Genomic DNA, 57,671 nt, shown 5'->3' with positions numbered 1-57,671 from the left:
AGAGCGGCCGGATCGTCTCGGTCAGCGACACCCTGAGCGGCCGCCCGCGCATGGCCGCGTTCCGGTCGGAGCTGACGACCCCGGAGACGAGCAAGGTGCTGTGCGCGTCCCCGGCGTTCCCGGACCGGTGCATGGTCGTCGTCGCGTTCCGCTTCCACAACGCCGGCGGGCTGTGGACGATCTACGCGGCCGACGACACCGTGCCGTGGTACGTCAGCGGTCCGCTGCTGGCCGCGCTGCTCGGCGGCTCGCTCCTGCTGACCGCGCTCAGCGCGCTCGGCACCTACCAGACCGTGCGCAAGGCGCTCGGCCCGGTGGAGGCGATCACGAGCAAGCTGGCCAGGATCACCGCGACCGACCTGAGCCAGCGCGTGCCGGTGCCGAAGTATCACGACGAGATACGGCGGCTCGCCGAGACCGCCAACCAGACCCTGGACCGGGCGGAGACGGCCGTCGAGCAGCAGCGGCGCTTCGCCTCCGACGCCTCCCACGACCTGCGCAGCCCGCTGACCGCCATGCGCACGGAGATCGAGGAGGCGTTGCTGCACAGTGAGGACACCGACTGGCCGGCCACCGGGCGCGCCCTGCTGAGCAGTTGCGACCGCCTGCAGGCGCTCGTGACCGACCTGCTCCAGATCGCCCGGCTCGACGCGGGCGCGTCGCCCCGCCGTGAGTCCGCCGACCTCGGCGGCCTCGTCGCCCGCGAGCTCGACCGCAGGTCGCGCAAGGTGGAGGTGGTGCGGCACCTGACGCCCGGCGTGGTCGTCGTCGGCGACCGGCTGGCCCTGGCGCGCCTGCTCAACAACCTCCTCGACAACGGCGAGCGCCACGCGGTGTCCAAGCTCACCGTGACCGTGCGGCGGGAGGGCTGCAAGGGCGTGCTTGAGGTGCTCGACGACGGCGCGGGAATCCCGCCCGACATGCGAGAGCTGGTCTTCCAGCGCTTCACCCGCCTCGACGCCGCCCGGTCGAAGGACGCCGGCGGCACCGGGCTCGGACTGTCCATCGCCCGCCAGATCGCCCAGGCGCACGGGGGGACGCTCAGGATCGAGGACAGCGACCGGGGCGCCCGCTTCGTGCTGCGGCTTCCGCTCGCTCCCCCCCGCTGACCGGCGCCCTCGCTGCCGGGGCCGTCCGCGCCTCCGCTTCGCCTCAGGCCGGAGAGGCCGTCACTCCTCCTCGGGTACGACGATCACGGTGGGAACCGGGACGCGCAGGGCCTCGGCGACCGCCTCCTCCAGCTCCCCCGGTGTCTTGACGGCACGGCCCCGAGCGCCGTACGCGGCGGCGAGTGCGGGGAAGTCCGGCGCGTGCAGGTCCACCGCGACCGGCCGCATGCCCCGCTCGCGCATCTCCTCGCGGATCTCGCCGAAGCCGCCGTTCGCGAAGACGACGACCGGCAGGCTCAGCTCCAGCTCCACCGCCGTGGCCAGCTCCTGCAGGCTGAACTGGAACGCCCCGTCGCCCGCCAGCGCCGCCACGGGGAGGTCGGGCCGGCCGAGCTTTGCGCCGATGGCGGCCGGCAGCGCGAAGCCCAGCGTGCCGAACCCGGTCGGGAACAGGAACCGCCCGGGCGGATCCATCGGCATGCCGACGAGCGCGCCGTGGTAGACGCACATCGAGTTGTCCCCCACCACGACGCTGTCCGGCGGCAGGGCCCGGCGCAGCGCCGCGAGCTGGCCCGACCACCTGCGGGTGAGCTCCTCGAGCTCCGCCTCGTGGCCCACGCCGGGATCCCGCTCCCGGCGCGGGGGCGGCACGACGCCCTGCCGGTCGAGCCGTTCGGCCAGCCCGCGCATGGCGAGCTCCGCGTCCGCGACGATCGCCACGTCTGCCACGTGGTCGCCGTGCATCTGCCCCGGGTCGATGTCGACGCGCACGAGGCGGCCGGAGAGGGTGAAGGCGTCGTCCCACAGGTCGGCGGGGCCCAGCTCGGTGCCGACGGCCAGCACGACGTCGCACTCGGCGAGCCACCGGCGGACGGCCGCCAGGTGCAGCGTGGTGCCGAGCGCCAGAGGGTGGCTCTCCGGCACCGCGCCCTTGCCGTTGACCGTGGTCACGACCCGCGCGCCGAGTCGTTCCGCCAGGCGCATCGCCAGGCGCCCCACGGGGGGCTCGTCCTCACCCGGGCGCCGCTCACCCGGAGACTGGGCGCCGCCGCCGAGCACGAGACCCGGGCGGCGCGCCGTGCGCAGCAGCCCGGCCGCCGCGTCGAGGGCCTGCGGATCGGGCTCGCGGCGAGTGATCCGGTACGGCGGGACGATCTTGACCGGGCCCCTCAGGTCGAGCAGGTCGAAGGGGATCTCGATGTGGACCGGCCGGGGGCGTCCCTCGGCGAAGCGGCCGAAGGCGCGGGCGACGGCGGCGGGGATCTCCCGCACGGTCGTCACGCGGTGGCTCCAGGCGCACAGCGCGTCGATCGCCCGCGACTGGTCCCTGCTCTCGTGCAGGTAGCCGCGGCCGTCGCGGGGATGGCCGGTGGGGACGCCCGGGGAGACCAGCAGGATCGGGGAGGAGTCGGAGTACGCCTGCCCGAGGGCCGTGGCCGCGTTGACCACTCCGGGTCCTGTGGTGGTGACGACGACGCCGGGCCTGCCGGTCACCCTGGCGTACCCGTCGGCGGCGTATCCCGCGCCCTGCTCGTGCCGGGGCGTCACGCAGTGCACGCCCGCCCGGTCGAGCTCCTCGTAGATCGCGAGGTTGTGGGTGCCCGGAATGCCGAAGATCGTGTCGACGCCGTGCAGCGTCAGCGCCTCGACCAGGGCGCGCGCCCCCGTGGGCGTCGTGATCGTCCCCGCAGAGGGGATCGGGTCATGGGCGTCCACGTATCACTTCCCGGGAGAGCGGAGGGGTTTCCCTTGGGGTTTCCCAAATGGTTTCCCCCTTCCTGGCACCGCCCTACCGTTCCACGTGCCGGATTTTTCAGAAAGGGGGACGGGGACGCGTTCCCACCTCGTGTTCGTCCGATCCGTACGTCAGCACATTTTCAATGGACTTCACGGCCTGGCGCACCATCCGGTGCATCGCCTCGGCGGTGTGGGAGGCGATGTGCCCGGTGACCAGGAGGCGGTCGGGGAAATCCCGCCGCAATTCTCCGGCCTCCTCGCATTCCTGTCCGTAGAAGCCGTCGAAGACCGCCATGCTGACGCGGCCCTTCTCCAGGCCGGTGTAAAGGGCGCCGGGACTGACGATGGCCGGGCGGGCGGTGTTGACGAGGATCGCGCCCTCCGGCATCCGGCCGATCACCGACGAGTCGACCATCGACCTTGTCTCGCCGGTCTCCGGCACCATGACCACGAGGATGTCGCTGCCCGCGGCCAGGTCGAGCAGGGGCAGGTAGGAGATGCCGAGGTCCCGCTCGGCGTCCGGCTTGCGGGTGCGGCTGTAGTAGGACACGCGGACGCCGAAGCCCCGGCGCAGGATCTCCGCGATCCGCCGGCCGTTCGCGCCCATGCCGATGATGCCCACCCTGCGGGCGGCGAGTTCGTGGGGCAGTTCGTCGGAGCCCTGCCAGCCGGGGACCCGCTCGCCCAGATGCCGGGGGATGCCCAGGTTGGCGTTGACGATCTGCGCGACCGTGAAGGTGGCGACCGCGTCGGTGGCCGCCCCCGGCGTGTTCGTGACGGCGATGCCCAGCCGGTCGGCCGCCGCCACGTCGACGAAGTTCTCGTAGCCCACGCCGAGGAAGGCCACGATCTTCAGCGTCTTCGCCTTGCGCAGGGCCCGCGCGGTCGCCCGCTCCTCGCCGCCGTGCAGGTAGGCGACCGTCCCCCGCAGCTCGCGCGCCAGCAGGTCCTCGTTCAGCGGCGACGTGGGCCGCCGCACCGTGAGCCCCTGCCTGACGAGTGGCTCCAGCAGCGCCGTGTCGATGCCCGCGCCGGTCACCAGGACCGTCCCACCCCTGCACGCCGCTCCGGCCGCCGCCCGCGGCTGCGCGGGACGATAGTCCGTTATATCCCTTGGAGCCGCAGTTTGGGACATTTCAAATATCTCTCAGACTTAGGACATATATGTCTGTTTTTCTCTGTGGTATCTCTCCAATCACGACAACCAGGCGGTGCACGAAATACCACGGATGGTCCAGGCGACGGAGCAGGAATCCAATGGTATAAGGGTTGTGGTGGTTCCGTCTCCACCTGAATCGGAAAAGGAAACCCCTAGGGAGGGTCTGGGGACCCCGGCCTCGGTCCCGCCCGGCCAGACGAGCATGCCTTTCTCCTCGGCGACACCGCGGAGGGGGCGCGCGAGGCGGCGCAGTCGCAGAGAGGGCCACGAATGAAACTCCAGCCGCGACAGCAGCTTCTGGAGCTGTGGGAGGCGGCCGCGCGCGCCTCCTACCGGGACGGTGTCTGGACGTGGGGCGGCCGGGACGGGTCGAACTCCATCTCCGACGCGGAGCAGCTTCTGTGCTTCATGTACCCGGCCTCCGAACTGCCGGGCTTCCGCCTGGACACGCCGGACGAGACGGCCGACGACGTGCTGGCCGCACTCGCCGCCCTGGGCGACTCGGTGGAGATCCCCAAGCTGCTGCTGCGGGTGATCGGCCAGTATCTGCGCACCTACACCGCCGAGGACGGGCGGCCCCTGTTCTCCGGCGGCAGCTACTTCCGGCCCCTCGACGACGAGGCGAAGGTCACCCCCGAGCAGCTCCAGCTCGACGTGGTCGACTCCTTCTCGATGTCGGTCACGCTCGCGCTCGGCACACTCGGCTTCCTGAAGGTCTTCCGCCAGAGCGTGCGGCGCGAGTCGATCCGCCGCGAGATCCGCGAGCTGGAGGACCTGGCCAGCAAACGGCTGTCGGCCGCGATGGCGGGACTGCTGCGCAGCTTCACGGTCAACGCGTTCGACCCCGGCTCCACGGCGGGCCGCGCGCTGCTGCGCACCGTGAACCAGACCGGCGCGCCCACCCGCCGCGTGCTCGACGACCTGCGGCGCGAGCTGCGTCCCGTGCGCGCCGGCCTGCGCGATCTGACGATCGGCTCGGGCAGCCAGGTGGACCTGGACAACGAGAACCTGCTGTTCGAGTGCGGCTGGACGTGGGGCATCGTGAAGGACGCCCCCGACATCGTCACGCCCCTCGACATCGGCCCCCAGCCCAAGGGTGTGGCCGCCGACACCCCGTTCCTGTACTTCACCGTCAACGCCCTCGTCGGCATCGCCGACCTGTTCTCCGCCCGCACCCGCGTCCTGAGCCTGCTCAACGACGACCAGATCACCCTCGCCCAGGCCATCCAGCGCCGCTGGGACCTCACCCAGTCCTACTGGCGCACCATCGCGACGTACGGACGGGGCACCTGGCCGCTGGAGGACATCCCCTGGCGGACGGTCGACGAGAAGGAGTCGGACTACTACAGCCTCGGCGTCACCGCCATGGTCGTGCAGAGCCTGGTCAACAACCGGGCGGCCGACGTCGACCTCGGCCGGGTCGCCGCCGTTCTGGAGGAGCTGGCGGTCCGCGCCAGGATCATCCGCAGGGCGGTGCCGGGCGACCCGCCCGTGCTCATGCACTCCCCCGGCGTCCCGATCAACCTGCACGGCAGCGACGCGCTCGGCCCCCACCTGCTCTGGGTCGTCTCCGACTTCGCCATCACGCTGCTGAAACGGACCATCTGGGCCGCCTCCATCGCGCAGAACACGCGGATGCGCGAGCGGCTGCTCGCCCTCGCCGACCAGATCTGGCGGCACATCATGCTGCGCCGTCACTCCGACGGCCCGGCCGCCGGCCTGTGGGACCAGCCGGGCAACGTCTTCACCGACATCCAGGTGCGCGAAGAGGAGCCGTCCTGGTACTTCAGCGAGCGGGTCGTCGAGTTCCTCGTCTCCGCCGCCACCTCCAGCGGAGAGCCGCCGCTGCGCAGCCCCCAGCTCGTCGAGCTCGCCCTCCAGATGCTCGGGGAGGCCGAGCACCTGCTGGACCAGGAGCTGGTCACCCGGCCCCTGGTGGGCGGGCAGACGATCCAGCCCAAGCTGCGCTCGATCCAGGCGTCGCTGCTGCGGGCCAGGGCGATCGTCAGCGACCGGCCGGCCACCGCCCAAGCGCTGATCAACGACGCTCTGCTCGGCCTCGAACGGCTGTCCGCCGCCCGCGACAGCGCGTCGGAGGCGATCTAGATGCTCGTCTTCGCGATCTCCGACAAGGGCGGGACCGGGCGCTCGGTCACCGGAACCAACATCGTGTACCGGCACGCCCTGCAGGGCAACGACGTCTGCTACCTGGACTTCGACTTCGGCTCGCCGACCGCGGGGGCCATCTTCAGCGTCAGCGCGGTGGCCCGCGGCACCCGGGAGAACGGCCTGCATCACTATCTGCGGGGCGAGTGCCCGCAGCCGCGGCGGGTGGACGTGTGGGCCGAGTCCGACCGCGAGGGGCTGCGCGCCCGCCCGCCCGGCGCGGGACGGCTCGTGCTGCTGCCGGGCAGCGAGGGCGGCGGAGAGCTGTCGGCCCTCACCGACGAGGTCGTCGGCCGCTGCGTCCAGCTGCTCGGGCGGCTCGACGAGGAGTTCGACCTCTGCGTGGTCGACGTCAGCGCCGGCCGGTCGTTCACGGCGGAGCTGGTCCTGGCGGCGACCGTGCGGATGCCCGCGATCCCGTTCCGCTGGCTGGTCTTCCACCGCTGGACGCGCCAGCACATCATCGCGGCCGACGGGCTCGTCACCGGCGCCGACGGGCTGCTCGACGTCGGCACGAGGTTCGGCCACGACCCCGAGGACCTGCGCGACCGCATCCGCTTCGTGCGCACGGCCGTGCTCGAACCGGACGCGGCGGAGCTCGTCGGGCTGCGCGACGAGCAGCGGGCCTGGCTGAGCGCGTGCGACAGCGAGCTGCGCGAGCTGGCCGGCCGCCACGGCGTCGGCCGCACGGCCATGCTCGGCAAGATCCCGCTGGACCCGGTCCTCCAGTGGCGCGAGCAGCTCATCACCGACGAGGACGTGCTGGCCAGCAAGATCGCCAACGCGGAGACCGCCGCCGCGTTCGACGACCTCGCCAAGAAGATCGTCGACGACAGCGCGTGGGAGGGCTTGTGACGCCGGTGCACGCGACGTTCGGCGAGGTGGCGGCCGAGCGCAGGATCGCCTCCGTCCCCCTCTCCCATGTGTCCGTCGAGCTCGGGCACCTGTACATGGAGGACTACGAGGCGGGCCCCGAGCGGCTGCGCGAGCAGTTCCGCAGGGTCGCGCCGTGGCTCGCCACGGTCCGCTCCCTGTGGCGGGAGCGGGTGCCCGGGGGCCGGGCCAGGGTGAGCACCTGTTTCCTCGTGGACGACTACTTCAGCCGCTTCAGCACCCCCGCCGAGCTGGTGCCGATGGTGCTCGAGGCGGCGGCCGAGCACGACCTGACCATCGACTACCTGGCCCGCGAGTCGGCATGCGCCGAATCGGACGGCGTCGAGCTGGCCCGGCTGGTGGAGGACCGGCTCGTGGACGACCCGCCGCCGGAGACCGACGGGTCCCGCCCTCCGGTGAAGGAGACGGGCTGGCTGTGCAACGGCTCCCGCTCGCCCCGCACCGCGCCGCTGCAGGCGATGGGGAAGACCCGGCCGTGGGAGCCGCCCGCGCAGAACGCCAAGCGCGGCCACTCGATCTTCGTGGACGTCGAGCTGTGGGACGAGAAGGGGCCGCGGCGCACCTGGTCGTGCCCCTTCCTCGCGGCCGTCTGGCAGCTCCTGCGGCTGGGGCTGCTGCGCAGCGACGGCCACGTGCCGCTCCCACCGGTCGCCCTCGACGGCGACTGGCCCCGCGACTGGGACGGGCTGCCCGCGGTCGTCCGGCTCAACCCCCAGGCCGCGCCGTTCAGCGCGTACACCACGCTGTCCGTCCTCTCCCCCCGGTTCCTGCCCGTCGAGCTGGCCGTACGGACGATCCTGAGCCAGGTCGCGGTGGACGACGAGGTCCTGCGGCAGGTCGCCACCCGGAGCGAGAGCGAGGGAGTCCGGCTCGAAGAGGAGCTCGTCGACCGCATCTCCTACGTCTTCGTCTGAGGGGCCCGATGCTGGTGATGGGGGAAGTCCACACCGGGCTGCTGCAGAACTCCGGGGAGATCTCCGAGTCGACCTGCCGTCAGGTGCTCGGGCTCACGGCCGGGGAGACCGTGCGCGTCTCCCGCCGTCCCATCCTCCACGCGCTGTCGCCGGAGCGGCTGACCGGGGTGGACTGCGCGCTGCCCACCGCGTCCCGTTCCCGGGTCAGGGGCGTCGGCACGGTGGTGTCCCGCTGCGCGGTGACCGGGGGCCGGGTGGCCCAGGGATCGTCGTACGTCCGGGTGGTGCGCTCGGAGGCCGACCGCAGGCTGCCCTGGTCGCACTACCTGTCCCGGCCGGGGATCGTGGAGGTCCTGGGGAAGGCGAAGGCGGCCGACCTCGCCGAAGGGTTCACCGGCGACCTCGCGCCCGGCGGCCCCGGCGGCGCCTGCCTCAACCTGGGGGCCGTCAGCGGGCGCTTCCTCGACCTCGTCCAGGCGTCCCCGCTGCTGGACCGGCGGGCCCCCTTCAAGATCCCGCGTACGAGCCTGCGGTGGGTGGCCGAGACCGGCGAGCCGTCGATCCGGTTCACCCTGCGCACCGAGCAGGAGCGGACGCTGCGCCTGACGCATCCCGGCCCGTTCACCCCCGCCCTGGTCGACCTGTGCGAGGACCTGGCGACGCACGACTGGCTGCTGACGTCGCTGCTGGTCATCGTCGAGCGGGCGCGGATCGGCGGGACGCCGGGAGCGCAGGCGGTGGCCCGCCTGGCACCCGCCATCGACCACCTCATGCACCTGTGGATGCCCGCCGCCCGGGTCGAGGAGTGGCTGACGCCGTTCTGGGAGAGCCTGGAGCGGCGGCCGGGATTCACCCGGCAGTGGCATTCCCTTGTCGACCGGGTCCGCGACCAGGTCGCGATGAACACCCTGGCGCTGCTCAGCGCGACCGCAGAAGCCGGACGGAGGTGACCGTGACCGGAGCGACACCCGAGCCCTCCCCGTCGCTCGTCCCGAGGATCGTGCGCAAGGTCCTCGTGACGGTGCTCGTGGGCGGCGTGAGCTACCTCGTGAGCAACGCGCTCATCCACGGACCGAACGAGGACCTGTGGAGCCTGCTGCTCGCGACGTTCATCAGCGGCGTCGCCTTCGTCGTGCAGTTCCTCGCGGACGTGGACGACCAGCTCGAGACCGTGCTGCAGGAGCAGCGCAGGCAGCACACGAAGACCCACAATCTGGTGGCCGACAGCTTCTCCAAGATCAACGAGGCGAGCAAGCTGTTCGGCGTCGTGGAGATGTCCGCGCTGGAGACCAGAGGCGTCGCCGAGCTGGTGCAGAACGCCGCCAAGATCCGCGACGACATGCCCGACCTCGTCAAGAGCCTGGTGCACCACGAGGTCACCCGGATGGCGAAGTTCCTCGGCGAACTCGCCGACGGCAGGTACGCGCTGTACGAGGGCGAGGACCGCGACTGGCTGCTCGCGCTCGCGCGCAACACCCGGGTCAGTCTCGACGCGATCAGCCTGACCAGCGTGGACGCCCGCGACACCGAGTTCGGGGCCGGCTTCTGGCACACCGACCTCGGGCAGCGCTACGTCAAGCTCCAGCGCGACCTCGTCCAGCGCGGGGCGCGGGTGCGCCGCGTGTTCGTGGTGGATCGTTCCGAGCGGCTCGACTCCGAGGCGTTCCGCCGGGTGTGGAAGTGGCAGACCACGGTCGGGATCGAGGTGCGCACGCTCCTGCTCACCGACGCGCCGCCCCTGCTGCGCGGCTCACTGTCCGACTTCATCCTGTTCGACGGGGTCGTCTACTACGAGTCCAACCCCGCCCCGCAGGTCGGCGACGGCATCGCCCCGGTCATCCACAGCACGATCCTCGTACAGGATCAGGAGAGGGTGCGGGAGCGGACCGAACGGTTCACGGAGCTGTGGGAGGCGGCGACACCGGCGGCGTAGCCGGAACCGTCGGTGCGGGCGGGAGCGGTGCGGGCGGGAAGGGGCGGTCGGGCCGGCAGACGGCGAGCAGTTCCCTCTCCCGGGCGCCGGCGCTCCCGTCGAGCAGGGCCGCCACCAGCTCCGCCGTGACGGGGGCGAGCGTGACGCCGAGGCCGCTGTGGCCGGTGGCCGCCACGACCCGCTCGTGGTCGTCCACGTGGCCGAGGATGGGCATGTGGTCGGCGCTGCCCGGCCGCAGCCCGGCCCAGCGCCGGCCGATGGGCCACGTGGCCGCCTTGGGCATGAGGGCGGCGACGCCCCGCCGGATCTCCTCGATCGCCGCTGCCGTCACCGTCACGTCTCCCACGTTCTCCTCGTAGGTGACGCCGACGGCCACCCTGCCGTCGTAGCGGGGGACGAGATAGGGGAAGTACTCCCGGCCGTCCTGTTTGATCTCCGCGAAGATGTGGTGACGCAGCGGGTAGGTGACCGCCCCGGGCGGACGGACGTCGAAGGCCACGCCCTTGATGGGGAACAGGTGGTCGCGGTGACGGGGCAGGAAGGCCCCGCTCAGGTGGCCGGCCGCGACGACGGCCTGCGCCGCCGACACCCGGCGGCCGTCGTGGAGGTCCACCTCGACACCACGGGGCCCGGTCCGCAGGCCGGTGGCGCGCACCGCGCTGAGCACCCGGATCGGCGTGCGCCCCGACAGCACGGCCGTCGTCAGGGCGGCCATGAGCACCCTCGGGTCGAGCGCGAGCTCCTCGGGCAGCAGGAAGCCGCCGACGACGCGCTCGCTCAGCAGCGGTTCGAGGCTCCTGGCGTCGGCCGCCGTCAGCCGCTCGACGGCGAACGGCGAGTTCTTCCACTGCGGCAGCACCTTGGACTCAAGGCGCTCCATCTCTGCCTCGTCCAGCGCGACCTGGATGTCGCCGCCGTCGAGCACCGGGACCTCGACGCCGGAGGCGGCGCGGATCTCCTCAAGCCATTGAGGGTAGACGTCGCGGCTGCGCTTGATGACGCTGCTGAGCGGGCCGAGGCAGGAGGGCTCCGTCTGGGTCAGGATCCCGCCCATCGCGCCGTCGGAGGCGCCGAGCCCGAGACGCTGCCCCGCGTCCACGAGCACCACGCTCGTGCCGCGCGCGGCGAGCCTGTGCGCGATCGCGCAGCCGATCACGCCACCACCGATGATCACGACGTCGCAGGTCTCAGGCACGCGGGCTCCAATTCGCCGTCCCCTCGCTTCGACAGTAGGCGAGGGAGGGCCGTTCAAGAAGGTCACACACGGGTGACCTCGCCGAACTGTACCGCGCGGAAATCTTGCCGGCCGGGAATTCCGCCGAGTCGCGCCGCGGCGGCCCCTTCACGAGTTATTGGATGGGTCGTACAATTGCGGCGCCGGAAGGGAGGGCCGCATGTCCGCCGCACCGAAGACCACCGCGACCAGGGAGAAGGACGAGCACGTCGCCGACCGGGGCGCGTACGAGGCCGTCATCGAACGCCTGTCGAAGGCCTCGGTCGACAAGCACTGGGAGCCGTACGTCGACATCCCCTGGGACGACCCGGAGTTCCACGTGGACCAGGCCGACCCGCGCTGGGAGCTGCCGCCGGCCGACCGGCTGGGCGGCCATCCCTGGTATCGGAACCGGCCGCCGGAGGTCAGGGCGCGCATCGGGCTCTGGCGGGTCGCGACGGCCATGAAGATCGGGCTGCAGTTCGAGAACCTGCTCAAGCGCGGGCTGCTCAACTACGCCTACCGGCTGCCGAACGGCTCCCCGGAGTTCCGGTACGTCTATCACGAGATGATCGAAGAAGGTCATCACGGGATGATGTTCCAGGAGTTCGTGAACCGCACGAAGCTCCCGATTCGCGGCATGCCGGGGCCGCTCAGCCTGCTCGCCCAGGTGGTGCCGTGGATCCCGCTGATCTCCACCGAGCTGTTCTTCGTCTTCGTGCTGGGCGGCGAGGACCCGATCGACCACGTGCAGCGCACGACGCTGAAGAGCGGACGGATCCGGCATCCGCTCGAGGAGACCATCATGCGCATCCACGTGGCGGAGGAGGCGCGGCACATCTCCTTCGCCCGCCACTACCTGCGCCGGCGGGTGCCGCGCATGCCGCGCCACCGCCGCTTCGCGCTGAGCCTGCTCGCGCCGCTGGTCATCGGCCTGATGGCGCGGATCATGCTGTCCCCGCCCGGCTCCATGATCAGGGCCTTCCGGATCCCGCACGACGTCGTGCGCGAGGTCTACATCGACAACCCCGAGACCGCCGCGCAGACCCGTGACTCGGTGTCCAGGACGAGAGAGCTTTGCTCCGATCTGGGCATGATGAACCCGATCAGCCGCCGTTTGTGGCGGGCGATGGGCATCTGGGATGAGCCGAAGGCTCAGGCGAGGGGAAACGCGTGAGGAAGACCGCCGTCGTCACGGGCGGGGCGTCGGGGATCGGGCGGGCCGTCGCCGCCGAGCTCGTACGGCGCGGCGCCCACGTCACGATCGCCGACGTCCGGGGAGCCGAGGACGCCGCCAAGGATCTCGGCTGCGCGGGCGTCGTCTGCGACGTCTCCGACGCGCAGGCCGTGCGGGAACTGGTCACCGGCGTGGCGGCCGAGCACGGGCGGCTCGACTTCCTGTTCAACAACGCCGGCATCGCGGTGGGCGGGCGCGCCGAGGAGTTCACGCTCGACCACTGGAACCGGACGATCGACGTGAACCTGCGCGGGGTGGTCCACGGCGTGCACGCGGCGTACCCGCTCATGATCGAGCAGGGCTACGGGCACATCGTGAACACCGCGTCGCTGGCCGGGCTGACCCCCGCGCCCATGATGCTGCCCTACACGGCGACCAAGCACGCCGTCGTCGGGCTGTCGCTCGCGCTGCGGGCCGAGGCGGCGGTCCACGGCGTGAAGGTCAGCGTGGTCTGCCCCGGGTTCACCGACACCCCGCTGCTCGACAACGCCAACCCCGGGCTGCCGCAGACCGAGATCGGCCTGCGCGCCCGCACGACGGCCGTGCGGGCCCAGGGCCGCCTGTATCCCGTGGAGTCGCTCGCCCGCGACGTGCTGCGCGGTGTGGCCAGGAACCAGGCGCTCATCGTCGCGCCCGCGTCCGCCCGCGCCACCTGGCGGGCCGTACGGCTCTCGCCCGCCCTGGCGGTGCGGGCGGCCGGCTCGGCCTTCCGCAGGATCACAGGCTGAGCGGCAGGTACTCGAACCAGTCGAACGCGGCGACGTTGGAGCTCGGGCGGCCGTTGGAGCTGGCGTACATGCCGACATAGGCGCCGGTGAAGCCGCCGGCCACGGCACTGCTGAGGATCCTGCCGTCCACCGGGTCGCCGAGGTCGGTCCACTCCCCCGCCGCCACGGCGTACCTGGCCTGGTAGGCCTGCCCGCGCGCCTCCACTCCGAGATACAGCCGCCGCTGGCCGGGCACCCGTACGGAGGCGAGCAGGTCCTCCCAGCCCGCCCTCCTGCGGACGAGTTCGAGGCCGCGCGCGGTCCGCACGAGCAGCACGTGGTGGTCGTCGTTCTGCACCAGCGCGAGACCGGCGCACTCCCCGGCCGCGGGCACGAAGTCGAGCGCGGCGTGGACCGCGAAGTCCGTGTGCTGCTGTCTGCGGGCGACCAGGCTCGGGTTGACCCGCTGGGCCAGCGTCTCCGGCCGCAGCCGCAGCCGCAGGCGGCTGTCGCCCAGGCTCCAGTAGGGCGTGCGCGGAGTGCGCAGGTGGTTCCAGACGGGCGAGAGCCGGTCGGCGTCGAAGTGGTCGCAGGCGGGGACGGCGGGCCAGCGGTGCTCGGGCAGCGCCGGTCCCGCGGCCACGGGCGCGACCTGCTCGGCGACCGGCCAGCCGTCCTCCCAGGAGACCCGGGTGAGGAACGTCTCCCTGCCCAGGTTGTCGCCCCTCAGGTTGCCGGCGCCCAGGTCGCCCGGGGTGCCGTACGGGCGGGTGGCCAGCAGCACCATCCACCACTCGCCGTCCTGGGTCTCCACCAGGTCGGCGTGGCCCGTGCAGGCGATGGGATGGCCGAGGCCGAGATGCCGGTGGGTGAGGATCGGGTTGCGCGGGTTCGGCTCGTACGGCCCGGTGACGTGGTCGGCCCTGGCCACCACGACCGCGTGGTCGTACGACGTGCCGCCCTCCGAGGTCAGCAGGTAGTACCTGCCGCCGATCTTGTACAGGTGCGGGCCCTCGGACCACACGGCGCCCCGCTGGGCGGCCTCCCAGACGACCCGCTCCTCGCCGCGCGGCTCCAGCGTGGCCGGGTCGAGCTCCACGAGGTAGATCTCGGTCTCGCCCGGGTAGCGGCCCGCGTCCTTCTCCCTCGTGCCGGTGAGCCAGACCCGGCCGTCGTCGTCGAACAGGAGCGAGGGGTCGATGCCGCGGGTTCCCGGCAGCCATCGGGGTTCGCTCCAGGGGCCCGCGGGGTCGTCGGCGGTGACGACGAAGTTGCCCCGCCCGTCCACCAGGGTGGTGACGACGTGGAAGACGCCGTCGTGGTGGCGGATGGTGGCGGCGTAGACGCCGCCCGAGGGCCGCATGCCGTCCAGGTCGAGCTGGGACGGACGGTCGAGCACGTGCCCGAGCTGCCGCCAGTTGACCAGGTCGCGGCTGTGGAAGATCGGCACGCCTGGGAACCACTCGAAGCTGGAGGTCACCAGGTAGTAGTCCTCGCCCACCCGGCACACCGATGGGTCGGGGTGGAACCCGGGGATGACCGGGTTCCGGTACTCCCACCCGTCGACTTCGTCGATCATTCGTCCCTTCCTCGAACGTGACGGGCCCGGTTCCCCGTGCGGGGAACCGGGCCGTCCGGCACGGACACGGTGCGCCAGAGCCTTTCAGCGTGGGGCTTCCCTGCGCCAGGCCCCGTCTTTCGGGCTCCGCTGTTCCGGTCGGTGCCGGAGCTTGGTGTGCGAGCCCCGTGTGGAGCTCAGCGCCGCAGTTGGAGCACCCCCCAGTGGCTCGTGTCCCGGTACCCCTGCCCGGTGGCGTCGCTCCAGGTCGCCGCGCCGGTCCTGGCGGCGCCGGTGGCGTCGTTGACCTGGACGTCGAAGCCGAGCAGCGTGCCGTCCCGCAGCGTGATCGTGGGCAGCTTCACGGCGGCCTCGATCACGTACCCTCCGGGGACGACCTTGGCGGCGGCCGTGAGGTTGCCCTCGATGGCGGCGGGGTCGAGCGGACCTCCGACCGACGTCCTCCCGGAGAAGCCGATCCGATACTGGCCGTCGTCGTCGCCGTAGCCCCGGGTCTTGCCGTTGCCGGGGTCGACGAAGAACTCGACGGAGTCCTGCTCCCACGGGTTGGCCGGCTGATCGCTGAGCGTGGGATCGGCGACCTGCGCCAGCAGGTACAGCGTGTCGCCGCTCCACAGGGCCCGGGCCCGCGCGGTCGCCCCCGACGTGCCCTGGATCCAGGTGGCGGTGCGGATCTCCGGCGCGGCGGCCCACACGCGGTCCACCGTGCCGTCGACCACCGGCCGGCGGTTGGGCGCGGTGGTCAGCTTCACCGCCGGGGTGGCCGTGATCTTCCCGGTCCAGGTGGTCTGGGAGCCGCCGGAGGCGTCCGCGACCGCCACGGCGACGTCGGTGCCGTCTTCCGGGGAGGGCCCGAGCGGGAGCCGCGCCTCCACCCGGTAGCCCCCGGCCGTCTTCCGCACGGCCGCGTCGACGCCGCGCGGGTGACCGCCGTCGCGCCGGACGGCGTACGGCGTGCCGCCGACGGTGAACGTGACCCGGTCGCCCCGGTCGTCGCTCGGGTCGCGCACCTCGGCGAGCAGGTACAGCCACGTGGCCGACGAGCGGGCCTGGAACCCGGCCGACACGTCACCGACGCGGGCGATCGGCGCGTCCGGCAGCAGGTCCCATTCGAGGTCGCGACCGCCGTCCACCTTCGGCGTCGCGGCCGGGGCCTCCAGTTTGCGGACGAAGGGCGGCAGCTTGGAGGGGTCCACGACTCCCCAGTACGCCGGCTTGGCCTGCAGCTCGTCGTCGAAGAGCAGCGGGGCGTTCAGCCGGGTGATCGGGAAGGTCGACAGCCAGGTGCCGTCGTCGGCCAGGCCCCACACGGTGACCGAGCTGAGCTGTGCCCGGTGCCTGCGGAAGACGTCGAACAGCTCCTTGTAGCGGTAGCCCTGCTCGGCGAGCACCTCCGCGGGGACGGTGTCCCACGTGGAGACGAAGTCGGGGTAGACGCTCACGTCCAGCTCGGTGATCTGCTGGTCCACGCCGAGCGTGGCGAACCGCTCGATCGTGGCCTCGACCTCCGAAGCCGCCGGCTGCTCGATGTTGAGGTGGAGCTGGTGGCCGACGCCGTCGATCGGCACGCCCTCGGCCTTCAGCTTCTTCACCAGGTCGTACAGCGCCTGCCGCTTGCGCGGGAACTCGGTGTTGTAGTCGTTGATGAACAGCTTGGCGGCCGGGTCGGTCTCGTGCGCGACGCGGAAGGCCGTGCGGATGAAGTCGAGGCCGGTGATCTGGAACCACTTCGACCGGCGCAGGCCGTCGGGCTGGTTCTCGTCCACCACCTCGTTGACCACGTCCCAGACCGCGATCTTGCCCTTGTAGCGGCCGACCAGCGTCTTCACGTGGTTCTCCAGCCGCTTCAGCAGCAGCGCCCTGTCGTCGGCGGAGGAGGTGAGGTCGCGGTCGCCGTCCTTGAACACCCAGTCGGGTGTCTGGCTGTGCCAGGCGAGCGTGTGCCCGCGGAAGGTCAGCCCGTGCTGGACGGCGTAGTCCACCAGGTAGTCGCCCTCGGCGAAGGTGAACTCGCCCTCGCGCGGCTCGGTCGCGTCCCACTTCAGGTCGTTGCCCGGGGTGATCCCGCTGAAGTGCTTGAGCAGCAGGTCGCCGTGCTCGCCGAGCGTCTGGGCGCGGGCGACCGCCGCCCCCAGGGTGAACGGCACCTCGTCCTTCAGCGAGGGGATGTCGGTCTGGATCGGCTTGGGCTCGACGTAGGTGAGCGTGAAGTCGTCCAGGTAGAAGGGGAACGTGCCGGCGCCGGACTCCACGTAGACACTGAGGAAGTCCACGTCGTAGGCGAGCGTGTAGGTTCCGGTGAGCTGCACCCACTGTCCCTCGGGGACGGCCTTCGGCGCGGCCACCCGCTCGTAGCTGGGGGTGCCGTTCGTCCGTCGCTCGATCGACAGGCCGAGGTCGCCCGAGGTCGTGTCCGGGCCGAGGCGCACCCAGGCCGACAGGGTGTACTTCGACCCCTTGGCCATCTTGCCGAGCACGCTGATCGCCGGACCGTCCCAGGAGGCCGAACGGCCGGTCACCGCGAGGCTGCGGGCGCCGCCGTGCGCGGCGTCGGTCGTGGCCGCCAGGGACGCCGAGGCGCGCGGCGACCAGCCCTGGGCCGTGCCGGTCTCGAAGTCGGTGCTCAGGCCCGAGCGTGCGGGGTCGGTGTCCGAGGTGATGACGATGTCGTCGATGTAGTACTTCCCGGTCGCCTCGGAGCTCTCGGCGTAGAGCTGCAGGCCGGTGGAGTCCGCGCCGAAGGAGTAGGTGCCCGACAGCTCGGCCCAGCCGCCGTCGGTCACGGTGGCGGCGGCCACCCGTTCGTAGGTGGTGTCGCCGCCGTCGGGGGTGCGCTGCACGGTCAGCGCGATCGTGCTCGACGGCTCCCCGCTCACCATCCGCGCGTACGCCGTGACCTGGTACGTGACGCCCTTCTGGAAGGGCGGGCTGATGGACGCCCCGTGCCAGGTGGCGGTGCGGCCGGTGGTGAGCAGGGAGCGCGACCCCGAGTGCGCGGCGTCGGAGGTCGCGCCGACCTCGACCCCGTCGCCTCTGGGCCCCCATCCCTCGCTGGTGCCGTCTTCGAAGTCGTACTTCGCGACCTGCACGGCCGCGGCGTCGGCGGGAACCGCACTCGCCGCGACCGCCGGCAGTCCCACGAGCAGGCACAGGACGGCCGCGGCAGCGGGCCGTACTGCAAGCAGGCGCAGGACGGCCGCGGCAGCGGGCCGTACTGCAAGCAGACGCAGGACGGCCGCGGCAGCGGGCCGTCCTGACAGTAAACGCAGGACGGCCGCGGCCGCCCGGTGAAGGAGGCTGCGCATCGGGGGGTCTCCTCGTGCCGCGCTAGCGCGCGGCCAGGTTGTCGGAGAGAAGCCGGATCAGGGGCTCGCGCCGGGTGCAGTTGGACAGGGCGAAGGAGTCGGCGAGCGCGAGCAGCTCGTCGTCGTCCAGCCCGCGGAACAGCTCGGCGTACTCGGGCAGCAGCGCCTGGGCGATCAGGATGTGCCGGATGAGGTCGTCGGTCTGGTAGCGGGCGCCCCACGGGTACGGGTTCCAGGAAGGGAACTCGGTGTCGATCAGCCGGTGCAGCGGCGCGAGCTCGCTCGCCGTCTCCTCCATCGTCGAGCCCCACCGGTCGGCGCCGAGGCGCTTCTTCTTCGCCATGAACGGCCCGAACCGCTCCATGTAGGGCCCGCCCGCGCAGACCAGGCCCTGCAGGCCGACGTCCTTGTAGGTCCAGATGGACCAGCCGGCCTCGTGCGCGTCGAAGATCTCGAGCTGGTCGCGCAGGATCTGGTAGCGCTGCTCGTCCACGGAGGGGTCGCCGGTGTAGACGGGCCCGAACTCGCCGACCCAGATCGGCGTGCCCGTCTCCCGCTGGAAGGCGGTGCGGCGGGCGAAGGCGCGCTCGAGTTCGTCGCGGTCACACCACTCGCCGCGGGTGTACCCGGGGTACGGCCCGCCGTGGGCGAATCCGGCCAGCGCGTAGTCGTGGCAGACGAACACGGTGTTCTCGTAGACCTCGCGGAACACCGAGAAGTCGGTCGAGTAGGTGTTCCCGTCGAGGAACAGCACGTGAGCGGGGTCGACGGCGCGCAGCGCCTTGACCAGACGGTCGTAGAAGGGCCCGACCACCTGGCCACTCGAGTCGGCCGGCTCGTTGATCGGGTTGTAGCCCGCCACCCACGGGTTGTCCCTGTAGTGGTCGGCCATCGCCTCCCACAGGTGAACCGCCCGGTCCTGGAAGTGCCGGTGCTGCCAGAAGGAGGCGACGTGGGTGGGGTTGTCGGAGTGCCAGTGCTGGTTCTGGGCCCCAGGAAGCGCGTGCAGGTCGATGACGCTGTAGACGCCGCGCTCTCCCAGCATTGCGATGACCCGGTCGAGGTGGCGGAAGCCGCGCTCGACGATCTCCATCGGCCGGTCGTCCGACTCGAGGTGGCGGTAGTTGACCGGGATCCGTACGCAGTTGACGCCCATGTCCCGCAGGAGGTCGGCGTCGGCCTCGGTGAAGAACGAGGTCAGGAAGCGGTCGAAGAACACCTCCTGGCGTTCCTCGCCGAGCACCTCCCGCACCGCCGCGCGCATCGAGGACTCGTCGGCCGGGTAGCCGGTGATGAAGTTCTCCATGTTGAGCCAGCCGCCCAGGCCGACCCCCCGCAGCCTGACCGGGTCGCCCGCCTCGTTCACCAGCCGGGATCCGGACACGCGCAGCAGCGTCATCGACTCTCCTCAAAGCTCGAAACCGGCGGCGTGGCCGGAGGGCGACGCCCCCGCCTTCTCCTCCGCTACCCGCTGTCGACAGTCGTTCTGAAAGTTTCGGCTAAGACCCGAATGTTTCGTGGTCCGGAGAATAAGTAAAGTTAAGGTTAAGCGTCAAGGGCGCTCTCGGCTTGTTCACGGCGGTCAAGTGTCTCATCAGGGGGAACCGATTCAGGTCTCCCGAAACTTTCGGCTACGATCGGCTTCATGCCAGTGAAGAGGCGGGTGACCATCGCCCAGATAGCGGAGGAGGCCGGAGTCTCCGTTCCGACCGTGTCGAAGGTGATCAACGGCCGTCCCGAGGTCGCGCCGGAGACCCGTCAGCGGGTGGAGCGCCTCCTGCAGAAGCACGGGTACCAGCGAAGGACGGGGCAGGGTGACGGCCCGGTCGGTTTACTGGACCTGGTCTTCGCCGAGATCGAGAGCCCCTGGGCCATGGAGCTCGTGCGCGGGGCCGAGCAGGCGGCGCACGAGGCCGCCGCGAGCGTGGTGATCTCCGTGCTGCACACGCACGCGGGCCCCGGCCGTGACTGGCTGGAGCGCATCGCGGCGCGGCGCACGGACGGTGTGATCATCGTCAGCTCCCGGCTCTCGGTGCGGCAGCAGGGCCAGCTCAGCGCCCGCTCGATCCCGTTCGTCGTCGTCGACCCCGAGGGCGAGCCGCCGCCCGGCGTGGCGTCGGTCGGCGCGACCAACTGGCACGGCGGCCTCGCGGCCACGCGCCACCTCCTCGACCTCGGCCACACCCGGATCGGCATGATCGGCGGCCCGCCCGACATGCTGTGCAGCCGGGCCAGGATCGACGGCTACCGCGCCGCCCTGGAGACCGCCGGTGTGTCCATCGACCCCGAACTCATCCGCTACGGCGACTTCCTGGTCAACTCGGGCCACGACGCCGGTCACGCGCTGCTCTCGCTGGACAATCCCCCGACCGCCATCTTCGCCGGCAGCGACATGCAGGCGTTCGGCGTGTTCGAGGCGGCCCGGCAGCGGGGCCTGCGGGTGCCCGAGGACCTCAGCGTGGTCGGCTTCGACGACCTGCCGCTGTCCCGGTCCGCGTGGCCGCCGCTGACCACCGTGCGCCAGCCCCTGGAGGAGATGGCCGCGCTGGCCGCGCGGATGGTGCTGGCCATGGGCCGGGGCGAGAACACCGAGGCGCGCCGCGTCGAGCTGTCCACCGACCTGGTGGTCAGGGAGAGCACCGCACGGCCCCGCTGAAACCGGGACCCGTCCCATGATCGTCCAAAATGGGAGCGCTTGGACGAATGGGGGCGGGATGACCAACGGACACGCTAAGGTTTCTGCGGATATCGCCGGGTTCGCGGGACGGGGCTGACGGTTGCGGAGTTCGCGTGGAGCGGCCGTCACGGCATTCGCCGCGGCGCTCGTGCTTCTGGGAGGTTCCGGATCGGCGGCCCTCGCGGCGCCGGTCCGCGAGGGGGCCGCGACGGTGCGGACCGAGTCGGCGTGGTCCGGATCCGCATGGCCGGGGACGGCGTGGTCTGGGTCCGCGTGGTCCGGATCCGCGTGGTCCGGGACGGCGCGGGGCGCGGAGCACGCGGTGGCCGCCCCGGCGTCGGCGGTTCCCGGCAGGCGGGCGGCGGGGGCGGCGCAAGGGCCGCCCGTCGAGGAGCACCCCTGCCCGGTCGCCGTGCCGTCCGGCACGACCTGCGGCTACCTCCTCGCCCCCGAGCGGCGTGACGTCCCCAACAGCAGGACCATCAAGGTCGGCTACGCGGTGCACCGGGCGTCACAGGCCTCGGGGCAGGCGGCCGACCCGGTCGTCTACATGAGCGGCGGGCCGGGATCGGCCTCGCTCCAGCTCACCGGGTTCCTCTCCCAGATGTTCCCCGGCCGCGACGTGGTCGTCCTCGAACAGCGCGGCGGGCGCTACTCCGAGCCCAGGCTGAGCTGCCCAGAGATCGTCCGCGGGGTCGTGGACACCCTGCGCACGCCCGGGCCCGCGTCGGCCGAGACCGCCCCGCTCGCCCGGCAGGCGCTGGCCTGCCAGTCGCGCCTGGAGGGCGAGCACGTCGACCTGCGCGGCTACCGGACCGCCGAGATCGCGGCCGACGTGGTGGACCTGCGGGCCGCGCTCGGCTACCCGCGGTGGTACCTGTTCGGCGTCAGCTACTCCACCCGCCCGATGCTGCTGGCGGCGGCGCGCGACCCGCAGGGCACCCGAGGGGTCGTGCTGGACTCGCTGCTTCCCGCGGGCTCCCGCTGGTACGACGAGGCGTCCGCCGCGCTCTCGGGGGCGATGACCAAGCTGGGGATCGCCGCCCGGTTCGACGCCATGGTGAAAGCGCTCAACGCGCACCCCGCGACGTACGAGACCCGGGATCCGCTCACCCGCAAGCGGCTGACGGTGCAGCTCAACGGGGACGACGTGGCGACGATCCTCGGCGAGGCGCTGCACGAGACCGACGTGATCCCGATCGTGCCGGCCCTCGTGGACGGGCTGGCCTCCGGGCGCACCGAACTGCTGCAACCCCTGGTCGACGCCGCCGGCGACGGGCTGACCTCGCACGAGTGGGGCCTGTACTACGCCGTCCAGTGCCAGGACGAGACGCCGTACAACTCCTTCCCCGGGTCCCGGGGCCCCCGGCTGTTCACCGGGGTCGTCGACGCGGCGGTCTGCGACGCCTGGGATCTGCCCGCCGCGCGGGCCGACGCCGATCTCCTGACCCCGGGCGGGTCGGTCACCCCTGCTTCGGCGGAAGGGGCCTCCTCGGAGGGGGCGACGCCGCCGGTCCTGGTCGTGGGCGGCCAGTACGACCCCACCACCCCGCCGGAGGCCGCGCGCCAGGCGGTGTCGGCCGTGCCGGGCGCGCGGTTCGCCGAGTTCGCCGGGGTCGGGCACGCCGTCTTCCTGTCGAGCGCCTGCAGCCGTCAGATGATCGCCGCGTTCCTCGACGACCCGGCCGCGACGGCCCGCGCGTGCGACCCCGGCGCCGCGCCGTACCCCGTCGTGCGGCCGGGTGGCCTGCTCCTCACCTCGTCGGTCTACCGGCTGTCCCGGTCGCCGATCCCGCTGGCCGTCCCCGCGGTCTTCCTGCTCGTGTCGGCCGTCCAGCTCGTCGCGGGGCTGATCTCCTTGGTGCGCAGGCGCGGCGGCGGGCTGAGCGCGCTCGCGGGCCTGGCGGGCGTCGCGCTGGGCGCGCTGTCGGCGCTCAGCCTGTCGGCGATCAAGGACTGGACCACGCTCGCGATCGGGGTGCCGCACGCCCTGGCCTGGTATGGCCTGCTGGCCCTGGTCTCCACCGGGCTGTCGATCGTCGAGGCGTTCCGGCTGAACGCCGCCGCCGCCCGGATCGTCCCCGCCCTGGCCGGCCTCGCGTTCCTCGCCTGGCTGTACGGCTGGCTGCTGTCTTGATCAAGCTCGCCTTAAGCGGTCATTAAAAGGAAAGTTTCTTAATAGAGAGCATTGACGCGGCTGTTCCGGCGGCTTACGTTCCGATCAACCCCTGGGGGGCGGGGTGTGGAGGATCGGCACTTCGCCTGTCGGAGGTATGGCTGTGCGCCTGTTGAGATCATCGTTGGCGCGGACCGCTTCGGCGGTCTGCATCGCATTCGCCGCCGGGGCCGTGGCACTGGCCGCGACCGGCGGCACCGCCGGGGCGGCGGCCGGCGACGAGGCGTGCCGGCCCGACGGGCTCTACCGGACGCCCGGCGTCGACGTCCCCTACTGCCTGGCCTACGACACGGGCGGCCGGGAGAAGATGGGCGCCGACCACCCCCGCCGGATCATCGGCTACTTCACCGGCTGGCGCGACGGCTCCAACGGGCAGACCCGCTATCTGGTCAAGGACATCCCCTGGGGCAAGGTCACCCACATCAACTACGCGTTCGCCCACGTGGGGCCGGACAACAAGATCTCCGTCGGATCGGACACCGCGAAGAACCCCGCCATCGGCATGACGTGGCCCGGCGTCACCGGGGCCGAGATGGACCCGGCGTACTCCTACAAGGGCCACTTCAACCTGCTCGGCAAGTTCAAGAAGCGGTTTCCCGACACCAAGACCCTGATCAGCGTGGGCGGCTGGGCCGAGACCGGCGGCTACTTCGACGACGCGGGCAAGCGGCAGGCGAGCGGCGGCTTCTACACGATGACCTCGACCCAGGCGGGCATCGACACGTTCGCCGACTCCGTCGTGTCGTTCCTGCGCACCTACGGCTTCAACGGCGTGGACATCGACTACGAGTACCCGACGTCGAACAACGACGCGGGCAACCCGCTCGACTGGCCGATCGCCAACTCCAAGCGCGCGACGCTGATGAAGGGCTACGCCGCGCTCATGAAGACGCTGCGCGAGAAGCTGGACCGCGCCGCCGCCGCCGACGGGAAGTACTACATGCTGACCGTCGCCGCGCCCGCGTCCGGCTGGCTGCTGCGCGGCATGGAGACCTACCAGGTCACGCAGTACCTCGACTACGTCGACATCATGTCCTACGACCTGCACGGCGCGTGGAACAAGTACGTCGGCCCCAACGCGTACCTGTTCGACGACGGCAAGGACGGCGAGCTCGCCGCCGCCGGCGTGTACGGAGCCGGGCAGTACGGCGGCATCGGCTACCTCAACGCCGACTGGGCCTACCACTACTTCCGCGGCGCCATGCAGCCCGGCCGGATCAACATCGGGCTGCCGTACTACACCCGCGGGTTCAAGAACGTGCAGGGCGGCACGAACGGCCTGTGGGGCACCGCCCCCGCCACCACCTGCCCGGCCGGCTCCGGCCTCACCACCTGCGGCGACGGAGCGGTCGGCATCGACAACCTGTGGCACGACCTCGACGACAACGGCAAGGAGTCCCCGGCGGGCTCCAACCCGATGTGGCACGCCAAGAACCTCGAGAAGGGCATCCTCGGCGACTACCTCGCCGCCTACGGCGTCACGGACACGTCGCTCACCGGCGCCTACACCCGCTACTACGACTCGACGCTGACCGCGCCCTGGCTGTGGAACTCCACCAAGAAGGTGTTCCTGTCCACCGAGGACGACCAGTCGGTGGCGGCCAAGGCCGACTACGTGGTCTCCAGGGGCATCGGTGGCACGATGATCTGGGAGCTCGCCGGCGACTACGGCTGGAACGAGGCCAAGGGCCAGTACGAGCCCGGCGCCACGCTGACCACGCTCATGTACGACACGTTCAAGGCCGCCACGCCGTACGGGAACGTGCGGGCGACCACCCCGATCCCGGCGCAGAAGCTGGACATCTCGGTGGAGTTCCGCGACTTTGCCCTGGGCGACAACAACTATCCGATCAACCCGAAGATCCACATCACCAACAACTCGGGTGTGACGCTGCCGGGCGGGACGGAGTTCCAGTTCGACTACGCGAGCTCGGCTCCGGGCAACGCGGCCGACCAGTCGGGCTTCGGCTCCACGATCGTCCGCAGGGACCACACCGCGCCGAACAACGTCGGCGGGCTGAAGGGCGACTATAACCGGGTGTCGCTGAAGCTGCCGAGCTGGCAGAGCCTCGCGCCGGGCGCCTCGGTGGACGTGGCCTTCGTCTACTACCTGCCCACCTCGACCCCCTCCAATTGGACGGTCTCCTTCGGCGGCGCGACGTACGGCATCACCCAGGACCTCGCCAGGGGCGGCGTGGTCGCGTCTCCCTCCGCGTCTCCCTCAGCGTCCCCGTCCGGCTCCCCGTCGGCGTCTCCCAGCGCGTCGCCGTCGGCCGGGACGTGCGCGGCCCCCGCGTGGTCGTCCACGACCGTCTACACGGGCGGCACCCTCGTCTCGTACGCCGGTCACACCTGGAAGGCGCAGTGGTGGACCCAGAGCGAGACGCCCGGCAACGCCCAGGTGTGGCTGGACCAGGGGCCCTGCGCGTCCGCCTCGCCCTCGGCCTCGCCGTCCGTGTCGCCTTCGGCCTCACCGTCGGCCTCCCCCAGCGCGTCCCCCAGCCCGTCTCCCAGCGCCTCGCCGTCGGCGAGCCCCGGCGGCTACCCCGCCTGGACGGCCGGCACGGCGTACGCGACGGGTGACCGGGTGACCTACGGCGGTGCGATCTACCAGTGCCGCCAGCCGCACACCGCCCTGGCGGGCTGGGAGCCGCCGAACGTCCCCGCCCTCTGGACCAGGCTCTGACCCACTCCCCCGCCCGTACGCCCCGCGGCGACCCGCCCGGACGTACGGCATAGCCTCCGGGCCGTCCCGGACCGGTGACACCGGTACGGCCCGGAGCCGACGCCCGGCGGTCTCACCCGATCACGAGTCGGGAGACCGCCGGGCGTCGCGCCGTCCGGGAACCTTCTCATCCGTCCGCGGCGAGGCCCCGGGCACGGCGGGCGACGTTCCTGGCCACCAGCAGCATCCCGCCGACCGAGGCCAGCATCCCGGCGGCGATGACCGGCACGACGGCCCCGAACCCGGAGGCCCCGGCGACGAGGCCGAACAGCGGAGGGCCGACGAGCGCGCCCACGCTGCCCATCTGGGCCACCATTCCGGTGCCCACGTCGGCGTGGTCGAGGCGCTCCAGCACGAAGGGAAGAGCGGCGAAGGCCAAGGCGCCCAGCAGCCCGTTCTCCAGGGAGACGATCCCCGCACCGGTCGCCGCGGCGGCGAGCGGAGCGTCGGCGCCGTAGACGAGCCAGGCGGCCGGCACGACCAGCAGCCCGGACAGGGCGAGCGCGGCGAGCGGCACGCCCCGCCGAAGCAGGACACCCACGGACAGCCCGCCGAGGACGCCGGCGAACGAGATCGCCGAGGTCAGGGCCCCTGCGACGCCGGCGGAGCTCGCGTGCTCGTCGATCAGGAGCGTGGGCAGCAGCACGACCACCGGCATCGTCACCAGCACCATCAGGCAGAAACACGCGGTGAGCAGCGCGGGCCACGCCAGCGCCCGCGCGCCGGGCACGGGCCCGGCGGCCGCGGCGGAGGCGGACGTCCGCGGCAGCCGCATCCGGACGGCCACCGCCATCAGCAGCGTCAGTCCCGCGATCAGCAGCACCCAGCCGCGCCAGCCGAGCGCCTCGTCGGCGGCGCCGCCCGCGAGGGTGCTCACGCCGATGCCCACCGGGACGAACGTCGCCCAGACGGACAGGGCGAGCCCCCGGTCCCGTTCCTCGGCGAGTTGGAGGACCAGCGCCGGGCACGCGATGGTCACCACGAGATAGCCGACGCCTTCGGCGACGCGGGCGGCCAGCAACCAGGCGAAGCTTCCCGCGGCCGCGCTCAGCGCGCTCGCCGCCACCATCAGCCCCAGGCCGGCGACCAGCGACCTGCCCGTGCCGAACCGGCGGACCAGATATCCGGCGGGCAGCCCCGCGACGGCGCCCACCCCGACCACCGCCGAGATCGCCCAGCCCAGTTGCGACAGCGACAGCCCGAGCTCATCGGCCATCGAAGGCCCGGCCGCGGAGAACTTGCCGTAGCTCATCGCCGCCACGACGCCGGCGAGGTAGATGAGGGCGATCGTCAGCCACGGCGAGCGCACCGGGGCCTCGCTCCGCTCGGATCCGCCTACGGTCGGCTGGGGGGTCATGAGCTCTCCTCCTTCGCGGCGGTCGTCACGACGGACGCACGGCGCCGAACGCCGGATTCGGCCCGTCGTCCACTCAACCAGGAGAATGCGCCCGCCGCCCGGCACATCACCGGAATCGATCACCACGGCACGATCCGCAGCCGTCGCCACGGGGCGCCGCGCGGCGTGCGCGGACCGCGATCAGTGGGACCATGGCTGGGTCGGCGCCCGGCAAAAGGAAGGCAAGGCAGGTGGAGCAGGTCGCCCGGATGTGCAACGACGCCCCGACCACGCGCGGCGGTGGGCGAAGGACGGGACGGACCGCACCGCCCCCGGCGGCCGCCCGCGCCGTCCCGCCGCGTAACGGCCTGCGGGCGCTCGCCGCGCCACATGTCCGCGTGCGCGCGCTCAGCGTGCCGCGTGGCCGTCTGCGACTGCTCGCCGCGCCGCTGCTGGCCCTGCTCTCGGTGATGCTGCTCGCGACGCCCGCGCGGGCCCACGACGTCCTCGTCGCGAGCGACCCCAAGGACGGCGCGGTCCTCGGCGCCATGCCCGCCTCCGTGACGCTCACCTTCGACCAGGCCGTACGCCGCGACTTCGCGCGGATCGCCGTCACCGGGCCGGACGGCGCGCACTACGAGCAGGGCGAGATCACGGTGGACGGCAGGAACGTCTCCATCGGCGTACGGACGGGCACCCCCGCGGGGGCGTACGCGATCGGCTACCGCATCGTGTCGAACGACGGCCACCCGGTCACCGGCGCCGTGAAGTTCACTGTGAACGGCGGGGGCGCGGCTCCCGGTGCGGTCATCGTGCCGACGGTCACCCCCGCGCCCGGCACGGCGAACCCTGGCACGGCGAACCCCGGCGCTGCGACGACCGGGGCTGCGACGACCGGCCAGGGCGGCGGAAGCTGGGTATGGGGGCTGCTGGCCGTCACCGCCGCTCTGCTGGCGCTGTGCGCCCGCGTGCTCGTACGGCACGACCGGCGCCTGCGCGACGGGACGATCCCGGCTCCCCCGGCGGCGGGAACGTCGCGAGCGGCCTCCCCGGCCGGACCGGAGCCGTCGGGCACGGAGACGTCGCACGCGGAGAAATCAGACACAGAGGCATCGGACACAGAGGCATCGGGCACAGAGGCGCCGGGCGCACCCGCGTCAGAGACGGCGGCATCAGAGGCGGCGGCAAGGGCGCTTGCGCCGGGTTCCGGCGCCGACGGCCCGGCCGCCGCGCGCTCGACCGCCGCCGGGACCGGCGCGGGAAGCTCCCCGGCCTCGGGCGGCGCCGCGTGACCACGACCTCGGAACCGCACGTCTCGGCGGGCAGGCCCGGCCCCGGGACCGAGCACGCCCGCGCCCGGGTTCCGGCGGCGGGGCTGGCCGCCGGCGCCCTGCTCGCGGTCGTGATCGCGACCTGGCTCACGCTGCCGGGAAGGGTGCCGGGGCTGCCCATGCCGGGCACGATCGTCGAGTACGGGCTGCCGGTCGTCCGGCTCGTGCTCGACCTGGCCGCCACCGCGACCATCGGTCTCAGCCTGCTCCCCAAGCTCCTCGGCTTCGACGACCCGGACCGGACCGAGCCGATCGCCTCCATGGCCCGGCACTGGGCCGTGCTGTTCTCGTTGATCTGGTGCGCTGCGGCGCTGGTGTCGGCCGTCCTCAGCGCCGCCGAGGTCACCCCGGGCGCGTTCCCCGACGTGGCGGCGTACGTCGACGGCATCGGCGCGGGGCAGGGCATGATCGTGAGCGCGTCGTGCGCCCTGGCCAGCGCCGCCGTGGGGATGCTCGCGGTGCGGTTCGGCGAGAAGGTGCCGGCCGAGCTGCGGGTGCTCGTCGCCGGGTTCGGGCTGCTGCCGCTCCCGGTGACCGGCCACGCCTCGAACTGGTACTGGCACGACCTCAGCATGGTCTCGATGGAGCTGCACGTCATCGGGGCCTGCGCCTGGGTGGGCGGCCTGGTCGCGCTCGCCGTCCTGCTGCCGCGTCATCGCGACCTGCTCGCCCGCACGCTGCCCCGGTTCTCCCGGCTGGCGACGTACGCGCTGGTCGTCGTGGGACTGTCCGGGCTCTTCAACGGTCTGGTGGAGCTTCTGCTCGCGCCCGGCGAGAGCTTCCCCGCGTCGCTGGTCACGACGGGCTACGGCCGGCTCGTGGTCGCCAAGGCGGTGTTCACCGGAGTGATCGCACTGCTGGGGGGCAACATCCGCTGGCGGCTGCTGCCGGCGGTCACGCGCCAGGCTCCGTCCGCGTTCGCCGCCTGGGCGGCCTTGGAACTCACCGTGATGGGCCTCGCGTTCGGCGTCGCGGTCGCGCTGACCAAGACCCCCGTGGCCTGACCCCCTGTCGCCTGGCCCGCGTCGTCTGACCCACCTCGCCTGGCCCCCATCGGCCTGACCCGCGTCGCCTGACCCGCGTCGCCTGACCCGTGGCCCCGCCCGGCTCGCCTCCGAGACGCCGAGACGCCGAGAGCCGCCCCCGGCGAGGGAGCGGCTCAGGAAAGGCGTGTGAGCGCGGGTGCGGGCGATCAGGCCGTCGGCTCGGACACGGCGGCGGGCGCGGGCGCCGCCTCGGGCGCCGCCTCCGGCACCGCGTCGGACGCGGCATCGCGCGACGGGACGGACCCGGCCGTGATCTCCGTCTCCCCGAGCTGCGCCTCCTGGGCGATCCTGTCCTCCGCGTCGGCCGCCGTCAGCCCTCTGCGGCCGGCGAACCACTCCACCGCGTACCACACGACGGCCAGGGCGGCGAGCGCCACCGGCCAGGCCTCGGGCGCGTACGGCGGGGCTTCGAGCACCCGGTCCTGCGCCAGCAGCCCTCCGTACACCCCTGCGGTGGCGAGCACCGCGCCCACGAGCGGCCGCAGGTGCCTGATCGGCACCAGGAAGGCCAGGTCGACGCCGAGCCCGGCGAGCAGGAAGAAGAACGGGATGGCCGACGGCGGGAACCCGCCCCCGACGAGCAGCGGCCAGATCAGGCACCGGTAGGCCACGTACGACCCGGCGATCGCGGTGGCCGTGTAGCGACGGCCGACCATGACGCGGGCGAGGACCAGGATCGCGACGCCCACCACCCCGGCGTACACGGCGTAGACGACGTCGGGGATCGGCAGCGAGAACTTGAGCACCATGGCCCGGTCGACGCCCCGGCCCATCTGGTTGGCCGCGAACTCGAGCAGCGTCGGCTCGGCGTACGGCTGGCCGCGGTCCCAGGAGGCCAGCTCCAGCACGCCGTACTCCTGCTGCAGCTCGGGGAAGTGCGCGTTCTCCAGGAAGAACGCGAACAGGCCGCCCAGCACCAGCGCACGCCGGCCGCGGGTGATCCCGGCATAGCGGCCCGAGCCGAGGTACCAGCCCCGGATGACACCGGCGAGCATCAGCGCGGTGCCGATGTACAGCAGCGCGTGGGAGGGGCTCCACGCGGTGATGTCGATCCCGTTGACCCGGTGGTTGATCAGGTCGAGCGGGATCGCGATGAGGAAGACCCCCGTGCCCCACACGATCAGGCGGGAGGACGTGCGGTCCACCCCGTAGCCCGTGTACCAGTGCACGATGGTCAGCGCCACGGCGATCGCCGTGCCGACCGTGTTGAGCAGGTGCGGCGGGGCCAGGTCGTCGCGCAGCCACCTGAAGTGCCACGACACGTCCCAGCTCGACCCGAGCACCTTGAGGACGAACGCCGCGAGCCAGCCCAGGTAGAGCACCCGGAAAAGGTCCTGCGGCGTCTGCCTGCCCGCCTCCCCCCGCGTCCAGTACGGAAGAGCCCACTCGATCGCGCGAGCGGGGATCTGCTTGAGCGGCGTTCCATTCACGCGCGAAATGATGCCGTTCCCTATGGTGAGGCGCAATCAGGGTTTACCCCGATGCACCATCACGATTCGTGCGCGGACCCGGCCGCGCCCGCCGCCGCGGCGGTTATCCACAGGCGCGGCGGCTCCTCAGCGGTCTCTCAGCAGAGACAAGTAGCATCGCGACGTGACGTTTCCGGGTGGGCGGCGTGCCCTCACGATCGTGGTCACGCTGGTCATCCTGTTGGCCGGAGGCGTGACATGGGCCCTGTGGCCCTCCGGCCCCGAGGTGAAGGGGCGCGACCTGGTCATCCCCGTCGTGGACGGACCGGCCGACGACCAGCGCGTCGATCTCGACGCCACCTTCTATCCCCCGGCCTCCGGCGGCAGGGCCCCGGCCGTGCTGCTCGCCCACGGCTTCGGCGGCAGCAAGGAGAGCATGCGCGAGCAGGCGGGACGGCTCGCGCAGCAGGGCTACGCCGTGCTGACCTGGTCGGCCCGCGGGTTCGGCCGCTCGACCGGGCAGATCGCGCTCAACTCGCCCGACTACGAGGTCAAGGACGTGCGGGGGCTGATCGATTGGCTGGCCAAGCGCCCCGAAGTGCGTCTCGACGCCCCGGGCGACCCCCGCGTCGGGATCGCCGGCGGCTCCTACGGCGGGGCGATCGCGCTGATGGCCGCGGCCTACGACAGCCGGGTCGACGCGATCGTCCCGCAGATCACCTGGTACGACCTCGCCGACGCGCTCTTCCCCGACGCCACGGGCAAGGGCCCGCTCAACGGCGTCTTCAAGAAGATGTGGGCCGGCATCTTCTTCAGCGCCGCCGCCGACCGGCTGGCCCCCGACGGCGGCCTCGGCGCGGGCGGTGTGGCCGGCCTCGCCGGCGCGGCCGCGGGCTCCCGCGGCGACGCGTCCGGGAGCCGGGAGACCGTGCGGACGCCCGGGACGGCCGAGCAGGTGCAGTGCGGGCGGTTCCTGCCGCAGATCTGCGAGATGTACCAGAAGGTGGCCGAGTCCGGCCGCGCCACCAAGGAGGCGGTCGATCTCTTGCGGCGGTCGAGCCCGATCTCGGTGCCCGGCCGGATCAAGGTGCCGACGCTGCTGGTCCAGGGCCAGCGCGACTCGCTGTTCCCGCTCTCGCACGCCGACGCCAACGCCCGGGCCATCGCCGCCACCGGCGCTCCGGTCGAGGTCGCCTGGTTCAACGGCGGCCACGACGGCGGCGACGGCGAGGCCGACTGGCTGTCCGACCGCACGACCGGCTGGTTCGACCGCTATCTCAAGGGGACCGGCTCCTCCGCCGGCGACGGCGACTCGGCCGCGTTCACGGTGACCAGGGACGGCGGCCGGGACCCGGGCACGCGCCGCCCCGTGCTCCTGCACGCGACCGCGGACCGCTACCCGGGCCTGCCGGGCGGACAGCGGACCGCCGTCGCCCTCCGGGGCCCCCAGCAGCCGATCGCCAACCCGGCGGGCGGGTCGCCGTCGTCGATCTCGGCGGTCCCCGGCCTCGGCGGGCTGCTCGGCGGAAACGGCGGCGGCGCGTCGATCGCGCTGGACATGCCCGGCCAGGCGGCCGTCTTCGAGTCCGCCCCGCTGGTCAGGCCCGCGCAGGTCACCGGCAGTCCGACCGTCACGATCCGGGTGTACGGCACGGGTGAGGCCACGCTGTTCGCCAAGCTCTACGACGTCTCCGGAGGATCGCTTCCGGTGCTTCCGTCGAGCCTGGTCTCGCCGCTGCGGGTCACCGCGAGCGAGGCGGGCACGCCGGTCACCGTGACGCTTCCGGCCATCGACAGGCGCTTCGACGCCGGGCACAGGATGCGGGTGGTCGTGTCGACCACCGATCTCGGCTACGCGACGCCCGCCGCTCCCGCCGTGTACCGGGTCGCGCTGGAGTCCCCCACGCTGGAGCTGCCCGGGGACGCGGCGCTGCGCACACCCGCCACCGGCCCGGCCTGGTGGACGTGGGCCCTGCCGCTCGCCGCGATCGCGATCGCCGCCGTGCTGCTGCTGACCGGCAGGGCCAGGCGCGGCACGGAGGGGGGCGACGACCCGGCGGTGGACGCCGAGTCGGCCGAGGTGCCCCTGGTGATCAGCGGGCTGGGCAAGCGCTACCGCAACGGCGAGAAGGCGGTCGACGGCCTGTCGTTCCGGGTCGAGAAGGGCCAGGTGCTCGGCCTGCTCGGGCCGAACGGCGCGGGCAAGACCACCACCATGCGCATGCTCATGGGTCTCATCCACCCCGACGAGGGCGAGATCCGGATCTTCGGCACCCGGGTGCGGCCGGGGGCGCCGGTGTTGTCGCGGCTGGGGTCGTTCGTCGAGGGGCCGGGATTCCTGCCGCACCTGTCCGGCCGGGCCAACCTGGAGCTGTACTGGCAGGCCACGGGGCGGCCGCCGCAGGACGCCCACATGGAGGAGGCGCTGGAGATCGCCGGGCTCGGCGCGGCCCTGGAGCGCGCGGTGCGCACCTACTCCCAGGGCATGCGCCAGCGCCTGGCCATCGCGCAGGCCATGCTCGGCCTCCCCGACCTGCTCGTGCTGGACGAGCCGACCAACGGCCTCGACCCGCCGCAGATCGCCGAGATGCGCCGCGTGCTCAAGGCGTACGCCGAGCGGGGGCGCACCGTCATCGTCTCCAGCCATCTGCTCGCCGAGGTCGAGCAGACCTGCACCCACGTGGTCGTCATGCACCGCGGGCGGCTGGTGTCGGCGGGGCCGGTCGGCGACCTGCTCGGCACCGCGCCGGCCGCCAACGGCGCCGGACCCCGCCTTGAGGACGTGTTCCTCGACCTGATCGGAGAGCGCCGATGAGCGCGGCGAAGCGACCCGCACCGGACCTGGCCGGACCCGCCGGCGACGGCGAGCGGACCACGCCGGTCGCCCCGGACGGACCGGACACGCGCGGCGACGACGCGGGGGGCCGGGCGCCCGGCTACGCTCCGGGACGCACGCTGCCGCTGCGGGTGGAGTTCGTGCGGCAGTTGCGGCGGCGCCGGACCATGGCGATGTTCGCCGTGCTGCTCGCTCTGCCGTGGGTGCTCGTCGTGGCCTTCCAGTTCGGGCCGGCAGGGCGGGGCCAGGGCAGTCTGCGGCTGTCCGATCTGGCCACGGCGGGCGGGCTCAACTTCGCGGCGTTCGCCCTGTCGGTGTCGGCCAACTTCCTGCTGGTGGTCGCCGTGGCGCTGTTCTGCGGCGACACGGTGGCGAGCGAGGCGAACTGGTCGTCGCTGCGCTACCTGCTGGCCGCGCCGGTTCCCCGCGACCGGCTGCTGCGCCAGAAGCTGGTGGTGGCGCTGGCGTACTCGGCCGCCGCGGTGACCGTGCTTCCGCTGATGGCCCTGCTCGCCGGCACGCTGGCCTTCGGGTGGAACGACATCACCGTGCCGGGGACCGGCGAGGTGATCCCCGCCGCCGACGTGCTGCCCAAGTTCGCCGTCGTCATCGTCTATGCCCTGGTCAGCCAGCTGGTGGTCGCCGCGGTCGCCTTCCTGCTGTCGGTCGGCACCGACTCCCCGCTCGGCGCGGTCGGCGGCGCGGTCGGCTTGGTGATCGTCAGCAGCATCCTGCAGGCGGTCGAGGCGCTGGGCACGCTGCGCGAGTTCCTTCCCACGTTCTGGAACGCCGCGTGGCTCGACGCGCTCGCGCCGGAGCCCGACTACAGCGGCATGGTGAAGGGCGTGGCGATCTCCGTGACCTACTCGGTGGTCCTCGTCGCCCTGGCCTTCCGCCGCTTCCGCCGCAGGGACGTCGTCTCCTGACGAGAGCCCTGCGCCGTCCCGGGCATTCCAGCCAGCCAGAATGCCCAGAGGCGGCTGGCGGGGAACCGGCATGGAGGCTGCCGTGGCAGACAGGCCGGCATCGGCCGAGCCATGGTGGTTATGGGAGCCGGGGGGGACATCCGGGCCGGCCCCCCACTCCCGGCATCGCGGTCCTCGATCGGCCACGGCCGCACGGCCCCGCCGGACCTACAGGCCACAGCACGCGCTCGTAACCGGAGGTGACCAGGTACCGATGACTCACCTGAAACCGGCGGCACTCGGGCCGGGGCCGGGGGCCTGCGCTGGGGGCGCTCCCGCCACCCGCCCGGAGCCGCCGCAGGCCACCTCCCTGCCCAGGCGGGCCGACGGGGGCCACGACACCGGCGACAGCGTTGCGCCAAGCGTCTTGTGCCACGACCCCATCCCGACCAGCGATCCGGACACCCGCGTCCCCGTCCCTCCTAGCGAAGACAGGGCCGCCCTGCCGGTCGCGGGAAATGTGCTGGAGCAGCTCGCCGGCACTGGAAGAGGCCTGGACAGCAAGGCCGAGCGGCAGCACCGGTTCCTGTCCGGCGCCTCCCACGAATTGCTCACCCCGCTCGCCGGGTTGCGGGCGCAACTGGAGGAGGCCCGGCTGCACCCCGCCGAGACGGACCTCTCCGAGCTCGTCGACTGCTCGCTGAGAAACGTGGACCGCCTGCAGGCGGTCGTCTCCGACCTGCTACTGCTCCTGAAGGCGGGGACGAAGCCGCCCCACGGGAGAACGGCGGCCGACTTGGCGGAGCTGGTCCGGACCGAGGTCTCCAGCCGGGCCCACCGGTCGCCCGTGCTGCTCCGGCTGATCCCCGGCGTGGCGGTCCCCGCCGTCGAGCACGAGATCCACCGTCTGCTGGGCAACCTCCTGGACAACGCGCAGCGGCACGCCAGGAGCAGGGTGCTGGTGGAGGTGCGCCAGGAGGGCGCCCACGCGGAACTCGCCGTCTCCGACGACGGAGACGGCATCCCCGAAGCCGACCGGGAGAAGGTGTTCGAGGCGTTCACCCGCTTGGAGGAGTGCAGAAGCCGCGGCCGGGGCGGCTCGGGCCTGGGCCTCGCCATCGCACGGGAGATCGTGCGGGCGCACGGCGGGACGATTGGCGTGGAGGAGTCGGCAGAGGGCGGCGCCCGCTTCGTGGTCCGCCTGCCACTCGCCGATCCTCTGCCCGGCCAGGGGTCGTGACCACCCCGTCAGCCCTTGCCGATTGGGATGGCCGCCGTCAGCGTTGTGCCCCGGCCGGCCGGGCTGGTGACCTCGATCGTGCCGCCCAGCGCCTGGACGCGGTCGATGAGACCGATGAGCCCCGAGCCCCGTGCCGGATCCGCGCCTCCCACCCCGTCGTCGCGGATCGCGACTGTCACCCTGTCGCCCGCCGCGTCGACCTCGACGCACACCAGCGAGGCCTGCGCGTGCTTGGCCACGTTCGTCAGGCACTCCGAGACGATGTAGTAGACCGCCACCTCGACCCGCTCCGGCAGGCGCCCGTCGACCCGCACCTGCAGGTCGACGGGAACGGCCGAACGGCGCGCGAGCATCTTCAGCGCGGGCCCGAGCCCGCCCTTGGACAGGATCGCCGGGTGGATGCCGCGGGACAGCTCGCGCAGGTCCTCCAGCACCAGCGTCAGGCCCTCGGCCGTGTGGGACAGCTGCTCCTTTAGCCTGGGCAGATCCGGCGGCACGGCGGTCTCCGCCATGCGCAACTGCAGCCCCAGGGAGACGAGACGCTGCTGGGCCCCGTCGTGCAGGTCGCGTTCGATCCGGTGCCGGGTCTCGTCCGAGGCCGCGACCACGCGGGCGCGTGAGGCGGCGAGCTCGTCGCGGGCCTCGGCGTTGGAGATCGCGGTGGCGACGAGTTCGGTGAAGTCCCGCATGCGCTCCTCGACCCCTTCCGGCTGCGGCTCCCGGGCCCGGAAGAAGGCGATCGTCACGCCCCACAGGCGCGCCTCGACGACGATGGGGCTGGCGACCGCGGACGTGATCTCCTTGTCCTTGGCCCACCCGTCCAGTTCTCCGGTTGCCCCCTCCTCCACCGTCATCCTGCCGGGCTGTCCCGTGCGCAGGACGAGGGCGGACAGGCCGGTGTCCCTGAGGGGCCGGCGCGAGCCCACCGGCGGCGGTGGTCCGCGGTCCGACGAGCTCCAGGAACTCACCAGGACGACCGTCCGGTCGGGCTCGTAGCGTTCGATCGCGGTGTGGTCCGCGTTCACGATCCGGCCCATCTCACGGGCGACCGCGCCGAAGATCTCCGTCGGCGGGACCCCTCGCGCTACCAGGGTGGCGACCCGTCGCAGGGCGGCCTGCTCCTCGGCGATCCTCCCTAGCTCGTCCCGGCTCGCCGCCAGGGCGTTCCCGATGGCCTCGCGGTCGCGCGCCGCCACCAGCAGCGTTTCCAGCGAGGGCACCACGCGCTCCCGCAGGCGGCGCATCATGGCCGCCGGCAGGCCGGCAGGCACGACGAGCGTGCCGATCCCGGCACCGTCGTCGGTCAGCGGCAGCGCGGTGTGGCGCGGATCGTCGCCGACCGGCCCGAGCTCGATAGCCAGGAACGGCAGGCCGAGTCCCTGCGCCAGGCGCCGGGCCACGACCGGCAGCGCCGCGCGCAGATGCTCGGCGCGGAGGAGGAGCCGGGCCGTCCTCGCGTCGAGATCGGCTTCGCGGCGGCGTTCCTCCGCCTCTATCACCAGGGACCGCATCAGCGAGGCGGCGGCGCTCACCAGCACCCCGACGATCAGGAAGACCAGCAGCGGCACCCAGGTCCAGGAGCTGAAGACGGTGACCTCGTGCAGGGGCGGGACGTGGAAAAAGTCGTAGACCCCGGCGCTGGCGAGAGCGACGATCATACCGAGGCCCATGCCCCAGAGGTAGGCGACCACGAGAACGCCGACCAGATAAACTACGTTCAGGGCGGTGCTGGGCGCCACCTGCGCCAGCGCAAAGGCTATGAACGTCTCGGCTGCCACGCATGCGGCGCCCGTCAGGATGCCCCACAGGAGGGGCGGGCGGCTCGCGCGTAGCAGCAATGACAGCAACCGCGCGCGCACAAAGCCACACTACTCTCACAAGGCGGAGAGAGATAAGGCCGAATGCCCAGGTCAACGTCGTCGCCCGCCCGGCTTGAGCGACGCGCGTGATCGCACGCGAGAAGGCGGCAGAGCGGTGGACGAGACCCCGACGCGAGTGGTGCTGGCGGACGACGACGTCCTGTTGCGCGAGGGGCTGGCCAGCCTGCTGGAGCGATCGGGGTTCGAGGTCGCCGGCCAGGCGGGAAACGCGGCCGAGCTGCTCGCGCTCGTACGGAAACACCGGCCGGATCTCGCCGTCGTCGACATCCGGATGCCTCCGCAGCACACGACGGAGGGCGTCGAGGCGGCCAAGGTCATCCGTGCGGAGTTCCCCGAGGTGGGCATCCTGCTGCTGTCCGCGCACGTCGAGGTCGAACAGGCGATGGAGCTGCTCGCCACCGGGCACCGGGTCGGCTACCTGCTGAAGAGCCGGGTGACCGCGGTGTCGGAATTCGTCGAGACGCTGCAGCGCATCGTCCACGGCGGCTCGGTCGTCGACCCCAGCCTCGTGGCCGAGCTCTTCAACGCCCGCCGCCGGCATGATCCGCTGGAGCAGCTCACCCAGCGCGAGCGCGAGGTGCTCTCCCTCATGGCGGAGGGCCGGTCGAACGCGGGGATCGCGCACAAACTCTGGATCACCGAGGGCACGGTCGAAAAGCACGTGCGCAGCATCATGTCGAGACTGCGGCTGCCGGAGACGGAGGACGACCACCGCCGCGTGCTCGCGGTGCTCGCGTTCCTCGACGCCCGCTGAGGCCGTGCCGGTGCTGCCGGTCCGGCCCGTTCAGGCGTTCGCGCCCCGCAGGATCTCGTCGATGGCCCGGCCCGACAGGCGTGGCTTGGACAGGAAGGCGAGGGCCGGGCTGGTCGCGATCATCTCGGCGAAGTCCTGCTCGTCGTACGTCGAGATCAGGATGACCCGCGGCGGACGGTCCCCCGCGTCCTCGTAGAGCCGCAGGACCAGGTCGAAGCCGTTCTCCTCGCCCAGATCGATGTCGACCAGCACGAGATCCGGCCGCAGCTCCTGGAAGCACCGGAGCGCCTCGGCCGTGGTTGACACCGTGCCCACGACAGCGATGCCGTCCGCCTCCAGCAACAGGCGGGCGGCCTCCTTGAAGTGGTCGCTGTCGTCGACGATGAGACACCTGAGGGGCACATATTCAGAGTGGCATTCGGAGCGCATCCGCGTCATTGCAGCTAGCCACCATCCCGCGGTGCCGTGGGCAGGCCTGTCGGATGGGGGCTGCCGGCGCAGACGGCGGGGCCTTCCAGAGGCCATCGTAGGGAGTGTCAGCGAGCGACCGCGCCGGTGCCGGGCGAGTCCGCCGCGAGCCCGGAGCGGGCCGCCGGCGCGTTCCGGCTCTTCGTGAACCGTCCGCCGTCTGCTGAAGGAGAGAGGTGAGACCCATGTGTCCGCACACCCCGCCGTGTCCGCCCGCGTACGCCCCCGATCACGACGCCGCCCGTCTCGTGGCCTTCCATCCCGAGCAGGGGTGGGGGCTGCTCTGCAACGGTGTCGTGGTGTTCGAGGACACCGGCGAGCTGCTGCCCGACGGCCGGAGCCTTCTCCCACACCGGGCCTGCTATGCGCAGGCCGCGTGAGTCCATGGGCACGGCCATGCTGGTCACCATGGCTCGGCGGCCGGGCCACGCCTTCCCGGGGGAGCGGCTCCCACCCGACGAGGCGGCCGACGACGGCGTGCCGGACCTGTGCCGGGCCTGCTGGGTCCTCCCCGCCGTCCCGTCCTCCACGGGCCGGGCGCGCCGGCTCGTCCGCGCTGCGCTGCGTGACTGGGCGGGCAGCGCGGAGGACGAGGTGACCGAGGTGGCCGAACTGCTCGTCAGCGAGCTGGTCGCCAACGTCCTGCGGCACGGGCGGGGGGAACCGGTCCTCACGCTCCTGCTGCGGGACGGCGTCCTGCGGTGCGAGGTCGAGGACGAAGACGAGGACGAGGCCCGCGTTCCGCTGCGGGCCCGCGACAGGTCACCGGACGACGACGAGGGCGGCCGGGGGCTGCTGATCGTCGAGTCCCTGTCCCGCTCCTGGGGAGTGCGCCCGACGAGCAGGGGAAAGGCCGTCTGGTTCGAGCTGGACGCGCTCTAGTCCCAGTGAGGCGGACGTTCCTCCAGCAAATGGGAGACGTCGGAGTCGGAGCGCCAATCGCCCCACCCGAGGTCGGTGTCGTCGCTCGTCTGGTCAGGCAGCACCGGCAGCCCCTCGTCGAAGAGGTCCACCGGACGCATGTCATCCGGATGCTGCACACTCACGCGGCCAATGCTACTGGCTCCACCCGGAGCCGCGAAGCCGAGAGAGCCGGGCGGCCGTAGAGCCCCGGTGAGCCGCGAGAACCGCGCGGTCAGGCGACCGGGGCCACGGCCGGGCGGCGCTGGGACTCCTTCCCCCGAGGAGAGATCACCCCGCCTCATCGCCGGGCAAACGTCACGCCCGTACCACCGGACAGCCAACCACACGCAAAGGTACGATGCGGGAGCAGGGAGCACGCCGGACGAACCCCCCCGTGAGGCGGCATGGCAACGCCAGCAGGATGGCGGCAAGAGGGCAACCTGCCCGTGGAGCTGACCAGCTTCGTCGGGCGGACGCGGTTGCTCGCGTCGCTGCGACAGAAGCTGCAGGAGCACCGGCTGGTCACCGTCACGGGCATCGGCGGAGTCGGCAAGTCGCGCACCGCGCTGCGTCTCGCACACCAGGTGCGGCGGCAGTTCAGGGACGGCGTCTGGTACGTCGAGCTGGCCCGGCTGCAGGACCCCGCGATGGTCTACCACACGATCACCTCCGCGCTCGGCATCGCCGACCAGTCGCCGCGCGAGGGGTCGGACACCCTCGCCGAGTGGCTGGCCGAACGGGAGCTCCTGCTCATCCTGGACACCTGCGAGCACCTGGTCGACGCGTGCGCGCAGCTCACGCAGGAACTGCTCAAAACGGCGCCGCACCTGCGCATCCTGGCGACGAGCCGGCGATCGCTCAACGCGCCGGGCGAGTACACGGCCGCCGTGCCGCCGCTGTCCGTGCCCGGCGACAACCCCTCGGAGAACGCGTTCACCAACGAGGCCGTCGAGCTGTTCGGCGCGCGGGCCTCCGCCGTCGTGCCCGACTTCGTGGTGGACGAGGACAACATCACGGCCGTCGCCGAGCTGTGCCGCCGCCTCGACGGGATCCCGCTGGCCATCGAACTGGCCGCCGTGCGCCTGCGCACGCTGTCGGTCGAGCAGATCCTCGGGCTGCTCGCCGACCGGTTCAGCCTGCTCGCCGGAGCCAGCCGTACGGCGCTGCCGCGGCACCAGACCCTGCGCGCGGCGATCGGGTGGAGCCACGAGCTGTGCGAACCGGCCGAGCGGCTGCTGTGGGCGCGGCTGTCGGTGTTCGCCGGCGACTTCGAGCTCGATGCGGCCCGGCATGTCTGCGCCGGCGACGCCCTGCCCTCCGAGCGGATCCTCGACGTGATCGGCGGCCTGGTCGACAAGTCGGTCCTGCTGAGCTTCCCCACCCCGGCCGGCCAGCGATACCGGCTGATCGACACGCTGCGGCAGTACGGCGGCGAGTGGCTGGACAAGCTCGGCGAGACGCAGGACCTGCGTCGCCGCCACCGCGACTACTACCTCCAGCTCGCCGAGCGCAGCGAACACTCCTGGTCGGGACCGCGCCAGGTCCACTGGTACACCCGGATGCGCCAGGAGCACGACAACATCCGCGTCGCGCTCGACTACTGCCTGTCCACTCCGGGCGAGGAGCGCGTCGGCCTCAAGCTGCTGTCGGCCCTGTGGTTCCTGTGGGTCGCCTGCGGTTTCGCCCGTGAGGGCGTGATCTACCTGGAGCGCGCGCTCACGGCCAGCCCCTCGCCCAGCAAGGAGCGCTGCAAGGCCCTGTGGGTGCTGGCCTACATCCGCAGCGCCCAGGGCGACATGGCCGGCGCGCTCGCCGCGGCCGAGCAGTGCAGCACCGACGCGGTGCGCGTGGGCGACTCGGGCGCGGTGCTGCTCGCGACCAAGATGCAGGGCACCGCAGCGATGCTGCAGGGCGACGCGAAGAAGGCCACCGCGCTGCTCGGCGTCGCGATCGAGTTCCACCGCGGCGGCCGGGAGCTGAACCCGGGCCTGCTGCCGGCGATCGTCGAGCTGTCCATGGTGCTGCTCGCGCAGGGCGAGTTCGAGGAGGCGGAGACGCTGCTGGTCGACTGCCTGCAGGTCTGCCAGGAGCGCGGCGAGCTGTGGCTGCGGTCCTACGCCTGGTACGTCTCCTCCCTCGTCCACCGGGCGACCGGCAGACGCGACGAGGCGCTGGTGGCGTGCAAGGAGGCGCTGCGCATCAAGCGGCACTTCCACGACGTGCTGGGGATCGTCCTGTGCGTGGACAACCTGGCGACGCTCAACCTCGAGGCCGGAGAGCCGGAACGGACGGCGACCCTCCTCGGGGCGGCCCAGACCAACTGGCGGACCTTCGGGCTGCCCCAGTTCGGGTCGCCGTTCTTCACGACCGAGCACGAGCAGTGCGTCAAGGAGTGCAAGAAGCTGATCGGCGACGCCGTCTACGACGAGGCGTACACCGCCGGAACCCGGTTCAGCCTGGGCGACCTCGTCGAGTACGCGCTGGACGACCTCGACGACTTCCACCTGGACTGACCGGGTTCGACTGGACTGACGGGTTCAGTTGGACCGGACGGGCCGCCGAACGGCGGTGGTCACTGCCAGGCGCCGACGTACCGGGAGCTGGTCAGCGAGTAGTCGACGCTGCCGCTGATCCAGTACTGCAGGCCGTGCACGTACGCGTCGACGGCGGGTGAGCCGAGCGCCTCGGTGGCCGGGGTGAGCGCCGCCATCGCGGCGACCGCCTCGTCGCGCATCGCGCCGATCCGGTCCATCGCCTCCTGGACCGTGCAGCCGGTGTGCCCGACCAGCACGCTGACGAGGTTGTTGCGGATGTTCGCCTCGCCCCGCTCCTTGGCGTAGGAGATGAGGTCGTTGTCCCAGACGACCACGTCGTTGGCGTGCTCGGTCATCTCGTGCACCACCGGATGGCGCCACTCGTCCATCGTGAGACAGACCTCCGCGGCCACGTCGATCAGCGCGAAGACGGTGAGCATCGCGCCGGTCCTGCGGCGCATGAAGATGTAGTCGTCGATCGTGGGAACGACGTCGTCCTCCCGGTTGGCGGCCTCCCAGACCTGGGCGAACAGGTAGTCCTTGGTCGTCGCGCGCCACCGGTCGAGCTGGTCGGCGGTGCCGTGTTCCCTGATCCGCGTCTTGATGTCGAGGAGCGCGCGGGCGAAGACGTTCTCGACCGGTTCGTCCCCCTCGTTGTCCTCGACGACGCTGTAGAGCTGGGGCAGGGCCCGGGCGATCTCGGCCGCCCGCCGGTCCGACTCGCAGTAGGCGTCGTCGAACGCGAACAGCCACACGCACCAGTCCGTGACGAGCTGGCACAGCTCCCGGGAGGCGTACGGGTAGGTCCGGGCGCCGAGCCATCCGTAGCGAGCGAGCCGGAAACGCTCGAGCTGGTCGTCGTCGGCGATCATGCCGGAGGCGGCCAGCCAGGCCAGCGTGTCCCGGTTCACCTCGTCCACGTGCGGGTTCACCGCACTGGGGAAGGGGCAGGTGAGGGAGGGAAGGCGGAGGGGGCGCCCGCTGAGGGAATCCGCTTTCGCAGTAGCCATCCGACAAGCATGGTCCTACCGCATGAACGGCGCCAGCCTTGCCATAATTACGGACACATCGGCCAGATAGATCCATTCAGCCGGATTAGCCCTCGATGAGGGTGACGATCTCGGCGTCCCCGAACATGCGGGCGGCGTCGACCGCCGACGGCGTCCCCGCGTAGCGATCGGCTCCCAGCTCCAGCAACGCCCGCACGACCTCGGGCTCCTTCTTGAACACCGCCCCGGCGAGCGGGGTCTGCCCGCGGTCGTTGGCGAGGTCGGGGTCCGCGCCCCGCTCGCCCAGGGCGCGCACCGTCGCGGCGTGCCCGTGGTAGGCCGCCAGCATGAGCAGGGTGTCGCCCTTCTGGTTGCGCAGGTTGACGGGCACGCCCGCGTCGACGTACGCGCACAGCGCCTCGGTCCGCCCCGACCTCGCGAGCTCGAAGAGCCTGGTGGCGAACTCCTCCAGCTCAGGGTCCGGCTCCATGGTGCCCATGGTCCAACGGTAAGGTCGCCGCTACCCCTCCGGAATCGACCGGGGGTCCCGTAGGTTCAGTAGGTAAAGACTTCGTGAGAAAGGCTGGGACACGTGTCCGACCCCACGGATCTCTATCGGCTCGACGGGGACCTTCCCGAGCTGACCGATCCGGTGCTGCTCTACCACTTCGAGGGGTTCGTCGACGCCGGCTCCGCCGGGCGGCTGGCCCTGGGGCACCTCCTCGCCGAACTGGAGCACCGGGTCATCGCGACCTTCGACGTGGACCGGCTGCTCGACTACCGGTCCCGCCGCCCGGCGATGACCTTCGACACCGATCACTGGAGCGACTACGACACTCCCGAGCTGGCCGTCTACCTGACCAAGGACGTCACGGGCACGCCGTTCCTCATCATGAGCGGCCCGGAGCCCGACCGGGAGTGGGAGCTGTTCACCGAGGCCGTCGGCATGCTGGTGACCCGGCTCAACATCGGCAGGCTGGTCACCGTCCACGGCATCCCGATGGGCGTCCCGCACACCCGCCCGCTCGGCATGACGGCCCACGCGACGCGCCCCGACCTCGTCCACGGGCAGACCAGCCCCTTCGGCAAGGTCCGCGTGCCGGGGAGCCTCGCCGCGCTCATCGAGTTCCGGCTCGGGACGAAGGGCCACGACGCGCTCGGCTACGCCGTCCACGTGCCCCACTATCTCGCCCAGGCGGAGTACCCGCAGGCCGCCGTGGCCGCGCTGGAGGCCGTCACCCGCGGCACCGGGCTGGTCTTCCCCATGGACGCGCTCAGGGACGCGGCCGACAAGACCGACACCGAGATCGAGGAGCAGATCGCGGCGTCCGAGGAGCTCGCCGGCGCCATCCGCGGCCTGGAGCAGCAGTACGACGCGTTCCAGTCGGGCGCCGAACGGGAGAGCCTGCTGGCCGAGGAGGCGCAGATGCCCACGGGTGACGAGCTCGCCGCCCAGTTCGAGGCGTTCCTCGCCGAACGCGACGACCGCGACACCTGAGCCGCCGCGAAACCGCCGCCCTCGACCCGCCCCGAAGGACGCCCCGACCCTCATGCCGCCCTCAGATATCCCCGAGATCCGTGTCGGATTGGCTGGTTTCGGTCCGGCCGGATCCTTCTTCCACGCGCCGCTGATCGCCGCCACGCCGGGACTGCGCCTCGCCGCCGTCGTCACCCGCGACCCCGGCAGGGCCGAGCGCGTCCGTGCCGAACACCCCGGCGCGGACGTCGTCCCCGCCGCGGACGACCTGTGGGACCGCTGCGATCTCGTGGTGGTCGCCACGCCCAACCGCACGCACGTGCCCCTGGCGACCGAGGCGCTCAAGGCCGGGCTTCCCGTGGTCGTCGACAAGCCGCTGGCCGGCGCCGCCGCGGAGGCCCGCGACCTCGTACGGCTCGCGCGCGACCGCGGGCTGATGCTGACGGTCTTCCAGAACCGGCGCTGGGACGGCGACTTCCTGACCCTGCGGCGGCTGCTGCCCGAGCTGGGCGAGGTCCACCGGTTCGAGTCGCGGTTCGAGCGGTGGCGGCCGGTGCCCAAGGGCGGCTGGCGCGAGTCGGGCGGTCCGGAGGAGGTCGGCGGCACCCTCTTCGACCTCGGCAGCCACCTGGTCGACCAGGCCCTGCGGTTGTTCGGCCCGGTCTCCCAGGTCTACGCGGAGACCGACGTCAGGCGGGCCGGGGTGCGCAACGACGACGACGCGTTCGTCGCGCTGACCCACCGGAGCGGGACCCGCTCGCACCTGTGGATGAGCGCGGTGGCCGCGAACCTCGGCCCGAGGTTCCGGGTGCTCGGCTCCCGCGCCTCGTACGTCAAGTGGGGGCTGGACCCGCAGGAGGAACGCCTGCGGGCGGGCGAGCGCCCGGAGGCCGCCGACTTCGGCCAGGGCGCAGGACGGGGCACAGGCCAGGGCACAGACCAGGGCACAGGTCCGGGCGCGGGCACGGGATGGGGCGCGGAGCCCTCGGAACGCTGGGGCACTTTCGGGGTCGAGGGCGACGCCCGCCGGGTGCCCACCGAGCCCGGGGCGTACCAGCGGTTCTACGAGGGCGTCGTGGCCTGCCTGCGCGACGGCGCGCCGCCCCCGGTCGAGCCGGACGACGCCGCCGCGACCATCGCCGTCCTGGAGGCCGCCGTCCTGTCGGCCGCCCGCGGCCAGGTGGTCACCCTCCCCGAGCGGGAGGAATAGCCTCAGCTCGCGCCGCTCCGGGAGCCCGCCGCGAAGGCGTCCGGGGCGGTCGCGAGCCTGCGCGCGACTTCCACCACTGTCGCGCGGCGGCGGTCCAGGGCGGCCTGCTCGGTCTCCTCGTCCAGGACGAGGCGGCACATCCCGGGCACCGCGAAGTTCCAGGCGATCAGTCCCATGACGGTGAACAGCAAATCCTGGCAGGCGCGCACCCGCGCGTCCTCGGGAAGGTGGCCGACCGCGCCCCCGTCCAGGAGCTGGTGGGTCTTCTCGCGGAAAGCCGCACGCCGCTCGCTCTCGCCCTCGCTCTCGGCGGGTTCGTCGCCCGCCTCCAGCGCCTCCCAGAGCAGCAGCCTGATCAGCTCCGGGTGTTCCCGATACCAGTCGAACATCTGCCCGACCGACTCGGCCACCGCGTCGGGATCGATGGAGACGGAGGCGCGGACCTCCTCCAGCTTCGCCCGCAGGACGGCGGCGAACAGCTTCTCCTTGCTCCCGTAATAGAGGTAGATCGCCTGCTTGTTGGCCCTGGCGGTGGTGGCGATCCGGTCGACCCTGGCCCCCGCCAGCCCGTGCTCGGCGAACTCGGCGGCGGCGGCGTCGAAGATCCGCCGTCTGGTGTCCTCCGCGTCGTAGGCCATGAACGAATTAAACCATCCGGTTGACTCCGCTCCATCCAGGCGGCAGTATCGGGGTCGTACTAAAACAACCAGATGGTTTATTTCACCGAAAGGCTCTCGCATGAGCACCGAGACACTGAGTACCCCGACACCGACCACCCCGGCGCCCATCCCCGTACGGTCGCCGCTGCCGGCCGCTCTGTCGGGCACGACCGCCGTCCTCGTCGGCGGAAGCTCGGGCATCGGTTTGGCGGCGGGCGTCCTGCTGCGTTCGGTCGGCGCCCGCGTCGTGCTGGTCGGCCGCGACCCCGACAGGCTCAAGGCCGCCGTCTCCCGGGTCCGCGGTGTCTCCCAGCTGCCCGGTGCGGACCCGGCCGCCGATCCCGACGACGCCGTGCTCGGCGTTCCCGGCGACGGCGGAGACGAACGGACCCTCGCCGAGGCCTTCGACCGGGCGGGTCACGTCGACCACGTGTACGTCACCGCCGGCGGCATCAGCGGCGCCGGCCCCCTGAGCGGGCTGTCGGCCGACGACATCCGCGCGACCCTCGGCTCCGGTCCCCTCCACACGGTCTTCGCCGTCGCCCGCGCGGCGGCGACCCGGCTTCCCGCGGGAGGCTCGCTCACACTCAGCTCGGGGATCCTCGTGGTCCGCCCTTATCCCGGGATGACCGTCCCGCTGTCGCTCGCCGGCGCCGTGGAGACCCTCACCAGGGCCCTCGCCGTGGAACTCGCCTCCGCACGGGTGCGTGTGAACACCGTCCGCTACGGCCGGATCGACACCCCGCTCCTGCGCTCACTGCCGGGGCTGGACTCCGACGACGGGATCGCCGCCGCCGGAGCCACCGCTCCCCTCGGCCGGTTCGGCACGGCCGAGGAGGCCGCCGCCGCGGCTGTCTTCCTCATGGCCAACAACTACGTCACCGGCCAGGTCATCACCGTCGACGGCGGCGAGACCCTCGCCTGACCCCGCTTTCGGCGGCGGCCGGAGGTCAGTCGCGCAGCCGGCCGCGCAGGGCCTCGGTGTCGGCGTCGGTCCAGCCGTGGGTGCGCAGCCAGCCGAGGGGGCCGCCGAACCGGTCGTCCAGCGTCGACAGGAACTGGTCCATGTACTCGGGCCGCGGCAGGTGGCTGTCGGCCGGCTTCGAGTCGAGGTCGTCGCGGTAGGTCCGGCTGGCGCGCAGCCGGGCGAGGATGCCCTCCAGCCGTTGACCGGTGGCGACGTAGTCCTCCACGATCGCCTCCCGGGTGGCGCCCGCGACGGCGAGCGCCAGGGCGCAGACCACTCCGGTGCGGTCCTTGCCCGCCGCGCAGTGCACCACGGCCATGCCGTCGTCACGGGCGAGCACCCGCAGGGCGGCCACCACCGAGTCGGGCCGGTCGCGCAGGTATCCGTAGTAGTAGCCAGTCACGCGGAGTTCGGCCAGGTCCTCCTCGTCCCGCTCGCCCTGCCACGGCAGGGCCCTGTCGTCGATGGTGTCGGCCTCGACGTCGGTGAGGCGCCCGCCCTCCGCGAACAGGCTGTGGTGGTGGATGCCGACCTCCGGGAGGAGGGTCAGCGGGCCGGGCCCCTCCAGGCGTACCTCGGTCTCCGACCGCAGGTCGACCACGTGCCGCAGCTTGAGGTCGCCCACCAGCAGTGCCACGTCGCCCTCGGTCAGGCCCTGCAGGTTGTCGGCCCGCAGGATCCGGCCGGGCACCGTGGTCCCGCCGTCCGCGGTGGGCAGACCGCCGAGATCCCGTACGTTCGCCGCGCCTTCCAGAACGATCCAACGCTCGTGTGCATTCATCATGCCGAGCCTATCCGTCCCTCTATGACGGAGAAATGAGTGCAGAGTGAAGATCTGCGCCCGCTGTCGCATCGATCCCGCTACCTGCCTCGACATCCCTTCCTGGGTGAAAACGTGCGCGACCGCCGGGTCAGGGCCGGGTGACGCGGTCGAGCAGGGCCCGGGCACGCGCGACCCCCGCCTCGTTGCCGAGGCTGCGGTAGATCTCCAGGGCCTCGGCGACGGGCTCGTGCGCCTCGTCTGCGCGGCCCGCCTCCACCAGCACCTCGCCGAGCGTGCGGAGGCCGCGGGCCTGCCACCAGCGGTCGCCCAGCTCCGCGAACTCCCGCACGGCCTCGCGCAGCGCGGCGACCGCCTCGTCCGCACGCCCCAGCCTGGCCAGCGCCGCGCCCTCCGACGTCCGGGTCCTGGCCACGCCCCAGGAGTCCCCGAGCTTCTCGAGCGTCTCCTTCGCCAGGCGCACCCCCGCGTACTCGCGCAGGCCGTTGTCCGGGTCGCCGATCTCGCCGGCGGCGCGCAGGCAGCGGGCCTCCTCCCACTCCTCCCCGCGCTCGTGGAACGCGCGGATGGCGAAGCGAAGGGCGTTGCCCGCCAGGACGAACCTGCGCTCGGCCGCCGAGGCGTCCCCGGCCTTGAGCAGCTCGCGCGCCTCGGCGGCCAGCACCTCTCCGAGCACCCGCTGGGTCTGGGCCTCCGAGTAGCGGTTGCCCCCGCTCTCGAAGACCGCGAGAGAGTCCTCGAGGAGTCGCCTCGCCTCGGCGAGCCTGCCCTGGGCCAGGCGCAGCTCGGCCAGGTTGCGCTGGGCGCGCGCCTGCCACCAGCGGTCGTCCTCGGCCGTGAACGCGCTGATCGCGCCGGTGAGGTACCCCTGCCCGCGGTCGAGGTTGCCCTCGCCGAACAGCGTCATCCCGACCGTCCGCATGGCCCGCGCCGCCCACCACGACTCCCCCAGGCCGGTGAACAGCTCCAGCGCCCGCTCGGCGTCCGCCCTCGCCGCGGCGGACCGCCCGCTGCCACCCACCACCGCCGCCCGTTCCATCAGCGCGATTCCCACGGCCCTGGGGTCGCCGGTTCGCTCGGCGGCCTCGCAGACCAGGTCGGCGACCTCCCGCCAGTCGGACCAGTACGCGCGCAGCGAGTGGCACAGCGAGCAGAAGGCACGGCCGGTCGCCCACGCGAGGTCCCACAGTTCCTGCGACCCGGCCATGTGGACAGCCGACAGCAGGGCGAGCCGCTCGGCCGTGAACCAGGCGGCCGAGGAGACCTCGCCGCTGTCGCCGCCCGCACCGCTCCCGCCGCCGGTGCGTACGCCGCGCCGCCGCCAGTCCTGGGGCCAGCGCTCGGTGGCGGCGCTCTCGGCCCGGCGGCGATAGCCGTACAGGACCCGCTCGATGGCGGCGCGGCGACGCTCCTCGGGCTCTTCCCGCAGGGCGACCTCGCGGGCGAACAGCCGGACCAGATCATGCAGGCGGTAGCGCATCCGGCCGGTGAGGTCGCGGCCCGAGCACTCGGCGAGCTGCGCGTCCACCAGCGCCTCCAGCTGGTCGGCGCCGTCGAGCTCCGAGGCGCCCAGCAGGTCGCCCGCCACCCACGCCTGCATGTCGGGCGCGGGCAGCAGGCCGAGCAGGCGCAGCAGCCGGCGCTGGATGCCGGTGCAGTCGTCGTAGCTGAGCTGCAGCGAGGCCCGCACGCTGCGGTCGATCTGCGCGCCGACCTCGAGCTGGCCGAGCCTGCGCCGCTCGTCGGCGAGCCGGTCGGCCAGTTCCCGCAGCGACCACCGCTCCCTGGTCGCCAGCCGTCCGCCGCAGATGCTGATGGCGAGCGGCAGCCGATCGCACAGCCGCACGATCGCGAGGGCGGCGTCGAGGTCGGCGGCGACGCGCTCGTCGCCCGCGAGCCGGGCGAGCAGTTCGACTCCCTGCGCCTCGCTGAAGACGGCGAGCTGCCGGTCGTAGCGGTTGCGCAGGAACAGCGGCTGCCGGGAGGTGACGATCACGGCGCAGCCCGGCTCCGGCGGGATCAGGACCCGCACCTGCTCACCGCTCTGCGCGTTGTCGAGGAATATCAGGACGCGCAGGTCCTTGGTCCACGTCCACCAGAGCTTCTGCAGCTCGGCGAGGCCGCCGGGATCGGTGGTGAGCCGGACGCCGAGGGCCCGTAGGAACGCGGCCAGCACCTCCTCGGGCCGCACCGCGCCGTCCGCGCCCCGCAGATCGAAGTAGAGCTGACCGTCGGGGAACTCGCCGATGACCTCGTGGGCGAACCGCGCGGCCAGCGCCGACTTGCCGACGCCGGCCCGCCCGTAGAGCGAAACGACCAGGGGCGCGTCCCGCTCTCGCTCGGCGAACTGCTCGTGCAGCTCCGCCAGCACCTCACGCCGCCCCGTGAAGTGCGCGATGACCGGCGGCAGCTCGGCGGGCGGCGGCGTCCCTCTCCCCGCCCGCGGGCCGGACACCGCCGACGAGGGCGCCAGCGTGGCCCAGGTCAGGGCGCCGACGAGCGCCGCCACCACCACGGTGATCGCCACGCGGGCGGGCACCGGCAACGTCCATATGTCGAGGGAGGTGCCGAGCGCGCTCGCCACGGCCGCCGCCACACCCGCGAGGGCGGGCGCGGCCAGCGAACCACGCCGGCGAGCGGGCGGCCGTACGCCGGGGACGTCGTCGTCGCGGGTGGACGGGAGCATCCGTCAGGTCCTCCAGGACGTGCGGCCGACGTCGGACGGCTCGGAGAACGGGCAAGGCCTCAGCCGGAATTCAACCAGAATGAGGTCGGCTCTTACGCCTGACGGTCAACTTCTCACCCAGTGTTCGCCAAACAGCCGTAATGTATGGCGTCGCGGACGCTTCTCGATCACGCCTCGGTTGAGCGATCGGAAGCGGGGCCGCCACGGACCCGCCCCAGGCAGCCACACCCAGATGGAGGACCCCGGATGGCACGGCCGGCTCACCGGTTGACCATGGCCGCTCTCGCCCTCGCCGTCAGCGGCGCGACCGCCGCGCTCCCCATGGCGCCGGTCCATGCGGAGTCCCTCACGGCCGCGCCGAAGCCCGGTGGCGACTCGTCCGCGCGGCACCGCTCGCCCGTACAGCAGCGCCTGGTCGGCGCGTGGACCACCTCGACCGACCGGATCACGGCGGCCCTCGGCGGGCAGACCGTGCGGATGGTCGTGCGCGCCAGCGTCGGCGGCGCCGGCATGCGCCTGCGCCTGTCCAACGTCTTCGGGGCGGCGCCGGTGATGTTCGCCAATGTCCACGTGGGCGTCCAGGCGTACGGCGCCGAGATCATCGCGGGCACCAACCGGCCGGTGACCTTCCGCAAGCGCACCTCGGTGCGGGTGCCGCCGGGCCAGGCCGTCTGGAGCGACCCGATCCCGGGCCGGATCGCCGGCGGCTCCGCCCTGGTCGTCAGCCTCCACCTGCCCGGCACGGTCAACGGCGTGACCGGGCACGAACGCGCCTACAGCACCACGTACCTGTCGGACCCGGGGGACCACGCGGCCGAGGAGAGCGGCGAGGGCTTCACCTACACCAGCACGCAGTGGTACTTCCTCGACCGGATCGCCGTCGAGGCGGGCGCGGCCACGGTCGGTTCGGTGGTGGCGTTCGGCGACTCGATCACCGACGGCGCCGGCCAGGCCGTCGACGCCAATCGCCGCTGGACCGACTACCTGCGGCAGCGGCTGACGCACCAGTCGCCGTCGCGGCGGATGGGGGTGCTCAACGCCGGCATCGCCGGGAACCGGCTGCTGCGCCCCAATGTGGGCCCGAGCGGACTCAGCCGGTTCTACCGCGACGCGCTGTCCCAGCCGGGGGTGCGCACGGTGGTGATCTATGAAGGGATCAACGACATCGCCCGGGGCGAGTACACCTCGATCAAGCCGCTCGCCTACGGCTACAAGCGGCTGATCCGAGAGGCGCACGCCCGCAAGGTCAAGGTGCTGGGCGCCACGCTCACCCCCTTCTACGGCTGGAGCACCTGGACGCCGGAGCGCGAGGAGATCAGGCAGCGGCTGAACGAGTGGATCCGCACGAGCAAGGCGTTCGACGGCGTCGTCGACTTCGACCGGGCCGTACGCGACCCCGAGTTCCCCGAGCAGCTGGCCGTCTCGTACGACTCGGGTGATCACCTGCACCTGAGCGACGCCGGGCGGCGCGCGCTCGCCGACGCGGTGAACCCCCGCCTGCTCTGATCCCGTGACGGCCGCGGGATCGCTACCTTGTGACAATGGTCGCCCCCCTTGAGCCAGAGGACCCGCGCACACTCGGCGGGTTCCGCATCAGCGGACGTCTCGGGGAGGGCGGTCAAGGCGTCGTCTACCTGGGCCATGCGCCCGACGGCGCCCCGGTCGCGGTGAAGGTGCTCAAGACCGGGCTCGACCCCGCCGTCCGGGCACGGCTGGCGCGCGAACTCGACGTCCTGCGCGGCGTCGCGCCCTTCTGCACCGCCAGGGTGATCACGGCTGTGGTGGACGGGCGCGCGCCGTACGTCGTGAGCGAGTTCGTCGACGGCCCCTCGCTCCAGCAGCGGGTGACCGCGTCGGGGCCGCTGCGCGGAGGCGAGCTGGAACGGCTCGCGGTGGGCACCGCGACCGCGCTGGCGGCGATCCACGGCGCGGGCGTCGTGCACCGCGACTTCAAGCCGGCGAACGTGCTGCTGGGGCCGGACGGTCCCCGCGTGGTCGACTTCGGCATCGCCCGCCAGGACGAGAGCGAGACGATGACCGCGGGGCCGGTGGGCACCCCGGCCTACCTCGCGCCCGAACAGATCGCGGGACATCCGGCCACCCCCGCCTCCGACGTGTTCGCCTGGGGAGCGACGATCGTCTTCGCCGCCACCGGCCGGGCGGCGTTCGGCGCAGGCAACGTCGCCGCCGTGCTGCACCGGATCATGACGACCTTCCCCGATCTGACGCCGGTGCCCCCGCCTCTGCGCGCGCTGGTCGAACGCTGCCTCGCCAAGGACCCCGCCGCCCGTCCCGACGCCCGTGACCTGCTGCTCGAACTGGTCGGCACCGCGCCCGGCCCGGTGCGTACGGGCGGGGCGGCGAACGGCGTCCCTCCCGCCGCGCCCGCGCAGCCGTACGCCCCGTCTCCGTGGCCGCCCACGTCGCCGTCCGCCGGCCCGGCCGCGGGCCCTGCCGGGGAGCACGGAGCCGCCGACACGGTTCCCGGTGGCCGCCGGGGCGGATCGCGCACCCGGGTCCTGGCCGGGGCCGGCGCCGCCGTGGCGGCTCTCGGGATCACCGCCGCGCTGCTGGTCCCGCGCCTGGCCGCGCTGTCCGGCGGCCCGTCCCCCACGCCCCTGGCGAGCGCCCCCGCCCACAGCACGTACGCGGCGGGACCGACGCCGACCGGCACCGGAACCACGGGCGCCGAGCCCGGCGCCACGGGCAAGACGGACCCGGCGACCGCCTCCGCGCCCGCGGGCGTTCCGCAGGCGTTCGCGGGGAAGTGGCGGGGGCACATCGCGCCCACCGCCGGCCTCCTCACGAGCGAGTACGACATCGAGATCGAGTTGAAGCGCGGCGAGCCGTCCGGCAGGTGGAAGGAGCCGGCGAACTCGTGCGACGGCACGCTGCGGCTGACCGCGGCGTCCGGCTCGGCGCTCACGTTCCGGCTGGAGGACGTCCCGCAGTGCGTCCCCGGCGACGTCGTGCTCACCCGAAAGGGCGACGCCCTCGCCTACCGCCACACCGACGACCTCGGCCTGTTCGCCTACGAGGGAACCCTCACCAAGGACTCCTGATCCTCGGGTTCCGGCGGGGCGGGGCCGTGCTGCCGCGCACCACGAGGGTGGTGCCGAGCTCGACGAGCGTCTCTGCCGGTCTTTCCCCGTCGGCCAGCGCCAGCACGATTCGCGCGGCGGTGGCGCCGATCTCGAAGAACGGCTGGCGCACCGTGGTCAACGGCGGCGCCACCCACGCGCAGTGCTCGATGTCGTCGAACCCGACGACGCTGAGGTCGTCGGGGATGCGCACACCGGCGATCCTGGCGGCCTCGTAGACGCCGAACGCCTGCAGGTCGTTGCCGCACACGATGGCCGTCGGAGGGTCGGGCAGGGTCAGCAGCTCCGCCCCGAGGTCCCTGCCGTGCTCGAACAGGAACGGCCCGGCGCGCATGAGCCGTTCGTCGAACGGGACGCCGGCGGTGTCCAGCGCGGCGCGGAACCCGTCCAGCCGCGCCCGCGAGGCCAGGAAGCCGGCGGGCCCGGTGATCACGCCGATGCGCCGGTGCCCCAGCTCCAGCAGGTGTCGCGTGGCCGCGAGCGCACCACTCCAGCCGGTCGACCCCACCGACGGCGTGGGATTCACGTCCCCGGTCGGGTCCAGCGCCACGAGGGGGACGCCCCCGGCCTCGAACAGGTCGCGGTGCTCAGTGGTGAAGCCGGAGACGACGGCGATCACCCCCACCGGCTGCCGCAGCAACAACGGCTCCACCCAGGGCAGGCCCGCCGTCACGCGCGAGCGCACGTCGGTGAAGCCGACGGCCAGATGACGGGCGGCCGCGACCTGCTCGACGCCCCGCATGATCTCGAGCGCGATGGAACCCAGCATGTGGCTGAACACCACCTCCAGGCCGTGCTCCGGCCCGGCTGACGCCGGCCGGCGATACCCGTGCTCGCGCAGGAGCGCCTCCACCCGCTGACGGGTGCTCTCCCCCACGCCGGTACGGCCGTGCAGCACCTTCGAGACCGTCGGCGGCGAGACCCCTGCGAGCTGGGCGATCGCGGTGACGCTGAGTTCGCCGCGCCGAGGACCTCGGCGCCGTGGCGACCGGCCTCCCTCGATCATGAGCCGAGTCTACGGGACACTCGGCCGGCTACCGGGTGACCGGCAGCGGAGGGGCCAAGGGCACCGCGGCCGTCGACGGTCTGCCGGGCAGATCCGGCCGGGACCGGTGTGAGGGCGGTGACGCTGGGTAGTGCGAGCGCGTCCACGCACAGGAGGAGACCCATGGCAACCGACGTCATCAGCCTGATCAAGGAAGATCACCGCGACGTGGAGTCGCTGTTCGAGCGGCTCCGGACGATGCCGGAGAACCGGCCGGCCCTCCTCGCGGAGCTGGCCGCGAAGTTCATCGCCCACAGCGAGGGCGAGGAGGACGAGGTCTACCCCGTGCTCGCCAAGCGGCAGCCCGAGGAGAAGGAGGAGGTCCACCACGGCACGGAGGAGCACCACGAGGCCGAGGAGATGATCTCCCAGCTCCTGGAGACCGCCCCGGAGAGCCCCGAGTTCGACACGCTGCTGCACGAGCTGATCGAGGCGGTGACGCACCACGTCGAGGAGGAGGAGAACGACATCCTCCCGGTCCTGGAGAAGGCCGTCCCCTTCGAGGAGCGGGTGCAGCTCGGCAAGGCCTTCAGCAAGCGGAAGGCCGCGGTGCTGGCCGCTCCCATCAAGCCCCGCTCCCGGACAAAGGACGAGCTGCTGCACCAGGCCAAGGAACTGGGCGTCGAGGGTGCGTCGGGCATGAGCAAGGACGAGCTCGTCGCCGCCGTCAAGCAGAAGAAGCAGGCGCAGGGCTGAGCTCGCCCGCGTCGCGGCGCTGTTCGTCCCCGGGCGGACGATCCGCCGGGGCGCCGTCCTCGTCGGCCGCGAACGGCCCCTGAAGCACCGGGCAACCCCAAAGGGAACGCGCCGCAGCCGGCCATGGGCCCGATGACCCGTCAGAGGCAGGCGTACAGCGCCGCGACCATGGGCTTCCACCTCGGGTCCGGGCCGGCCGCGCTGACGACGAGGCGGCTCGGCGTGTAGGCCAGGGCGACCCCCGCGTCCGGGTCGCCGAAGGCGAGCGCCCCGCCCGAGCCGCTGTGCCCGAACGCGCGCGGGTTCGGCGCGAACGGCCGGATCTCACAGGGCAGCATGTAGCCGAGCGCGAACCTGGTCTGCGCCAGCAGAACCTCGTCGCGCCCCTCGCTCCGGGGCGCGACGGCCCGGCCGAGCACGTCCGGCCCGAGGATCGCGCCGGCGCGCCTGCGGCACGACACGAGCCTGCCGTACAGCGTGGCGAGGGCCCTGGCGGTGGCGTGCCCGTTCGACGCGGGAATCTCGGCGGCCCGCCAGCGCGCGGTGTTGGCCAGACCGGGCGTGAGCTGCTCGGCCGGGTTGCAGAAGGCCTTCATCGTGATCGAGCCGGGCTCGGACATGGCGTTGATCAACGATGACGGTGCGACGTCCTGCCCGTGCCCGGCCAGGGGCGGGGCGAGGTACGCCGCGCGCCCTGCCTCGGCGGCGGGCAGGCCGATCCACAGGTCGGGGACGCCGAGCTCGTCGCGGACCAGGTCGCGGAGCGGCCGCCCGCCCACCCGGCGCAGCACCTCGCCGACGAGCCAGCCGAAGGTCACCGCGTGATACCCGTGCCGCTCCCCCGGCGTCCACCAGGGGCTCTCGGCCGCGAGCGCGGCGGTCATCGCGTCCCAGTCGAACAGGGAGCCCGGCGGCAGCTCCCGGCGTACGGCGGGCAGCCCCGACCGGTGCGCGAGCAGGTCGGCGACGGTGGTGACGGTGGCGAACCCGGGCCAGTAACGGGCCACGGGGGCGTCCAGGTCGAGCAGCCCGCGCTGGACGTACAGGTGCGCGAGCGTCGCCAGCACCCCCTTGGACACCGAGAAGACGTTGACGACCGTGTCCCGCTCCCAGCGCCGCACACCGTCCGGATCGGCCGTGCCCTGCCAGAGGTCCACGACCACGCGCCCGTCCACATACACGGCGAGGGCCGCGCCTCCTTGTCCGGCGTCCGTCTGTCTGAACGCGTCGGCGACGGGCGCGAAGGCCGGATCACACCACATGAGCGCTCCTCCAAAATACTCAACCGCAGTTGCGAAACCGTGGTTGAGTATTAGAGCATCCGGAGGTGGTGTCAAGCGATCTGACCCTGCTGTTCACGGCCCTCGCCGCGGCCTGCGACGCCGAGGTGCGCGCCCGGATGGCAGCCGCCGGGCACGACCAGGTGCGCACCGTGCACGGATACGTGTTCCAGCACCTGCTCGCCGGCCCCGTACGGGTCTCCGACCTGGCCGGGTTGCTCGGCATGACCCCGCAGGGCGCCTCCAAGGTGGCGGCCGAGATGGAGCGCATCGGCTACGTGGCACGCCGGACCGACCCCGGCGACCAGCGGGCCCGGATGATCGAGCTGACGCCGCGCGGCAGGGCCGCGGTCGAGGCGGGCCGGGCCGCCCGCGAGGCCGTGTCCGCCGGGATGCTCGGCCTTCTCGACACGCCGGAGGAGTTCCTGGCCTCTCTCAACCGCCTCGGCGAGGAGACCGGTGCGCTCCGCGAACTCCTCGCCCGCCGGCTGCGTCCACAATGACCAATTGTGGCTTCGGACGCCCAACGAGGATCGTTTCAGTCAAGATTGTTGCGCTGCCTGACCAGATTGGCGATGGCCAAGATCTTCGGGCGGCCGGCCGCCTT

General features: G+C 72.5%; 46 protein-coding genes (2 of these 46 cut by a window edge). 27 read left to right on the top strand and 19 right to left on the bottom strand.

Features of this window, described 5'->3' with window-relative positions:
- Positions 1-1,109 carry the 3' portion of a HAMP domain-containing sensor histidine kinase gene (locus tag ABZ860_RS20280; protein ID WP_357222237.1) on the top strand. 217 nt of this gene lie to the left of the window's left edge, so the window shows 1,109 of its 1,326 coding nt (coding positions 218-1,326); the start codon falls outside the window, past its left edge; its stop codon occupies positions 1,107-1,109.
- Between the two features lie 60 nt (positions 1,110-1,169).
- Here ABZ860_RS20280 and ABZ860_RS20275 read toward each other — a convergent pair whose 3' ends face one another.
- Positions 1,170-2,825, bottom strand: a complete 1,656-nt coding sequence (locus tag ABZ860_RS20275) for a 5-guanidino-2-oxopentanoate decarboxylase (RefSeq protein ID WP_357222235.1) — start codon at positions 2,823-2,825, stop codon at positions 1,170-1,172.
- 97 nt (positions 2,826-2,922) lie between these two features.
- Positions 2,923-3,885 (bottom strand): D-isomer specific 2-hydroxyacid dehydrogenase family protein, encoded by a 963-nt coding sequence (locus tag ABZ860_RS20270; protein WP_357222233.1) that lies wholly within the window; start codon positions 3,883-3,885, stop codon positions 2,923-2,925.
- A 390-nt stretch (positions 3,886-4,275) separates the two neighbouring features.
- On the opposite strand from ABZ860_RS20270, the gene ABZ860_RS20265 reads away from it, so the two are divergent.
- The 5 genes from ABZ860_RS20265 to ABZ860_RS20245 are packed head-to-tail and all read left to right on the top strand — an operon-like array spanning position 4,276 to position 9,912.
- Positions 4,276-6,111 (top strand): SCO2524 family protein, encoded by a 1,836-nt coding sequence (locus tag ABZ860_RS20265; protein WP_357222231.1) that lies wholly within the window; start codon positions 4,276-4,278, stop codon positions 6,109-6,111.
- Complete coding sequence (locus ABZ860_RS20260) at positions 6,112-7,026, top strand: SCO2523 family variant P-loop protein (protein ID WP_139574583.1); 915 nt, start codon at positions 6,112-6,114, stop codon at positions 7,024-7,026.
- On the top strand, positions 7,023-7,979 hold the full coding sequence (locus ABZ860_RS20255) for an SCO2522 family protein (RefSeq protein ID WP_357222229.1): 957 nt from the start codon (positions 7,023-7,025) through the stop codon (positions 7,977-7,979). Before ABZ860_RS20260 ends, ABZ860_RS20255 begins: the two co-directional genes overlap by 4 nt.
- A 17-nt stretch (positions 7,980-7,996) precedes the next feature.
- Positions 7,997-8,929, top strand: a complete 933-nt coding sequence (locus ABZ860_RS20250; RefSeq protein WP_357222227.1) for an SCO2521 family protein — start codon at positions 7,997-7,999, stop codon at positions 8,927-8,929.
- A 2-nt stretch (positions 8,930-8,931) separates the two neighbouring features.
- Positions 8,932-9,912, top strand: a complete 981-nt coding sequence (locus tag ABZ860_RS20245; protein WP_357222225.1) for a hypothetical protein — start codon at positions 8,932-8,934, stop codon at positions 9,910-9,912.
- Here ABZ860_RS20245 and ABZ860_RS20240 read toward each other — a convergent pair.
- Entirely contained in the window at positions 9,875-11,107 is a 1,233-nt protein-coding gene (locus ABZ860_RS20240; protein ID WP_357222223.1) for an FAD-dependent oxidoreductase, read from the bottom strand. The two genes, ABZ860_RS20245 and ABZ860_RS20240, sit on opposite strands and share 38 nt — an antisense overlap.
- A 199-nt stretch (positions 11,108-11,306) precedes the next feature.
- Between ABZ860_RS20240 and ABZ860_RS20235 the strand changes: the two genes are divergently transcribed.
- Positions 11,307-12,302, top strand: a complete 996-nt coding sequence (locus tag ABZ860_RS20235) for a diiron oxygenase (protein WP_357222221.1) — start codon at positions 11,307-11,309, stop codon at positions 12,300-12,302.
- Positions 12,299-13,090 carry an SDR family oxidoreductase gene (locus ABZ860_RS20230; RefSeq protein ID WP_357222219.1) on the top strand — a complete coding sequence of 264 codons (792 nt, stop codon included), beginning with the start codon at positions 12,299-12,301 and terminating at the stop codon, positions 13,088-13,090. The genes ABZ860_RS20235 and ABZ860_RS20230 overlap by 4 nt, the downstream gene beginning before the upstream one ends.
- Here the strand turns inward: ABZ860_RS20230 and ABZ860_RS20225 are convergent.
- The 3 genes from ABZ860_RS20225 to ABZ860_RS20215 form a co-directional block, all read right to left on the bottom strand.
- The gene (locus ABZ860_RS20225) at positions 13,080-14,648 is read right to left on the bottom strand and encodes a glycoside hydrolase family 43 protein (RefSeq protein ID WP_357222218.1); all 1,569 of its coding nucleotides are present in this window, start codon (positions 14,646-14,648) and stop codon (positions 13,080-13,082) included. The two genes, ABZ860_RS20230 and ABZ860_RS20225, sit on opposite strands and share 11 nt — an antisense overlap.
- A gap of 176 nt (positions 14,649-14,824) precedes the next feature.
- Positions 14,825-17,953 (bottom strand): endo-1,4-beta-xylanase, encoded by a 3,129-nt coding sequence (locus tag ABZ860_RS20220; RefSeq protein WP_357222216.1) that lies wholly within the window; start codon positions 17,951-17,953, stop codon positions 14,825-14,827.
- A 22-nt stretch (positions 17,954-17,975) separates the two neighbouring features.
- Positions 17,976-19,352, bottom strand: coding sequence for a cellulase family glycosylhydrolase (locus tag ABZ860_RS20215; protein ID WP_357222214.1), 1,377 nt, complete (start codon positions 19,350-19,352; stop codon positions 17,976-17,978).
- A 246-nt stretch (positions 19,353-19,598) separates the two neighbouring features.
- On the opposite strand from ABZ860_RS20215, the gene ABZ860_RS20210 reads away from it, so the two are divergent.
- The 3 genes from ABZ860_RS20210 (at position 19,599) to ABZ860_RS20200 (ending at position 25,492) form a co-directional block, all read left to right on the top strand.
- Positions 19,599-20,609 (top strand): LacI family DNA-binding transcriptional regulator, encoded by a 1,011-nt coding sequence (locus ABZ860_RS20210; RefSeq protein ID WP_079316791.1) that lies wholly within the window; start codon positions 19,599-19,601, stop codon positions 20,607-20,609.
- Between the two features lie 343 nt (positions 20,610-20,952).
- Positions 20,953-22,767 carry an alpha/beta hydrolase gene (locus ABZ860_RS20205; protein WP_357222212.1) on the top strand — a complete coding sequence of 605 codons (1,815 nt, stop codon included), beginning with the start codon at positions 20,953-20,955 and terminating at the stop codon, positions 22,765-22,767.
- A 163-nt stretch (positions 22,768-22,930) separates the two neighbouring features.
- Positions 22,931-25,492: a chitinase C-terminal domain-containing protein gene (locus ABZ860_RS20200; protein ID WP_357222210.1), complete on the top strand. Its 2,562-nt coding sequence runs from the start codon at positions 22,931-22,933 to the stop codon at positions 25,490-25,492.
- A gap of 166 nt (positions 25,493-25,658) precedes the next feature.
- Here ABZ860_RS20200 and ABZ860_RS20195 read toward each other — a convergent pair whose 3' ends face one another.
- A complete protein-coding gene (locus tag ABZ860_RS20195; RefSeq protein WP_357222208.1) occupies positions 25,659-26,888 on the bottom strand; it encodes an MFS transporter in 1,230 nt (409 codons plus the stop codon).
- A 230-nt stretch (positions 26,889-27,118) separates the two neighbouring features.
- Here ABZ860_RS20195 and ABZ860_RS20190 point away from each other — a divergent pair, with 230 nt between their 5' ends.
- Together ABZ860_RS20190 and ABZ860_RS20185 are read left to right on the top strand one after the other, a co-directional pair.
- Entirely contained in the window at positions 27,119-28,159 is a 1,041-nt protein-coding gene (locus ABZ860_RS20190) for a copper resistance protein CopC (RefSeq protein WP_357222206.1), read from the top strand.
- A complete protein-coding gene (locus ABZ860_RS20185) occupies positions 28,156-29,202 on the top strand; it encodes a CopD family protein (RefSeq protein ID WP_357222204.1) in 1,047 nt (348 codons plus the stop codon). The genes ABZ860_RS20190 and ABZ860_RS20185 overlap by 4 nt, the downstream gene beginning before the upstream one ends.
- Positions 29,203-29,390: 188 nt before the next feature.
- On the opposite strand, the gene ABZ860_RS20180 is transcribed toward ABZ860_RS20185, so the two are convergent.
- Positions 29,391-30,674, bottom strand: coding sequence for a hypothetical protein (locus tag ABZ860_RS20180; RefSeq protein WP_357222202.1), 1,284 nt, complete (start codon positions 30,672-30,674; stop codon positions 29,391-29,393).
- 163 nt (positions 30,675-30,837) lie between these two features.
- On the opposite strand from ABZ860_RS20180, the gene ABZ860_RS20175 reads away from it, so the two are divergent.
- The 3 genes from ABZ860_RS20175 to ABZ860_RS20165 all read left to right on the top strand — a co-directional run bounded on the left by ABZ860_RS20175 (position 30,838) and on the right by ABZ860_RS20165 (position 35,634).
- Entirely contained in the window at positions 30,838-33,468 is a 2,631-nt protein-coding gene (locus tag ABZ860_RS20175) for a CocE/NonD family hydrolase (RefSeq protein ID WP_357222200.1), read from the top strand.
- Positions 33,465-34,415, top strand: coding sequence for an ABC transporter permease (locus ABZ860_RS20170; RefSeq protein ID WP_357222198.1), 951 nt, complete (start codon positions 33,465-33,467; stop codon positions 34,413-34,415). Before ABZ860_RS20175 ends, ABZ860_RS20170 begins: the two co-directional genes overlap by 4 nt.
- 499 nt (positions 34,416-34,914) lie before the next feature.
- Entirely contained in the window at positions 34,915-35,634 is a 720-nt protein-coding gene (locus tag ABZ860_RS20165) for a HAMP domain-containing sensor histidine kinase (protein WP_357222196.1), read from the top strand.
- An 8-nt stretch (positions 35,635-35,642) separates the two neighbouring features.
- On the opposite strand, the gene ABZ860_RS20160 is transcribed toward ABZ860_RS20165, so the two are convergent.
- Positions 35,643-37,493: a DUF4118 domain-containing protein gene (locus ABZ860_RS20160; protein WP_357222195.1), complete on the bottom strand. Its 1,851-nt coding sequence runs from the start codon at positions 37,491-37,493 to the stop codon at positions 35,643-35,645.
- Positions 37,494-37,608: 115 nt separating this feature from the next.
- On the opposite strand from ABZ860_RS20160, the gene ABZ860_RS20155 reads away from it, so the two are divergent.
- Positions 37,609-38,268: a response regulator transcription factor gene (locus ABZ860_RS20155; RefSeq protein WP_357222193.1), complete on the top strand. Its 660-nt coding sequence runs from the start codon at positions 37,609-37,611 to the stop codon at positions 38,266-38,268.
- Positions 38,269-38,298: 30 nt separating this feature from the next.
- Here ABZ860_RS20155 and ABZ860_RS20150 read toward each other — a convergent pair whose 3' ends face one another.
- Positions 38,299-38,670, bottom strand: coding sequence for a response regulator transcription factor (locus ABZ860_RS20150; RefSeq protein ID WP_357222191.1), 372 nt, complete (start codon positions 38,668-38,670; stop codon positions 38,299-38,301).
- A 251-nt stretch (positions 38,671-38,921) separates the two neighbouring features.
- Here ABZ860_RS20150 and ABZ860_RS20145 point away from each other — a divergent pair, with 251 nt between their 5' ends.
- Positions 38,922-39,116 carry a DUF5999 family protein gene (locus tag ABZ860_RS20145; RefSeq protein WP_079313607.1) on the top strand — a complete coding sequence of 65 codons (195 nt, stop codon included), beginning with the start codon at positions 38,922-38,924 and terminating at the stop codon, positions 39,114-39,116.
- Positions 39,100-39,618: an ATP-binding protein gene (locus ABZ860_RS20140; protein WP_357222190.1), complete on the top strand. Its 519-nt coding sequence runs from the start codon at positions 39,100-39,102 to the stop codon at positions 39,616-39,618. Before ABZ860_RS20145 ends, ABZ860_RS20140 begins: the two co-directional genes overlap by 17 nt.
- Here the strand turns inward: ABZ860_RS20140 and ABZ860_RS20135 are convergent.
- Positions 39,615-39,782 carry a hypothetical protein gene (locus ABZ860_RS20135; RefSeq protein WP_185949386.1) on the bottom strand — a complete coding sequence of 56 codons (168 nt, stop codon included), beginning with the start codon at positions 39,780-39,782 and terminating at the stop codon, positions 39,615-39,617. The genes ABZ860_RS20140 and ABZ860_RS20135 overlap by 4 nt on opposite strands.
- A gap of 261 nt (positions 39,783-40,043) precedes the next feature.
- Between ABZ860_RS20135 and ABZ860_RS20130 the strand changes: the two genes are divergently transcribed.
- The gene (locus ABZ860_RS20130; protein ID WP_357222188.1) at positions 40,044-42,152 is read left to right on the top strand and encodes an AAA family ATPase; all 2,109 of its coding nucleotides are present in this window, start codon (positions 40,044-40,046) and stop codon (positions 42,150-42,152) included.
- A gap of 59 nt (positions 42,153-42,211) precedes the next feature.
- Here the strand turns inward: ABZ860_RS20130 and ABZ860_RS20125 are convergent, their stop codons facing one another.
- Together ABZ860_RS20125 and ABZ860_RS20120 are read right to left on the bottom strand one after the other, a co-directional pair.
- Positions 42,212-43,183 (bottom strand): 4-epi-cubebol synthase, encoded by a 972-nt coding sequence (locus ABZ860_RS20125; protein ID WP_357222186.1) that lies wholly within the window; start codon positions 43,181-43,183, stop codon positions 42,212-42,214.
- A gap of 85 nt (positions 43,184-43,268) precedes the next feature.
- Positions 43,269-43,661, bottom strand: coding sequence for an ankyrin repeat domain-containing protein (locus ABZ860_RS20120; RefSeq protein ID WP_357222184.1), 393 nt, complete (start codon positions 43,659-43,661; stop codon positions 43,269-43,271).
- A 93-nt stretch (positions 43,662-43,754) separates the two neighbouring features.
- Here ABZ860_RS20120 and ABZ860_RS20115 point away from each other — a divergent pair, with 93 nt between their 5' ends.
- Both ABZ860_RS20115 and ABZ860_RS20110 read left to right on the top strand, forming a co-directional pair.
- A complete protein-coding gene (locus tag ABZ860_RS20115; protein WP_357222182.1) occupies positions 43,755-44,660 on the top strand; it encodes a PAC2 family protein in 906 nt (301 codons plus the stop codon).
- A gap of 52 nt (positions 44,661-44,712) precedes the next feature.
- Positions 44,713-45,849: a Gfo/Idh/MocA family oxidoreductase gene (locus ABZ860_RS20110; RefSeq protein ID WP_357222180.1), complete on the top strand. Its 1,137-nt coding sequence runs from the start codon at positions 44,713-44,715 to the stop codon at positions 45,847-45,849.
- A gap of 2 nt (positions 45,850-45,851) precedes the next feature.
- Here the strand turns inward: ABZ860_RS20110 and ABZ860_RS20105 are convergent, their stop codons facing one another.
- Positions 45,852-46,487: a TetR family transcriptional regulator gene (locus ABZ860_RS20105; RefSeq protein WP_357222178.1), complete on the bottom strand. Its 636-nt coding sequence runs from the start codon at positions 46,485-46,487 to the stop codon at positions 45,852-45,854.
- Positions 46,488-46,587: 100 nt separating this feature from the next.
- Between ABZ860_RS20105 and ABZ860_RS20100 the strand changes: the two genes are divergently transcribed.
- Positions 46,588-47,433 (top strand): SDR family oxidoreductase, encoded by an 846-nt coding sequence (locus ABZ860_RS20100; protein WP_357222176.1) that lies wholly within the window; start codon positions 46,588-46,590, stop codon positions 47,431-47,433.
- A gap of 25 nt (positions 47,434-47,458) precedes the next feature.
- Here the strand turns inward: ABZ860_RS20100 and ABZ860_RS20095 are convergent, their stop codons facing one another.
- Both ABZ860_RS20095 and ABZ860_RS20090 read right to left on the bottom strand, forming a co-directional pair.
- Positions 47,459-48,256: a tyrosine-protein phosphatase gene (locus ABZ860_RS20095; protein WP_357222174.1), complete on the bottom strand. Its 798-nt coding sequence runs from the start codon at positions 48,254-48,256 to the stop codon at positions 47,459-47,461.
- Between the two features lie 130 nt (positions 48,257-48,386).
- Positions 48,387-50,942 carry a tetratricopeptide repeat protein gene (locus tag ABZ860_RS20090; RefSeq protein WP_357222172.1) on the bottom strand — a complete coding sequence of 852 codons (2,556 nt, stop codon included), beginning with the start codon at positions 50,940-50,942 and terminating at the stop codon, positions 48,387-48,389.
- A 246-nt stretch (positions 50,943-51,188) separates the two neighbouring features.
- On the opposite strand from ABZ860_RS20090, the gene ABZ860_RS20085 reads away from it, so the two are divergent.
- Complete coding sequence (locus tag ABZ860_RS20085; protein WP_357222170.1) at positions 51,189-52,448, top strand: SGNH/GDSL hydrolase family protein; 1,260 nt, start codon at positions 51,189-51,191, stop codon at positions 52,446-52,448.
- 35 nt (positions 52,449-52,483) lie between these two features.
- Positions 52,484-54,004, top strand: a complete 1,521-nt coding sequence (locus ABZ860_RS20080; RefSeq protein WP_357222168.1) for a serine/threonine-protein kinase — start codon at positions 52,484-52,486, stop codon at positions 54,002-54,004.
- On the opposite strand, the gene ABZ860_RS20075 is transcribed toward ABZ860_RS20080, so the two are convergent.
- Complete coding sequence (locus ABZ860_RS20075) at positions 53,988-55,049, bottom strand: LacI family DNA-binding transcriptional regulator (protein WP_357222166.1); 1,062 nt, start codon at positions 55,047-55,049, stop codon at positions 53,988-53,990. The two genes, ABZ860_RS20080 and ABZ860_RS20075, sit on opposite strands and share 17 nt — an antisense overlap.
- A gap of 162 nt (positions 55,050-55,211) precedes the next feature.
- Here ABZ860_RS20075 and ABZ860_RS20070 point away from each other — a divergent pair, with 162 nt between their 5' ends.
- Entirely contained in the window at positions 55,212-55,784 is a 573-nt protein-coding gene (locus ABZ860_RS20070) for a hemerythrin domain-containing protein (protein WP_357222164.1), read from the top strand.
- A 140-nt stretch (positions 55,785-55,924) separates the two neighbouring features.
- Here ABZ860_RS20070 and ABZ860_RS20065 read toward each other — a convergent pair whose 3' ends face one another.
- The gene (locus tag ABZ860_RS20065) at positions 55,925-57,046 is read right to left on the bottom strand and encodes a serine hydrolase domain-containing protein (protein WP_357222162.1); all 1,122 of its coding nucleotides are present in this window, start codon (positions 57,044-57,046) and stop codon (positions 55,925-55,927) included.
- A 65-nt stretch (positions 57,047-57,111) separates the two neighbouring features.
- On the opposite strand from ABZ860_RS20065, the gene ABZ860_RS20060 reads away from it, so the two are divergent.
- On the top strand, positions 57,112-57,567 hold the full coding sequence (locus ABZ860_RS20060; RefSeq protein ID WP_357222160.1) for a MarR family transcriptional regulator: 456 nt from the start codon (positions 57,112-57,114) through the stop codon (positions 57,565-57,567).
- 35 nt (positions 57,568-57,602) lie between these two features.
- On the opposite strand, the gene ABZ860_RS20055 is transcribed toward ABZ860_RS20060, so the two are convergent.
- Positions 57,603-57,671, bottom strand: the end of a protein-coding gene (locus ABZ860_RS20055; protein WP_357222158.1) for an AAA family ATPase. It continues 2,658 nt past the right edge of the window; only the last 69 of its 2,727 coding nucleotides appear in the window; the start codon falls outside the window, past its right edge — the gene reads right to left on this strand; it ends in the stop codon at positions 57,603-57,605.

It is taken from the genome of Microbispora sp. NPDC046973 (genome assembly GCF_040644495.1).
Taxonomy (GTDB): Bacteria; Actinomycetota; Actinomycetes; order Streptosporangiales; family Streptosporangiaceae; genus Microbispora.
Note: the sequence above shows the minus strand (reverse complement) of the source record. Positions and strands in the feature narration are given on the sequence as shown.

What these genes read in the sequence shown, in the direction of transcription:
- ABZ860_RS20265 (WP_357222231.1), top strand. Translation starts at nt 4,276, where the DNA reads ATGAAACTCCAGCCGCGACAGCAGCTTCTGGAGCTGTGGGAGGCGGCC.
- ABZ860_RS20260 (WP_139574583.1), top strand. Translation starts at nt 6,112, where the DNA reads ATGCTCGTCTTCGCGATCTCCGACAAGGGCGGGACCGGGCGCTCGGTC.
- ABZ860_RS20250 (WP_357222227.1), top strand. Translation starts at nt 7,997, where the DNA reads ATGGGGGAAGTCCACACCGGGCTGCTGCAGAACTCCGGGGAGATCTCC.
- ABZ860_RS20235 (WP_357222221.1), top strand. Translation starts at nt 11,307, where the DNA reads ATGTCCGCCGCACCGAAGACCACCGCGACCAGGGAGAAGGACGAGCAC.
- ABZ860_RS20225 (WP_357222218.1), bottom strand. Translation starts at nt 14,648, where the DNA reads ATGATCGACGAAGTCGACGGGTGGGAGTACCGGAACCCGGTCATCCCC.
- ABZ860_RS20220 (WP_357222216.1), bottom strand. Translation starts at nt 17,953, where the DNA reads ATGCGCAGCCTCCTTCACCGGGCGGCCGCGGCCGTCCTGCGTTTACTG.
- ABZ860_RS20215 (WP_357222214.1), bottom strand. Translation starts at nt 19,352, where the DNA reads ATGACGCTGCTGCGCGTGTCCGGATCCCGGCTGGTGAACGAGGCGGGC.
- ABZ860_RS20210 (WP_079316791.1), top strand. Translation starts at nt 19,599, where the DNA reads ATGCCAGTGAAGAGGCGGGTGACCATCGCCCAGATAGCGGAGGAGGCC.
- ABZ860_RS20195 (WP_357222208.1), bottom strand. Translation starts at nt 26,888, where the DNA reads ATGACCCCCCAGCCGACCGTAGGCGGATCCGAGCGGAGCGAGGCCCCG.
- ABZ860_RS20170 (WP_357222198.1), top strand. Translation starts at nt 33,465, where the DNA reads ATGAGCGCGGCGAAGCGACCCGCACCGGACCTGGCCGGACCCGCCGGC.
- ABZ860_RS20145 (WP_079313607.1), top strand. Translation starts at nt 38,922, where the DNA reads ATGTGTCCGCACACCCCGCCGTGTCCGCCCGCGTACGCCCCCGATCAC.
- ABZ860_RS20140 (WP_357222190.1), top strand. Translation starts at nt 39,100, where the DNA reads ATGCGCAGGCCGCGTGAGTCCATGGGCACGGCCATGCTGGTCACCATG.
- ABZ860_RS20130 (WP_357222188.1), top strand. Translation starts at nt 40,044, where the DNA reads ATGGCAACGCCAGCAGGATGGCGGCAAGAGGGCAACCTGCCCGTGGAG.
- ABZ860_RS20125 (WP_357222186.1), bottom strand. Translation starts at nt 43,183, where the DNA reads ATGGCTACTGCGAAAGCGGATTCCCTCAGCGGGCGCCCCCTCCGCCTT.
- ABZ860_RS20120 (WP_357222184.1), bottom strand. Translation starts at nt 43,661, where the DNA reads ATGGGCACCATGGAGCCGGACCCTGAGCTGGAGGAGTTCGCCACCAGG.
- ABZ860_RS20110 (WP_357222180.1), top strand. Translation starts at nt 44,713, where the DNA reads ATGCCGCCCTCAGATATCCCCGAGATCCGTGTCGGATTGGCTGGTTTC.
- ABZ860_RS20105 (WP_357222178.1), bottom strand. Translation starts at nt 46,487, where the DNA reads ATGGCCTACGACGCGGAGGACACCAGACGGCGGATCTTCGACGCCGCC.
- ABZ860_RS20100 (WP_357222176.1), top strand. Translation starts at nt 46,588, where the DNA reads ATGAGCACCGAGACACTGAGTACCCCGACACCGACCACCCCGGCGCCC.
- ABZ860_RS20095 (WP_357222174.1), bottom strand. Translation starts at nt 48,256, where the DNA reads ATGAATGCACACGAGCGTTGGATCGTTCTGGAAGGCGCGGCGAACGTA.
- ABZ860_RS20090 (WP_357222172.1), bottom strand. Translation starts at nt 50,942, where the DNA reads ATGCTCCCGTCCACCCGCGACGACGACGTCCCCGGCGTACGGCCGCCC.
- ABZ860_RS20085 (WP_357222170.1), top strand. Translation starts at nt 51,189, where the DNA reads ATGGCACGGCCGGCTCACCGGTTGACCATGGCCGCTCTCGCCCTCGCC.
- ABZ860_RS20080 (WP_357222168.1), top strand. Translation starts at nt 52,484, where the DNA reads ATGGTCGCCCCCCTTGAGCCAGAGGACCCGCGCACACTCGGCGGGTTC.
- ABZ860_RS20075 (WP_357222166.1), bottom strand. Translation starts at nt 55,049, where the DNA reads ATGATCGAGGGAGGCCGGTCGCCACGGCGCCGAGGTCCTCGGCGCGGC.
- ABZ860_RS20070 (WP_357222164.1), top strand. Translation starts at nt 55,212, where the DNA reads ATGGCAACCGACGTCATCAGCCTGATCAAGGAAGATCACCGCGACGTG.
- ABZ860_RS20065 (WP_357222162.1), bottom strand. Translation starts at nt 57,046, where the DNA reads ATGTGGTGTGATCCGGCCTTCGCGCCCGTCGCCGACGCGTTCAGACAG.